The organism is Klebsiella quasipneumoniae subsp. quasipneumoniae (assembly GCF_020525925.1).
GTDB lineage: Bacteria > Pseudomonadota > Gammaproteobacteria > Enterobacterales > Enterobacteriaceae > Klebsiella > Klebsiella quasipneumoniae.
Genome location: NZ_CP084876.1, coordinates 224,173 through 281,843 on the forward strand (window position 1 = coordinate 224,173; position 57,671 = coordinate 281,843).

Genomic DNA, 57,671 nt, shown 5'->3' on the forward strand with positions numbered 1-57,671 from the left:
CGTCGTCGATATTATGCTGGCGCTGCCGAGTCTGCTGCTGGCGCTGGTGCTGGTGGCTATCTTCGGGCCCTCCATCGTCAACGCCTCGCTGGCGCTCACCTTTGTGGCTCTCCCGCACTATGTGCGTCTGACGCGCGCGGCGGTGCTGGTGGAGGTCAACCGCGACTACGTGACCGCCTCCCGCGTGGCGGGCGCCGGGGCGATGCGCCAGATGTTCGTCAATATTCTGCCTAACTGTCTCGCGCCGCTGATCGTTCAGGCGTCGCTGGGCTTCTCTAACGCCATTCTCGACATGGCCGCGCTGGGGTTCCTCGGCATGGGCGCGCAGCCGCCGACGCCGGAGTGGGGCACCATGCTCTCCGACGTATTGCAGTTCGCACAGAGCGCCTGGTGGGTGGTGACCTTCCCGGGCGTGGCGATCCTGCTGACGGTGCTGGCATTTAACCTGATGGGTGACGGTCTGCGTGACGCGCTCGATCCCAAACTGAAGCAGTAAGAGGTTCGAGATGGCGTTATTGAATGTAGATAAATTATCGGTGCATTTCGGCGATGAAAACGCGCCGTTCCGCGCCGTGGACCGCATCAGCTATAGCGTGAAGCAGGGCGAAGTGGTCGGCATCGTCGGGGAGTCTGGATCCGGTAAATCCGTCAGCTCGCTGGCGATTATGGGCCTGATTGATTACCCCGGCCGGGTGATGGCGGACAAACTGGAGTTTAACGGCCGCGATCTGCAGCGCATCTCTGAAAAAGAGCGGCGCCAGCTGGTGGGGGCGGAGGTGGCGATGATCTTCCAGGATCCGATGACCAGCCTCAATCCGTGCTATACCGTCGGCTACCAGATTATGGAAGCGATTAAAGTCCATCAGGGCGGCAATAAGCAAACCCGCCGCCAGCGGGCCATCGACCTGCTGAACCTGGTGGGCATTCCCGATCCGGCGTCGCGGCTGGACGTTTATCCGCATCAGCTTTCCGGCGGGATGAGCCAGCGCGTGATGATCGCGATGGCCATCGCCTGTCGGCCAAAACTGCTGATTGCCGATGAACCGACCACCGCGCTGGACGTGACCATTCAGGCGCAGATCATCGAGCTGCTGCTGGATCTGCAGCAGCAGGAGAATATGGCGCTGGTGCTGATCACCCACGACCTGGCGCTGGTGGCCGAGGCCGCGCATAAAATTATCGTTATGTATGCCGGTCAGGTGGTGGAGACTGGCGATGCGAAGGATATTTTCCGCGCGCCGCGCCATCCATACACCCAGGCGCTGCTGCGCGCGCTGCCGGAGTTCGCCCAGGATAAAGCGCGTCTGGCGTCGCTGCCGGGCGTGGTGCCGGGGAAATATGACCGTCCCAACGGCTGCCTGCTGAACCCGCGCTGCCCCTATGCTACGGATAAATGTCGTAGCGAAGAGCCGGCGCTCGCAGATCTCACTGGCGGCCGCCAGTCTAAATGTCACTACCCACTCGATGATGCCGGGAGGCCTGGATTATGAGTACGCAAAAGGCCGCCACGCCACAACCGCTGTTGCAGGCCATTGATCTGAAAAAACACTACCCGGTGAAGAAGGGGTTATTCGCCCCGGAACGGCTGGTGAAGGCGCTGGACGGCGTCTCCTTTACCCTTGAGCGCGGTAAAACGCTGGCGGTGGTGGGGGAGTCGGGCTGCGGTAAATCGACCCTCGGTCGTCTGCTGACGATGATTGAAATTCCCACCGGCGGCGAGCTCTATTATCAGGGGCAGGACCTGCTTAAGCACGACCCGCAGGCGCAGAAGCTGCGGCGGCAAAAAATCCAGATTGTGTTCCAGAACCCCTACGGTTCTCTGAACCCGCGTAAAAAAGTGGGGCAGATTCTGGAAGAGCCGCTGCTGATTAACAGCAGCCTGAGCAAAGAGCAGCGCCGCGAAAAAGCGCTGGCGATGATGGCGAAAGTGGGCCTGAAAACAGAGCATTACGATCGCTATCCGCATATGTTCTCCGGCGGTCAGCGCCAGCGTATCGCCATTGCCCGCGGGCTGATGCTCGATCCGGACGTGGTGATTGCCGATGAGCCGGTCTCCGCGCTGGACGTTTCGGTACGCGCTCAGGTGCTGAACCTGATGATGGATCTGCAGCAGGATTTAGGACTGTCCTACGTGTTTATCTCCCACGACCTGTCGGTCGTCGAGCATATCGCTGATGAAGTGATGGTGATGTATCTCGGCCGCTGCGTGGAGAAGGGCACCAAGGAGCAGATCTTTAACAATCCGCGTCATCCATACACCCAGGCGCTGTTGTCGGCGACGCCGCGTCTGAACCCGGACGACCGTCGCGAGCGGATTAAGCTGACCGGCGAGCTGCCGAGCCCGCTGAATCCGCCGCCGGGCTGCGCCTTCAACGCGCGCTGCCGCCGGCGCTTCGGCCCTTGCACCCAGCTTCAGCCGCAGCTGAAGGATTACGGCGGCCAGCTGGTGGCCTGCTTTGCCGTCGACCAGGATGAGAATCCGCAAAAGCCCCACGCCTGATGGCACGCTCCCGGTCCGATGACCGGGAGCTTCTCTCCCGCCGGAGATGAAATCCGACGATATCGCCTTTTATCGCAGTGAATGCCACGCTCTCGGAGCATTCTTCGTCGATTATCCGAAAAAATAAGACTTTCAGTCCATTTTTATAGAATTAAAGAGAAATTAAAATGGTTCAGGTTTATTCTTTCGCTTATCTGACGCTATGATTCTATCATCGCGAAATACCTTTATATAAAAACGAATGGGAAGCGCGGTGGTTGCGGGGCTTGAGGATGTACGCATACCTAAAAAATGGGGCTATTCTTCTCAAAGGGAAATGTTAGTGTAGCGATACTTCTGCCGTGGAATCACACCGAAAATCAAAATCTAAACTATTATAACCCTGTCAATCGTGTGTATTGGTACGTCTCCACCGGCGCTTTTTCTGCCATACCAGAGACGTCACGATATTTTAAATATACCCAGAAAATAACAACAAACTTAATATGAAATTTTTAAAATCATGAGGTTATCAATGAACCATTATGATGATCTGCAGCGCTTTCAGGAAAAAACGCGGACGCAAAACCTCAAATTTCAGGATCTTTCATCGCAAGCCGCCACGCGGGAGCATGGAGACTGGGCGATCCTCAATCAGCTGAATCCCGGCGCAGAGAAACCCTCTTCCCTGGCGCTGGGAGGCTCGGTCTCCGCGCCGTTGCCGCAGTCGGTGCCTGCGGATCTGTTCCGCCAGGTAGAGGCGGCCGTAGCAGCGGCGCCAGCCTCTGATCCTGTTGCGTCTGCCGCGCCAGCGGCCCCGCAGTCGGTCGTGGAGACCGCCGCAGCCGCGCCGGAGCCGGTCAGGCAGGAGCCTGCGGTGGCCCCTGCGCCTCCCATCCCGGCACCTGAACCGGCAATGGCTCCGCCGCCGAGAATGGCCCCCCGACCCGCGCCCGCCGCCGAGAACTATGCCCACCTGTTCGCGGCGAAAAGCGCAGAGCCGGTGACGAAAAATAAAGACCAGCCTTTGAAATCACTTCTGGAAAGGATCGCAACATGCCGTTGATTTGCGTCTGTTCACCGAAAGGTGGCGTAGGGAAAACGACCCTGGCGGCCAATTTAGCCTATGCGCTGGCGCGGACCGGCAGCAAAGTTCTGGCGCTGGATTTTGACGTCCAGAACGCCCTGCGTTTGCATTTTGGCGTGCCGCTGAACGATGAGCGCGGCTACGTGGCGAAGGCGCTGGAAATGCACGACTGGAGCCAGTGCGTGCTGAGCGCCGGCAGCAATATTTTCGTCCTGCCGTATGGCGAAGTGAGCGAAGCGCAGCGTCAGGCGTTTGATGAGCAACTGACTCACAACGACCATTTTCTCCAGCGCGGTCTCTCCGCGCTGCTGAATTATCCCGGGCTGATCACCATCGCCGATATGCCGCCAGGGCCTTCGCCGGCGCTAAAGGCGCTGACGGGTCTGGCGGACCTGCATCTGATCCCGCTGCTGGCGGATACCGCCTCGATGTCGACCCTGGCGCACGTGGAAAAACAGCGCCTGACCGGCGCGGCGCTGAATCACAAGCATGGGCACTATTTCGTCATTAACCAAAGCGATAGCCGTCGCCAGGTCAGCCGGGACGTCACCAGCCTGATGGAAGAAAAACTGGGCGAACGACTGCTTGGCATTGTCCATCGTGATGAAAGCGTGGTGGAGGCCAATGCGTCGCAGAAGTCGATTCTGGACTTTAACGCCTCCTCGGCAGCGGCCTTCGATATTGAAATTATTGCTAAAAAAATATCTTCGCTGTTGGGTATCCATATTGGCGATGGCACGGTGCACAGCCAGCCACGCATGTCAGGGCTTTAACTTATTGCAGGGCTGCTGAATGAAAAAATCTCTTTTTTGGTTGCTGGCGCTGGTGCTCTCTCCGGTCGCCGTGCTGGTAGTGATCACGCCGATGGACAGCCAGAAGCAGTACATCTTTGGTCTGCTGAGCATTGGTATTCTGTTTCTGATGGGTTTCAGCAAACGGCGCAGCATCTCGGTGATTATGGTCGTCACTTCGCTGCTGATGTCCACCCGTTACATGTATTTTCGCCTCACGCAGACCCTGCACTTCAACTCAGCCATTGAAACCATTCTCGGCATGGGGCTCTTTCTGGCGGAAGTCTATATCTGGGTGATGCTGCTGCTTAACTATCTGCAGACGGTCTGGCCGCTGAAGCGCGGCATTGTTCCGCTGCCGGATGATATGAGCAAGTGGCCGACGGTCGATATCTATATTCCGAGCTATAACGAACCGCTGGAGGTGGTGCGTGACACCGTCCTCGCGGCACAATGCATTGATTATCCAAAAGATAAAATGAAAATCTATCTTCTGGATGACGGTAAGCGCAGCGAATTTGCCGTGTTCGCCGCCGACGTCGGGGTGGGCTATATTACCCGCAACGACAACAAGCACGCCAAAGCGGGGAACCTCAACCACGCGCTGACCCTGACCCAGGGAGAGCTTATCTGCGTCTTCGACTGCGACCACGTCGCCACGCGCGTGTTTCTGCAGGCCACCGTCGGCGGCTTTCTGAAAGATCCGATGCTGGCGCTGGTGCAGACGCCGCACTACTTCTATTCCCCGGATCCGTTCGAGCGCAACCTCTCCGTCGGGCGCAATATTCCGAACGAAGGGATGCTGTTCTATGGCCCGATTCAGCAGGGCAATGATAACTGGAACGCCACCTTTTTCTGCGGCTCCTGCGCGGTGATCCGCCGCGAGGCGCTGGCGCAGATCGGCGGTTTCGCCGTCGAAACGGTCACCGAGGACGCCCATACGGCGCTCAAGTTCCAGCGCCTTGGGTGGAAATCGGCCTTTCTCGATATTCCGCTGGCGGCTGGCCTCGCCACCGAGCGCCTGGTGGTGCACGTTATCCAGCGTACCCGCTGGGCGCGCGGAATGACGCAGATTTTTCGCGTTGATAACCCGCTGTTTGGCCGTGGGCTGACCTTCCAGCAGCGCTTGTGCTATCTCAGCGCCATGCTCTACTACCAGTTCGCGCTACCGAGGGTGGTGTTTGTCACCGCCCCGCTGGCTTACCTGCTGTTTAACCTCAATATTATTTACTCATCAGCGAGCCTGATCGTCTCTTATGCGCTGCCGCACCTGTTTCTCGCCATCTACGTCGGTTCGCGAATGAACGGCCGCTATCGCTACAGCTTCTGGGGGGAAATCTACGATATTGTGCTGGCTTTCCACCTGGTGCTGCCGACCCTGGTGACGATGATTTTCCCCAAGCGTGGCAAATTCAACGTCACCGATAAGGGCGGCCTGCTGGACGTCGGCTACTTCGATTTCACCGTGGTGCGCCCGCATCTGGTGGTGGCCTGCCTGCTGGCGCTGGGGGTGATCGTCGGCATCGTCCGGGCGATTGGCCATGACTACTTTGGCTCGGACCCCAACGTTATCGCCCTCAACGTCGGATGGGGGATCTACAGTCTGATCTTCCTGCTGGCGGCGATTGCCGTAGCGCGCGAAACGCGGCAGGTGCGCAAAACCATTCGTATCGATGTCGATATTCCGGTGGTGATCCATTACGCCAGCGGCATCGTTTCCCGCAGCCATACCGAGGATCTGTCGATGGGCGGCTGCCGCGTGGTGGCGCCGGATACGCGCCATCTGGAGGATGATATCGAAGAGATTGAGCTGATCCTGCAGTCCGGGGCTATTTCGATCCCGGCGCAGCTGGTCACCTCTGACGAGCGCTTCCTGCGCCTCAAGTTTGATGAAGATATTCCGCTTTCGCGCCGCCGTGAACTGGTGCGCGTGGTGCTGGCCCGCGCGGATGCCTGGATTAATCCGCCGCGCCCGCAGGATAACCCGTTCCGCTCCTTCTTCACCATTTTACGCTGCGTGTTCGAACTGTTCTGGCTGACGTGGAAAACCCGTCGCAGCCAGCGCAATCGGGCAACAGTGGCGAAAACGGCGCAGGAGGATGGCACGTTATGAAGCGATTAACGACGCTGGCGCTGCTGGCAGGGATGCTCTCTGCGCCTGCGCTGCACAGTGAAGAACCGGGCGCTGCCGCCCCGCTGAGCTTCCCGCAGCTCAACGGCGCGGCGGACAGCGAGCCAGGCGACGAACCCCCGGCTGCCTCGCCGGAGGAGGGCGCCTCTCCGGCAGCCCCCGCCACCGACGGCGATGCGGCGGCGACGGCCCCTGCGCCGGAGATGCCGGACTTACCCCCGCCGGTGAGCGGTACGGCCGCGCCGGAGGTCATTCCTGTCGCCCCGGTCTGGGGAGGCGACCTGAATCTGGCGCAGATGGGGATGCCGGACGGCATTATCCTCAGCGGCGGTCAGCGGCAGGGGGGCGTCAGCTTTACCCTGCCTTCCGATCAGGTGGTGATCCATTCGCAGCTCAGCCTTGCCGTTCGCGTATCGCCGGAAATGGCGAGCCGCAACGCCACCCTACAGCTGATGCTCAACGGTCAACCGCTCGGCACCCTGCCGCTGGGCGCCGATGGCGAGGATGTCTCCCATTATCAGCTGGATATCCCGCCCGCGCTGATGGTCTCCAGCAATAACCTGAGCGTGAAGATCAACGATGGCGATACCCTGCAGTGCCAGCGTGACATTCATGATTCGTCGCGGGTCACGGTGCTGCCCACGTCGCATTTCAGCTGGGAAAGCCAGCAGTTGAACATCAGCGACGATCTGAGCCACTTCCCGCGTCCCTTCTTCGACAGCATGCAGATGACGCCGGCGGACATCGCCGTTTCCTATGGAGCGAAGCCGTCGGCCGACGTCTTCAGCGCCGCGGCGCTGGTCTCCTCCTGGCTGGGTATCCAGGCGGACTATCGCGGCATCGCCTTCAGCGCGCTGCGCGACCGCCTGCCGGAACGCCATGGCATCGTGATTGGCCATCCGGGCGAGCAGGTGGGCGGTATGACGCTGCCGGAAACCGATAAGCCGCTGCTGCGCATCATCGCCAATCCCGCCAATCCGGCCTATAAGCTGCTGTTGATCGTCGGCAAAAACGATACCGCGCTGCGCATGGCTGCCTGGCGGTTAACCCGCGGTAACTTTGCGCCGCAAACCGCGACGCTGGATGTCGAGTCGCAGACCATCCCGGTTGGCAAAGCGTATGATGCCCCGCGCTGGATCCCCACCGATCGTCCGGTCAGGCTCAGCGAACTGCTGCGTAAGGATCAAAGCCCGACCGTCAGCGGCGTCTGGCATGAACCTTTACGTATCGCCTTCCGCGCCGCCCCGGACCTCTATCTGTGGGATGGCGAGACGATCCCGCTGCAGGTTGGCTACCGCTTCCCGTCGGAAAACTGGATCAATGAGGATAAGTCCCTGCTGAGCGTCACGCTCAATGGCACCTTCCTCAACAACCTGCCGATGAACAAGCAGGGGCCGCTGGAGAAAGTCTGGCGCCACCTCGGCGGCGATGCGCGCCAGGAGCGCTTTACCATCCCGCTGGCCCCCTACCTGATCTACGGCGATAACCAGCTGTCGATGTACTTCAATGTGGTGCCGAAGGACGATGTTCCGTGCCAGGTGCTGCTGAATAACAATATCAAGAGCCGCATCACTGACGACTCCTGGATTGATTTGAGCAAGACGCGACACTTCTCGCTGCTGCCAAACCTCTCCTATTTCGTCGGCGCCTCGTTCCCCTTCTCGCGGCTGGCGGACTATTCGCAAACGACGCTCCTGCTGCCGGCGGAACCGTCTGAGACCCAGGTGGCGACCCTGCTGAATCTGGCCGCACGCTCCGGGAACGCGACCGGCACCGCGCTGGCGAATAACCGCGTCGTTCTCGGGATGCCCACCGGCGGCGGGGATTTGCAGTCGCTGCGCGAACGTGACGTGCTGGCGGTCACCGCTCTCGATCAGCAGGCCTTCAACCAGAGCCTGCTGGCCGATTCACCCTACCGCCCGGTGGATAATGTGCTGAGCGTCCGCGAGCCCGATCTGTGGCAAAAAGCGCAGCGCCGGCTCACCGGCGACTGGACCTCCGCCAGCCTCGACGCCGATCGCTACTTCTCGTCCAGCAGCGCCTGGCGCGGGTTTATCAGCTATCGTTCGCCGTGGAACCCCGCCCGGCTGGTGGTGGTGGCGATGGCCAGCAATGATGATCAGCTGGCGCGACTGAAAAACGATCTGGACTCACCGCGCATCAACGCCGGGATCCGTGGCGATACCGCGGTGATCACCAGCGATAATGGGGTGCGCAGTTTCCAGGTGAGTACGCCGTTCCCCAGCGGTCAGATGCCGTGGTACATGATGGCGGTCTGGTATGCCAGCCAGCACTCCGGTTTCCTCGCCCTGCTGGGGCTGATTGCCACCTCGATAATGGGACTGGCGCTGACCGCGATGTTTAAACGTCACGCCCGTAAGCGTCTGGGTTCGGGGGATAACCAATGAAAAGAAAGATAACGATAACGATGAAAAGCTCCCGGCGGCTCACCACATTCTGCCTCACCGGCGCCCTGGCTCTCGGCGCCTCTGGCGGCGCGCTGGCGGCGGGTAACGACGCGGCGCTGCAGGCGCTGTTCGCCCAGGCCAACTATTGGCATGAGAAATCCCATGACGAGCTGGCGATGGAGTCCCTGCAGAAGGTGCTCTCGGTGGATGCCAACAACACCCAGGCGCTGTATCTGATGGCGCTCTGGTCGCAGCAGGGCGGCGATATGCAGGCGGCGGCGCAGTGGCGCGCGCGGCTGGCGAAAGCGGCGCCGGATAGCCCGGGTCTGCAGGATCTGGACAACGCCAAAAAGATGTCGCAGGTGCCGCAGGGCCAGCTCAGCCTGGCCCGCCAGCAGGCGCGCGGCGGCAATATCCCCGGGGCGCTGGCGACCTGGCGCAGCATGTTCAATGGCAATACGCCGCCTGCCGGGCTGGCGGCGGAATATTACCTGACCATGGCCAGCGACAAATCGCTTTATCCGCAGGCCATCAGCGAACTGCGGCAGTACGTGGCGCAGCATCCGCAGGAGAACGCCCCGCGGGTGGCGCTGGGCAAAGCGTTAACCTGGCGGGAAGAGACCCGTCGGGAAGGGATCGCCCTGCTCGAGCCGATGGCCAGCGGCAATAAAGAGGCGGACAGCGGCTTGCGTCAGGCCTTGCTCTGGCTGGGCCCGCAGGCCGGGGATGAGCAGTATTACGATACCTGGATGCAGCGGCATCCGCAGGATAGCGAAGTTCAGAATTACTTTCGTGAACGGCGCAGCGGTCAGGCGCGCGGCCAGGGCTACGCCAATCTCAACAGCGGCAATACCGCTGCCGCGAAACAGCAGTTTGAAGAGGTATTGCAGACCAACCCGCAGGATGCCGATGCGCTGGCGGGCATGGGCTATATCGCCCAGCGCAGCGGCGACTACCAGGCCGCGTCACAATATCTGAGCCGGGCGGCGGATCTCGGCGGCGACGCCTCGGCGACCCGCCGTCAGCAGGCGGCCGATGCCCTGTTCTACGGCCAGCTGGCGCAGGCCCAGCAGGCCTATAAGCAGGGCAATATCAGCCAGGCGCTGGCGCTCTCCGCGCCGCTGGCGCAGCAGAGCGGGGCGCGGGGCGCCTCGGCGAAGCTGTTTCGCGCCGATGTGCTGCGGCATAACAAAGATTTACCCCAGGCCGAGCAAACGCTGCGCTCACTGTTAAACGACGATCCGCAGAATGCGGCGGCGCGGGAAAACCTATACTACGTGCTGCGCGAGCAGAATAAATCCGCCGAGGCGCAGGCGATGCTGCAGACGCTGCCGCAGAGTCTGCAGCAAAAACTGCAGCCGCGAGTGGTGGCCGGCGTCCCGGGCGACGCCCTGCGCCGTCAGGCCCAGGCGCAGGTCAGCAGCGGTAACCCAGCCGGCGCCATTGCCACCCTGCGCCAGGGCGTCGCCCGCTATCCGGACGATCCCTGGCTGCGTCTCGATCTGGCCCGACTGCTGCAAAAATCGGGTAACACCAGCGAGGCCTCTTCGCTGATGTCGGCGGCCTATCGCCCCGGCGCCAGCAACAGCGCGCTGTATGCCGCCGCGCTGTTCGCCAGCGAAAACGGCGCCTGGCAGCAGGCGCAGACGCTGCTGTCGCGCATTCCCGGCGGCAGCCAGACCAGCGACATGCGCGATTTACGTCAGCGGGTGAACTACAACCTGCAGCTGGTGACGGCCGAAAACTACCTGGCGCAGGGCAATACCATCGCCGCCAGCAATACCCTGCGGGCGATGGCCTCTACGCCGCCGAAAGCACCGGCGGACGCCGGCAAGCTGGCGCGGCTGCTGGCCGAGAGCGGCGACCTGACCACCGCGGTATCGCTGGTGCGCAACAATATCAGCGGCGGGGTGTCCGGCAACGCCGGCGATTACGCCGATCAGATCGCCGTCCTGAACCAGGCCGGGCTGACCGGCGAGGCGCAGAACCTGATCAGCAATCCGCAGCTGCAGGCCAGCAGTACGCCGACGCAGCTGGCGAGCATTCGCAATGGCTATGTGATCAACGAGGCCGATCGCCTGCGCGAGCAGGGCAATTACGCCGCGGCGTATGACAAGCTGATCCGCGCCATGCAAAGCGATCCGCAAAACACCGATCTGATGTTCGCCATGGCGCGGCTGTACCAGAGCGGCAAAATGAACAAAGAGGCCGGGGTGGTCTATGACTACCTGATGACGCGCGATACGCCGAACCAGGATGCGCGCGCCGGGGCCATCGACGTGGCGCTGTCGGCGGGGAACAACGATCGCGCTGAACAGCTGGCCGGCGGCTTGCGTCAGGATAACTCCCCGGATCGCCTGCTGCTGCTGGCGAGAGTGGCGGAGGCCCAGGGTCATCATCAGCAGGCGATGACCTACCTGCGCAGCGCCCGCGGCAAACTGCTGGGCATGCAAAGCACCAACAGCAGCGAAACGCCGACCGTCGGCGGGGTGCTGGCGGCGGATAACCCCTTTATCGGCGTGTCGCAAACGTCGGCGCCGACGCGGACGGCCTCCGCCTACGGCCAGTATATGCCGTGGCAGGTCGCCCAGTCGGCCGCCGCGCCCGGCTCCTCGCTGCCGGGGATCCAGCGCACCGATTTGCCGGTGGACACCGCCCAGACGCGGATGCTGCGTCAGGTGGACACCATGATGGAGTCGCTGCAGGAGAAAACCGGCAGCTGGCTGCAGGGGGGAATGGACGTGCGCGGACGCGACGGCGAATCGGGCACCAGCAAGCTGACGGAGCTCAGAACGCCGCTGACCTGGTCCTCCTCGCCGTTTGGCGACTCGCGCTTTGACTTTACCGTCACCCCGGTGTCGTTAAACGCCGGGACCGCCAGCGGCGACGCCTGGCGTCGCTACGGCGCCAACCCGCTGGCCAATGCGGTCTCCAATATGGTGAGTACCGCCACCAGCGAACAGGCGGCGATCGCCGCGATGACCGAGGCGGAGCGGACGGCCTATTTTGCCAGCAATCCGGGCGCGGAGGCGTTAAGCGGCCTCGGCACCCTGAACGCGGCGGATTTCAATCCGACTACCAGCAGCGGGATGGAAAACCTGGCCAAGCTCGGGAGCTATGATTCGGGGCAGGTGGCCAGCTATCTCTCCTCGTCCAGCCGCAAGCCGAACGTTGACCAGACCAGCGGCTCGACCGATTCGCAGAAGGCCAACGGCGTCGAACTGGCGCTGGCGCTAAGCGGCGACGATTACCGGGTCGATATCGGCAGCACGCCGCTGGGCCAGGATCTTAATACCGTTGTCGGCGGGGTGAAATGGTCGCCCAAGCTGACCAACTATCTGTCGCTGATCCTCACCGGCGAACGCCGCTCGCTGACCGACAGCCTGCTTTCTTATGTCGGTCTGAAGGATGCCTATTCCGGGAAAAACTGGGGGCAGGTGACGAAAAACGGCGGCACCCTGCAGCTGAGCTATGACGACGGCGATGCGGGCTTCTACGTTGGCGGCGGCGGATACAGCTATCTCGGAGAGAACGTCGCCAGCAACACCAGCATCAATGCCAATGCCGGGGTCTATCTGCGGCCCTATCATGACGAATACCGCCAGCTGCAGGCCGGGTTGAGCATGAGCTATATGGATTACTCCAAAAACCTCAGCTACTTCACCTATGGCCAGGGGGGCTACTTTAGTCCGCAAAACTACGTCAGCGTGTCGCTACCGGTCAGTCTGACGGAGAAATATGATAACTGGACCATGAAGCTCGGCGGCTCGGTGGGCTACCAGTCTTACAGCCAGGATAAGAGCGCCTATTTCCCGACCAATTCGGAGTGGCAGCAAACCCTGGAGACGGCGGTAAGCAACGGGTTTGCCAAGGAAGCCTACTATTCCGCGACCTCGAAGAGCGGCATCGGCTATACCCTGCGCGCCGGGGCGGATTACAAGGTCAACAAACAGATGACGCTGGGGGGCCAGATTGGCTATGACACCTTCGGGGATTATAACGAAAGCACCGCCGGACTCTATATTCGCTATATGTTAGGAGATCATTGATGATGACGGAGAACAATAACCCGGTGGTGATGACCTGGTTTCAGCAGCAGCAGACGCCTGCCGGATGGTTCGATCTGTTGATTATTATGGTCGAAGGTATGCTCAATAATGCCGGCGAGCTGGAGAGCCAGCCGTTCCTGCGTCAGATGGGCGCTTCGCTGGCGGAGACCCATCCGCTGCCGGCGTCGGAGACCGTCGGGGAGCTGGAGGCGAATATCAACCGGCTGCTGACCCATTTCCACTGGGGGGTGGTGACCATCGACGTCGGCGAGGACGGCCTGCGCCTGCGCCATCAGGCGTTGCCGGTCAGCCGCGACGACGCGGGGCGCGTGCGCTGGTGCAACGCGTTCTGTGCCATACTCGAGGGGTTATATTCTCGCTGGCTGCAGAGTCAGGGAGGCAGTGCTCACGTGATATTGCAGCGTGAGCGGGTGTTCTCCGTCTCTGACGTTCAGTTTCTTTACTACCATCCATAAAGAGTGAATTTATGCCCCTGCGTGCTTTAGTGGCGGTGATAGTGACAACGGCAGTGATGCTGGTGCCCCGGGCGTGGGCGGATACGGCATGGGAGCGCTATAAGGCCCGTTTTATGATGCCGGACGGTCGTATCATTGATACCGCCAATGGCAATGTGTCGCATACGGAAGGCCAGGGCTTCGCCATGCTCCTGGCGGTGGCGAATAACGATCGCCCGGCGTTCGACAAACTGTGGCAGTGGACGGACAGCACCCTGCGCGACAAGTCTAACGGGCTGTTTTACTGGCGCTATAACCCGGTGGCGCCGGACCCGATCGCCGATAAAAACAACGCCACCGATGGCGATACCCTGATCGCCTGGGCGCTGCTGCGCGCGCAAAAGCAGTGGCAGGACAAGCGCTACGCGGCGGCCTCCGATGCCATCACCGCCTCCCTGCTGAAATATACGGTGGTGACTTTCGCCGGTCGCCAGGTGATGCTCCCGGGGGTGAAGGGGTTCAACCGCAACGACCACCTGAACCTTAACCCCTCCTATTTCATCTTTCCGGCCTGGCGCGCCTTTGCGGAGCGGACGCACCTGACCGCCTGGCGGACATTGCAGATTGACGGGCAGGCGCTGCTGGGGCAGATGGGCTGGGGGAAATCGCACCTGCCCAGCGACTGGGTGGCGCTGCGGGCGGATGGCAAGATGCTGCCGGCCAAAGAGTGGCCGCCGCGGATGAGTTTCGATGCGATCCGTATCCCGCTGTATATCTCGTGGGTCGATCCGCATAGCGCCTTGCTCGCGCCGTGGAAAGCCTGGATGCAGAGTTACCCGCGTCTGCAAACCCCGGCGTGGATCAACGTTAGCACCAACGAGGTCGCCCCGTGGAATATGGCCGGCGGCCTGCTGGCGGTGCGTGATTTAACGCTTGGCGAACCGCAGGAAGCGCCGCAGATTGACGACAAGGATGATTATTACTCCGCCAGCCTCAAGCTGCTGGTCTGGCTGGCGAAACAGGATCAGCGCTAGCGCGGTGATGGCTTTGCAGGCCTCTCAGCCCGTATGCCTGCGGGCTGAGAGGGAAGAGCAGGAACGTCTCACGATGTCAGGCCGCCAGCATGGGCGGCCTTGTCGCTTATTGCGGATAAGGCACCCAGCTTCCGCCATTCAGCTGGACATACGGCTTGCCCTGATACTGGATAACGATGGCGTTGGCGTTTTCGGACACCGCCGCGCTCTGCGGCAGGTTGGCGACATACTGCTGCCAGTTGACGCTCTCTTCGCTGAACATTTTGCCGTCGAGGGCGCGCACCACCAGCTCCGACACCGCCAGGTAGCTGCTGGGCTGATCGATGATAATCGGCGCGCCTTCATGCGGCGCCTTCATGCCGAAGAATTTCACCGCCGTCGGGACGTTAGTGATCGACGGGCTCGGGATATCACGCAGGCCAGACACCTGCATCTTATCGCCCTTCAGCGCGCCGCCGTGTTCCGGCACCACCACCACCATCACCTTCCGCCCCGATTTTTCCAGCTCGGTGAAGAAGTTATCCAGGTCGTCAAACAGCTTTTGCGCGCGCACTTTGTAGTCCGCGGTTTTGCTTTGTCCCGGGAAGTGGTTGCCGTCATGCAGCGGCAGGGTGTTATAGAAGGTGGCGCTCCGCGGATTGCTGCTGGCCTCTTCGGTCTTCAGCCAGCGGTTGAGGACCGCCAGATCCTCGTACACCGGCGAGCCGTCAAACGCCTGCAGGCTGACCGGCAGACCGCTCTGGTCCATCAGCGGGCTCTGCATGCCGCCCAGTGAACGCAGCTCTTTCAGGAAGTCGCCGAACAGGCCGTTGTGGCCGAGCATCAGCTGCTGGTTGAAGCCGAGTTTCGCCAGGTTTTCAAACAGGTAGCAATCGGCGCCGGACGGCTGATACAGGTTGGTATGCGACAGCTGGCCGCAGCTGGCGCGCAGCAGGCGCACCGCCGCCGGTCCGCTGTAGGAGGTCGCGGAGTTAAAGTTTTTGAAGACGATATCGAAATGCTTCCACAGCGGGTGGTCCATCAGCCCGGCGGCTTCAATATCCGACCAGGAGAGCGAGCAGATATTGATCACCAGCAGGTCAAACGGCTGCGCATCCGCCGGCAGCTGGTCCGGGAACGGCGTCTTGCGCTTCTGCTCGGCGGCATAGAAACCGTTCAGCCAGTTGGTGAGGTTGGCCGAGGTCGGCGGCTCGGTCTGCGGCGGAATATCGCTGCTGGCCGGGCTGGACGCGGCGCCAGCGGCGGCGTTGGTCCCGACGTTGGCCGGCGCGGTGGCGGCGGCGGTGGTGGGCTGACCGGCAGGCCAAATGGTAAAGGCCGGCAGCAACGGGCTGACCGCCTGCCAGACGACCATCGCGGAGACAAACACGGTAACGCGCAGCCACTGGCTGATAAACAGCCATAGCACCAGTAAAACAAAGAAGGCGCCGACCATGCTCCAGTTGATAAAGCGGACAATCAGATCCCAGATATAGCTGGCGCTGAAGCCGGCGATTTGCGAGCCCTGGCTAAGAAGCGTCTCCGGCCCGGGCAGCCAGGTATCATGCCAGAACAGCGCGAAGCCGAGCGGAATGGCGATCCAGTGGCGGATGCGGTGCAGCTTTTCACGCGGGATCGGCACCAGCAGAAAGGCGAGAAACACCAGGTTCAGCATCGGGTGGAAATTGAGATACCCGGCCCACAGCAGGGCAAACTTGACCAGAAAGTATAAGTTCCAGCCGCCAAGGCCGCGCCAGTACTGCCAGAGCGGAAGCGGTGCCGCGGTCGTTTTTTTATTTGTCATTTATTCGCTTTGCCTTGCTTAACCGTTGTTCCCCGGCGTAATACCCCTGCCGGTTTCACGTAACGGGGTTTAAAGAACATCAATCTTAATGTCGTGCGGATCCGGCGCTGATAGTGGCGCGTCAGGTAGCCCAGCGGAAAAAACAGCAGGGCGCAGAGCACCACCAGTTGCAGAATATCGGCGATAGACATCATCAGGCTTGCTCCTCACGGGTGGTTAACCGGTGTGGTTCGGGATAGCGTCGCCAGTGGCGTCCATCATGGGTGGCGTTGATGGTTTCGTTTTTACCGACCGAGAGGGGCAGCGGCGTGTTCCAGCGCGCCGGCTCGACGCCGCGCATGATCACGATTTCCGAGAGGATCTGTTTGTCTTCAAACCACACCATACGGTTAGAAAAAATATCGCCGGTCGGCAGCGGGAAAATATGATTTAGCGCGGTGTCGAGGTCATTGATTCGGCAAAATGACAAGAACAGCACCAGCCGGTTATTGCCGATGGTCATGATGTCGCCCATCCGGTTGGGTTTGCATAACGTCAGCGCCTGCTCGACGCGCAGCCCCGGCGCCGGGCGCAGGGCCACCATCACGCCTTTGCTGTCGGCCGGCAGCAGGGTATTGGTCATCACGTTGTGCACCGCTTCGCAAAAGGCGTCCCATTTCTGATAGCCCCGCAGCTTTAACGGCTGGCTCCAGGTGAGCAGGGTGGCAAAATCTTCCGGGATACGCCGGGAGAACTTTTGGTTCTGTACGCTTTCAATCAGCGTCAGGCAGCGGGAAAGCGACGCGCTGTTGGGGATCACCAGGCTGGCGCCGCTGCTGAGCAGCAGCCGCTCATCGGTCGCGCGCAGGCTGGGGGTTTGTTCGCGGACAATAATTTTCAGCGCGGTGCCGCGCTGACGACGCAGGGTATGAATATAGCGCCCCAGCTGTTCAATTTGCGTATTCTGGGTAATGGAGAAGAGGATCGTCGCCGCCTGCGCAGTGCGCCCGGCGTTGAAGACCTCGTCATTGGTATCGAACAGGGTCCAGTATTCCGAGAGCGGCGGGGCGCCTTCGAGGACGCGCACATGGCTGAGGATCGCTTTTTCGTCGCTACGCGGCTGCACGCTGGTTTCAGCATCCTGCGCTAATCGCCAGCCGGCGTCGTCGTGTTGCACCATCAGCTGCTGCTGGGCGCTGATGCCTTTATCGCTTCCCCACCAGGCAATATCAAAAAGATGGCGGTCGCCCTGGTAGCGAATACTTGCCAGACCGGAAAGGGATCGGTACGCGCGTAATAACGGGGTGAGCTGCCGATCGATATCCTGGGCGGGATTGATCGCTAAGAACGTGCAGCGATGATATTGCGCCCAGCGACTGGTTTTTTCCACCCAGGCGCATAACTTTTCATTATTTATATTTTGCCAGGCATTTTCAGCGCATAGCAGAATAAACAAATAATTGCCAGGCTCGAGGGAGCAGACTAAATCACGATGTATTTCTTCCAGCGCCTCCGGGCGATTCGGCAGGGTAAACAGCGCGATATTATTCGGGCCATGAATGCTATCTAATGAAATGATATCATCAGGTTTATCACCCATGACCAGCGCGGCAACTTTGCTGTTTTTCGCCTGCGCGGCCAGCGTCTGATTAACCAGACTGACGGCATCGGCATAACGGTCAACGTTGAGCCACCATACCCCGCCGACCGGCATATGGCACACTTCATCCCATAATGATGAAATACCCAAAGTAAATACACTATCCACGGCATCCCTCGTGCGCCCTGATTCACACTGGATAAGTTTACTAGCGAAACTGACAGAGTAAACCTAACATTGAAATTAAAGGTCATCAGTTTTAGCATGTACACCTGCTTTTTAAGGAAGCGCTGTATACGTCCTCTGGTTTAATAATAAATTTCGAACGGACAGAGATATGCCAGCAAAAGATCCTGTCGTACCCACGGACGCCACGCTGGGGTACACCTTTCAAAATGATTTTTTGGCGCTAAGCCGGGCATTTTCCCTGCCGGATATTGATTATCATGATATTTCGAGGCGTGAACAGCTGAACGCAGCGCTGAAGCGCTGGCCGCTGCTGGCAGAGTTTGCAGAGAAAAAATAAGGAAGCCGGAGATGGCTATTCTGGGATTACAGGGCGTGCGCGGGGGAACTGGCGTCACGTCCATTACGGCTGCACTCGCCTGGGCGCTGCAATTGCTCGGTGAAAGCGTGCTGGCGATCGACGCCAGCCCGGATAATATGCTGCGCTTTTTTTTCAACACCGATATCCATCATCAGGACGGCTGGGCCCGGTCGCTGCTTGACGGCCGTGACTGGCGCGACGCGGGTCTGCGCTATACGCAACATATCGATCTGCTGCCGTTTGGCCAGCTCAGCGCGGGCGAAAGAGAAAACGTCGACCAGCTGCTGCCCACCCTGGGCGCGATGACGGAGGCGGTACAGCAGCTGCAGGGTCAGTACCGCTGGCTGCTGCTGGATCTGCCGGCGGGCTATTCGCCGTTGACCCGCGAGCTGTTGACGCTCTGCGACCGCTCGCTGGTGGTGGTCCATCCCGACGCCAACAGCCATATCCGTTTGCACCAGCAGCCCTTTCCGGCCAACAGCGATATCCTGATTAACGATCTGCGGGTCGGCAGCCAGCTGCAGGAAGATCTCTACCAGCTGTGGCTCGAGAGCCAGCCGCGGATCCTGCCGGTGACCATTCACCGCGACGAGGCGATGGCCGAGTGCCTGGCGGCGAAACAGCCCCTTGGGGAGTATCGCCAGGACTCTCTGGCGGCGGAAGAGGTGCTGACCCTGGCGAACTGGTGCCTGATCCACTATGCCGGCGGGAGGCCGGTATGATCCGCCTCAGCACGCTGCTGTTGGCCCCGCCGGTGGGGGAACGGCTGCGCGCGCGCTATGACGACTACCGGCAGCATGGCGCCTCCTGGCTGTCGGCGTCGCTTGGCTGCCTGTGGGCATCGCTGGTCTGGGCGCTCATGCCGCTGGAGACGCCGCGCTGGCAGGCGATTCTGGCGCACCATGACACCTATTTCCCCCATATTAATCCGCACCGGCCACGGCTCCTGGATCCGCTGCGCTATCTGTTGCAATCCCTGTGGCTGCTGGCGACCCGCGTGCCGGAGCCGGAGAAAAAGGTCAACTGGCGTTCGCTGGCGGCGCTGGAAGGGGTGCATGGTCGCTACGCGCAATGGATGGAGAAACTGCCTGAGCAGGTTAACGCCCGCACCCGCCATCTGGATAAACAGAAAGAGCTGGCGCACCTCAATCCTAAACTGCGCCGGGCAATCCTCGGAGTGGTGACCTGCTGCTCGCTGGTGCTGGCGCTGATGTGTATTACGCAGCCCTTTAACCCGCTGTCGCAATTTATCTTCCTGATGCTGCTGTGGGGCGTGGCGCTGCTGGTGCGGCGCATCCCCGGCCGCTTCTCGGCGCTGATGCTGATCGTGCTGTCGCTGACGGTCTCGTGCCGCTATATCTGGTGGCGCTACACCTCGACGCTGAACTGGAACGACCCGGTAAGCCTGGTGTGCGGGATTATTTTGCTGTTCGCCGAAACCTACGCCTGGGTGGTGCTGGTGCTGGGCTACTTCCAGGTGGTATGGCCGTTGAACCGCCAACCGGTGCCGCTGCCGGAGGACATGGATCTGTGGCCGACGGTGGATATCTTCGTCCCCACCTACAACGAAGATCTCAACGTGGTGAAAAACACCATCTATGCCTCGCAGGGCATCGACTGGCCGAAGGACAAGCTCAACATCTGGATCCTCGACGACGGCGGACGGGAAGCGTTTCGCCAGTTTGCCAAAGATGTCGGGGTGCACTACATCGCCCGTACCAGCCATGAGCACGCCAAGGCCGGTAACATCAACAATGCGCTGAAATACGCCAAAGGGGAGTTTGTCTCGATCTTTGACTGCGACCACGTGCCGACGCGCTCGTTTCTGCAGATGACCATGGGCTGGTTCCTGAAAGAGAAAGAGCTGGCGATGATGCAGACCCCGCACCATTTCTTCTCCCCAGACCCCTTTGAGCGCAACCTTGGCCGTTTTCGCAAAACGCCGAACGAAGGCACCCTGTTCTACGGCCTGGTACAGGACGGGAACGATATGTGGGACGCCACCTTCTTCTGCGGCTCCTGCGCCGTGATCCGCCGCGGCCCGCTGGATGAGATTGGCGGCATTGCCGTCGAAACGGTGACCGAAGATGCCCACACCTCGTTGCGCCTGCACCGACGCGGCTACACCTCCGCCTATATGCGTATTCCGCAGGCGGCGGGGCTGGCGACGGAGAGTTTGTCGGCGCACATTGGCCAGCGTATCCGCTGGGCGCGCGGCATGGTGCAGATTTTCCGTCTCGATAACCCGCTGTTTGGCAAGGGGCTGAAGCTGGCGCAGCGCGTCTGCTACGCCAACGCCATGCTCCACTTCCTCTCCGGTATTCCGCGCCTCATCTTCCTCACGGCGCCGCTGGCCTTTTTGCTGCTCCATGCCTATATCATTTATGCGCCGGCGCTGATGATCGCGCTGTTCGTGCTGCCGCATATGATCCACGCCAGCCTGACCAACTCGAAGATTCAGGGCAAATACCGCCATTCGTTCTGGAGTGAAATCTACGAGACGGTGCTCGCCTGGTATATCGCGCCGCCCACCTTTGTGGCGTTGATTAACCCGCATAAAGGCAAATTCAACGTCACCGCGAAGGGTGGGCTAGTGGAAGAGGAGTATGTCGACTGGGTGATCTCCCGGCCCTATATCTACCTCGTGCTGCTCAACCTGGTCGGCGTCGCGGTGGGGATCTGGCGCTTTATGTACGGCCCGGAAAACGAAATTCTCACCGTCTGGGTGAGTATTGTCTGGGTGTTTTACAACCTGATTATTCTTGGCGGCGCGGTGGCGGTCTCGGTTGAAAGCAAGCAGGTCCGCCGGTCGCATCGTGTCGAAATGAGCATGCCGGCGGCCATCGCCCGCGATGACGGCCATCTGTTCTCCTGCACCGTTCACGACTATTCCGACGGCGGGCTGGGGATCAAAATTCACAGCGACGCGCAGGTGCTGGAGGGGCAGAACGCCAGGCTGCTGCTCAAACGGGGACAGCAGGAGTATGTCTTCCCGGTGCGGGTCGCGCGGGTAAACGGCAACGAAGTGGGATTGCAGCTGCTGCCGTTGACCAACCAGCAGCATATCGATTTTGTGCAGTGTACGTTTGCCCGCGCCGATACGTGGGCGCTTTGGCAGGATAGCTTCCCGGAAGATAAGCCGATGGAAAGCCTGCTGGATATCCTCAAGCTGGGATTCCGTGGTTACCGTCACCTGGCGGAGTTTTCGCCGCCGTCGGTGAAGGTCATTTTCCGCGCGCTCACCTCGCTGGTGGCATGGATAGTGTCGTTTGTACCCCGACGCCCTGAACGCGCCGCGCCGACGCTCTCCGCAGACCCGGCAATGGCTCAACAATGATGATAATGCGATGAAAAGAAAACTTTCCTGGATGTGTGCAGTAGCGGTGGGCATGTGCAGCTGGTATCCGCTGGCCTCTTACGCGGCGCCGGCCGCCGTGGTGAACCCGACTCCTGGCGTTCAGCCGCAGGCGGCCACCCCGCCCGCGCCGGTGACGATTGGCGAGCCGACGGCGACTCTCGCCGAACCGACCGCACCGGCGGTGGTCGCCGAGAATATCCCGCAGCGGGAGGTGAAGCTGACCTTTGCCACCATCGCGCCGCCTCCGGGCAGCATTGTGCTGCGCGGCTCACGGCCTGACGCCTCGGTCGAATTCGGCATGCGCAGCGATGAGCTGGTCGCCAACGCGCTGCTCAATCTGGAATATACCCCGTCGCCCTCGCTGCTGCCCGTGCAGTCGCAGCTGAAAGTCTATCTCAACGATGAGCTGATGGGCGTTCTGCCCGTCACCAAAGAGCAGCTGGGGAAAAAGATCCGCGCGCAGCTGCCGATTGACCCGCTGTATATCACCGACTTCAACCGCATACGGCTGGAGTTTGTCGGCCACTATCGCGATGTCTGCGAAAACCCGGCCAGCAGCACGCTGTGGCTGGACGTCGGGCGCGAAAGCTATCTGGATCTCACCTACCAGTCGCTGAAGGTGCATAACGATCTGTCGCACTTCCCGGTGCCGTTCTACGATCCGCGCGACAACCGCCCGCTGACGCTGCCGATGATTTTCCCGGGTTCGCCGGCGGTGGCCCAGCAGCAGGCGGCGGCGATTATCGCCTCATGGTTCGGCAGCAAGGCCGGCTGGCGCGGCCAGCAGTTCCCGGTCTATTTCAACGAACTGCCGGATCGTAACGCCATTGTCTTCGCGACCAACGACAAGCGTCCGGATTTCCTGCGCGATCATCCGCCGGTCAACGCGCCGACCATCGAAATGATCGACAACCCGAACGATCCTTACGTCAAGCTGCTGGTGATTTTCGGCCGCGATGATAAAGACCTGCTGCTGGCGGCGAAGGGGATTGCCCAGGGCAATATTCTGTTCCGCGGCAGCAGCGTCACCGTGGACGGCATCAAAACCCTGCAGCCGCGGCAGCCATACGATGCGCCAAACTGGGTGCGCACCGACCGCTCGGTCACCTTTGCTGAGCTGAAAACCTATGAGCAACAGCTGCAGTCCAGCGGGCTGGTGCCGGATGCCATCACCGTGGCGCTTAACCTGCCGCCGGATCTCTATCTGCTGCGGGCCAACGGCATTGATATGGATCTGAAATATCGTTACACCATGCCGCCGGTGAAGGACAGCTCGCGGATGGATATCAGCCTCAACGACCAGTTCCTGCAGTCGTTCAGCCTTAACAGCTCCCAGGACGTGAACAAACTGATCCTGCGCCTGCCGGTGCTGCAGGGGCTGCTGGACGGCAAATCGGAGGTCACCATCCCCGCGCTGCGTCTTGGGGCGGTGAACCAGCTGCGCTTTGACTTCCAGTACATGAACCCGATGCCCGGCGGCTCCATCGACAACTGTATTACCTTCCAGCCGGTGCAGAACCATGTGGTGATCGGCGACGATTCGACCATCGACTTCTCGAAGTATTATCACTTTATTGCGCTGCCGGACCTGCGCGTCTTCGCCAATGCGGGCTTCCCTTACAGCCGAATGGCTGACCTCGCCGACACCCTGGTGGTGGTGCCGAAGGCGCCGACCCAGGGCCAGGTGGCGACGCTGCTGCAGGCGCTGGGCGGCATCGGTTCGCAGACCGGCCTGGCGGCGATTAATCTGCAAATGACCGACGATGGCAACCAGATCAAGAATAAAGACGCGGATCTGCTGCTGATCGGCGCGATCCCTTCGTCTCTCAAGGACGATACCAAAATCAACCTGCTGGTCGAGGCGACCAAAAGCTGGGTGAAAATGCCGATGCGCCACTATGACCTGGCGAGCATTTATCCCGATGACGAGGCCCGCACGCCCAACACCCGCACCGACATCACCTCTTCCGGACCGATGGCGGCGGTGATTGGCTTCCAGTCGCCCTACAACGATCAGCGTAGCGTGGTGGCCCTGCTGGCCGACAGCCCGCGCGGTAATGAATTGCTGACCAACGCCCTCAACGACAGCGGTAAGCGGGCGGCGATGTTTGGCTCGGTGGCGGTGATCCGTGAATCCGGCGTCAACAGCCTGCGGGTGGGCGATGTTTACTATGTTGGCCATCTGCCCTGGTTCGAGCGCATCTGGTTCGCGCTCTCTAACCACCCGATACTGCTGGCGATCTTCGCCGCGGTCAGTATCGTGCTGCTGGCGTGGGTGCTGTGGCGCATGCTGCGCATTATCAGCCGCCGCCGCCTTAGCCTGGATGATGAATAAACGATGATGAAAGTACTTTGCGGCGCGGTGCTCTCCGCGCTGGTACTGGCGGCGGGCCAGGCGAGCGCCGCTTGCCAGTGGCCCGCCTGGGAGCAGTTTAAGAAAGCGTACGTCAGCCCCGAGGGGCGGGTGATCGACCCCAGCGATGCGCGCAAAATTTCCACTTCCGAAGGACAGAGCTATGGCCTGTTCTTTGCCCTGGCGGCCAACGATCGCGCGGGGTTCGACAAGCTGCTGACCTGGACGCAGAACAACCTGGCGGAGGGCGACCTGCGGCAGCATCTGCCGGGCTGGCTGTGGGGGAAAAAGGACGACGAACAGTGGACGCTGCTGGACAGCAATTCGGCATCCGACTCGGATCTGTGGATAGCCTGGGCGCTGCTGGAGGCGGGGCGCCTGTGGCAGCAGCCGCAGTACACCGAGACCGGGAAAGCGCTGCTGGCGCGGATTGTCGACGAAGAGACGGTGGCGGTGCCGGGCCTTGGCACGATGCTGCTGCCGGGAAAAGTCGGTTTTGCCGACGACAGCGGCTGGCGGTTTAATCCCAGCTATCTTCCGCCGCAGCTGGCCACCTATTTTGTGCGTTTTGGCGCGCCGTGGCCCACCCTGCGCGACACGAACCTGCGTCTGCTGCTGGAGACCGCGCCGAAAGGCTTTACCCCGGACTGGGTGCGCTATGAGAAAGGGAAAGGCTGGCAGCTGAAAACGGAGAAGCCGCTGATCGGCAGCTATGACGCGATTCGCGTCTACCTGTGGGTGGGCATGCTTCATGATGGCGATAAGCAAAAAGCGCGTCTGCTGGCCCGCTTTGCGCCGATGGCGGCACAGACCACGGAACAGGGGGTACCGCCGGAGAAAGTGAATATCGCCACCGGTAAAACCAGCGGCCAGGGGCCGGTGGGCTTCTCCGCGGTGATGCTGCCGTTTTTACAGAACGACGAGGCCCGGTCGGTGCAACGACAGCGCGTCGCCGATAACTATCCCGGCGCGGATGCCTACTACAGCGCGGTCCTGACGCTGTTCGGTCAGGGTTGGGATCAACACCGTTTTCGTTTCACTGCGGGTGGCGAATTACAACCTGACTGGAACCAGGAATGCGCAAGCTCTCACTAAGTTTACTCACGCTGTCCCTCGGCGTTGCGCTGCTGCCGTTAGCGCAGGCGGCGACGACGCCCGCCCAGGAACATCTGCTGGAGCAGGTGCGCCTCGGCGAGGCCAGCAATCGTGAAGACCTGGTGCGCCAGTCGCTATACCGCCTGGAGCTGATCGACCCCAACAACCCGGACCTGATTGCCGCGCGGATGCGCTATCTGCTGCGCCAGGGGGATACCGCCGGGGCGCAAAAAGAGCTGGAGCGACTGACGAAGCTGGCGCCGGATTCCCCTGAGCTGAAGGCGTCGCGCAATGAGATGAAAAGCAACACCGGCGAGGGCCGTCAGGCGCTGCAGCAGGCGCGCCTGCTGGGCGTGGCCGGGAAGGTCGATGAAGCCATCGCCGCCTATGAAAAACTGTTCGGCGGCGTGCCGGATGATGTTGATGCCGCTATTGAATACTGGACGCTGGTGGCGCGCCTGCCGGCCCGTCATAGCGAAGGCCTCAGCCAGCTGAAAAAACTGAACGCCAGCGCGCCGGGCAACGTCAGCCTGCTGACGGCGCTGGCGAAGCAGATGTTTGCCGATAACAAACCGCAGGAAGGGTTCGCCTATCTGGCGGAAATGGCCCGCTCAGCCTCAGGACGCGGTATCGCCGCCGATATGTGGTTCAGCGAGGTGAAAAGCATGCCGGTGAGCAAGGGCAGCGTGCAGGCGTTGCAGCAATTCCTGCTGCAGTTTCCTACCGGCTCGGTGGCGGCGAACGCCCGCGTCCTGCTTGACCAGCAGCAGGCGCAGCTGCAGGATCCGACGTTCCGCGCCCGCTCGGAAGGGCTGGCGGCGGTCAAATCCGGAAATACCTCGCAGGCGGTGGCGGATCTGCAGAAAGCCGTTCAGGCCGACAGCCGCGACAGCGATGCGGTGGGCGCCCTCGGCCAGGCCTATTCCCAGCGCGGCGACCGCGCGCGCGCGGTGGCCCAGCTCAATAAAGCGATTGCCATGGATCCCGACAGCCCGAATCGCGGCAAATGGGACAGCCTGCTGCAAACCAACCGCTACTGGCTGCTGATCAAGCAGGGGGATAACGCCCTGAAGGCCGGTCAGCTTTCACAGGCGCAGAATTATTATGCCCAGGCGCAGCGGGTCGTTCGGACCGACAGCTATGCCGTGCTGGGGCTGGGCGACGTCGCGGCGGCGCGCAAAGAGGCGGCGGCGGCGGAGCGCTATTACCAGCAGGCGTTGCGCCTGGATCGCGGCAATAACCTGGCGGTGCGCGGCCTGGCCAACCTCTATCGCGCCGAATCGCCGGAGAAAGCCAGCGCCTGGATCGCTGGTCTTCCTGCCGCCCAGCGGCGCAGCATCGATGATATCGAGCGCAGCCTGACCAACGACCGGCTGGAGAAACAGGCGCAGGCCCTGGAGAGCCAGGGCAACTGGGCGCAGGCGGCGGAAGTTCAGCGTCGGCGCCTGGCGCTCGAGCCGGACAGCGTGTGGATAACCTACCGTCTGGCGCGGGATCTGGTCAGCGCCGGTGAGCGCCAGGAAGCCGATGCGCTGATGCGGACGATGGTCAACCGCCAGCCGCAGGATGCTGAACGGGTCTACGCCTCGGGGCTCTACCTGTCGGGGAACGACCAGGACGATCTGGCGCTGGCGCAAATCGCCGCTCTGCCGCGCAGCGCGTGGACGGATAACCTTCGTGAACTGGAGGCGCGTTTGCAAAGCGACCGGGTGCTGCGCCAGGCGAACCAGCTGCGCGACAGCGGCGAGGAAGCGCAGGCGATCGCCCTCATCAAACAGCAGCCGGCCTCGGTGCGCTATGACCTGACGCTGGCCGACTGGGCCCAGCAGCGCGGGGACAACCAGACGGCGATTGCCGACTATCAGCGGGTGCTGCGTCAGGAAGCCGACAACGGCGATGCGCGCCTCGGCCTTGCGGAAGTCTATCTGGCCGAGGGCGATAAACAGGCCGCCCGGGCGCAGGTCATGCAGCTGAAAGGCGCAGAGGCCGAATCCATGAATATGCAGCGGCGGGTCGCCCTGGCGCGAGCTGGCCTTGGCGATACCGCGGACGCCCAACAGATTTTTAACCAGATTGTGCCGCAGGCGAAGGCGCAGCCGCCCTCGATGGAGAGCGCGCTGGTGCTGCGCGATGCCGCGCGCTTTGCCACCCGGAACGGGGAGCCGCAGCAGGCGCTGACCCACTACCGGGAGGCGATGGTGGCCTCCGGCATCACCCCCGCGCAGCCGCAGGATAACGATACCTTTACCCGGCTGACGCGCAACGACAGCCGGGATGACTGGCTGAAGCGCGGGATCCGCAGCGATGCCGCCGACCTTTATCGCCAGCAGGATCTGAACGTCACCCTGGAACACGACTTTTGGGGATCCAGCGGCACCGGCGGCTATTCCGACCTCAAGGCGCATACCACCATGCTGCAGGTGGATGCCCCGCTGGCGGATGGCCGGATGTTCTTCCGCACCGACCTGGTCAATATGGATGCCGGCAGCTTTTCCACCCACAGCGACGGGAGCTACTCGCCCAGCTGGGGCACCTGCGGGGAGATCGCCTGTACCAGCGGCAGTAAAAATCAGACCGACAGCGGGGCCAGCGTAGCGGTCGGCTGGAAGAATGACACCTGGAGCGGCGATATCGGCACCACGCCGATGGGCTTCAATGTCGTCGATGTGGTCGGCGGCCTGAGCTACAGTAGCGACGTCGGGCCGGTGGGGTACACGGTCAACGTGCACCGGCGGCCCATCTCCAGCTCGCTGCTCTCCTTTGGCGGGCAGAAAGACAGCAACAGCCATACTGGCACCACCTGGGGCGGCGTTCGCGCCGACGGCGGCGGTGTGAGCCTCAGCTATGACCGGGGCGAAGCGCACGGTATCTGGTCCTCGCTGGGGGCCGACTCGCTGACCGGTAAAAACGTGGCGGATAACTGGCGCGTGCGCTGGATGACCGGCTACTACTATAAAGTGATTAACGAGAATAATCGTCGCGTCACCGTCGGCCTCAACAATATGATCTGGCACTACGACAAAGATCTCAGCGGCTACACCCTCGGCCAGGGCGGCTATTACAGCCCGCAGGAGTATCTCTCGTTCGCTGTGCCGGTGACCTGGCGTCAGCGCACGGAGAACTGGTCCTGGGAACTCGGCGGATCGGTCTCATGGTCCCATTCGCGTACCCAGACGCAAGCCCGCTATCCGCTGCTGAACCTGATCCCGTCCGACTACCGGCAGCGCGCCAGCGAACTGACGGAGGAGGGCGGCAGCAGCCAGGGATTCGGTTACACCGCCAGAGCGCTGGTGGAGCGGCGGGTGACCAGCAACTGGTTCGTTGGCGCCGCGGTCGATATTCAGCAGGCGAAGGACTACACCCCGAGCCATGCGCTGCTTTACGTGCGCTATTCGGCGGCCGGCTGGCAGGGGGATCTGGATATGCCGCCCCAGCCGCTGGTGCCTTACGCCGACTGGTAGCAGAATAGGCTGAATTACGTCACAGAGCACCACTCCACGGCGCGCTTCGCGTATACTCGTGAGGCGTTGCCCACCGTCGGCCGCCGGGGAGGTCTCTCCGGCGTCTGCGCCACCGCGCGGAGCTATCCCGTCACTTCATCCCTCGCGGGCGTGGGCGAAGGATTTAAGTATATAATCAGCCTGAAACGACCGGGATTGAAGGATTAATGCCGGGTATGCATTCAGTATCAGTGGAGAACACCGTTGCGCGTCAGCCGTTCACTTACAATCAAACAGATGGCGATGGTCGCGAGCGTGTCCATGGCCTTTGTATTGGTTTTTTGCACTATTTTGCTGTTTCACTTTGTGCAACAGAGTCGCTTTACCACGGCCACGCAGTTAGAAAGTATCGCGCGATCCGTTCGCGAACCGCTGTCTGCGGCTATTCTGAAAGCCGATATTCCGGAAGCGGAAGCCATTTTAAGCCGTATCCAGCCTGCTGGCATCGTCAGCCGGGCGGATGTCGTCTTGCCCAACCAGTTCCAGGCGCTGCGGATGCGGTTTATCCCTGAGCGGTCGGTGCCGGTGACCATCACCCGGCTGTTTGAGCTGCCGGTGCAGATTTCGCTGCCCATTTATTCGCTGGAGCGGCCGGCCAACCCGCAGCCGCTGGCCTATCTGGTGCTGCAGGCTGACTCCTATCGCATGTATAAATTCGTCATGAGCGCCCTTGCTACGTTAGTGACTGCTTACTTACTTCTGGTGCTGATGCTAACGGTGGCGCTCACCTGGTGCATCAACCGGCTGATGGTTCGCCCCCTGCGGCGTATCGCCCGCGAGCTGAACGATCTCTCCCAGCAGGAGCGTCTTGGCCATCAGCTGACCCTCCCGCGCCTGCACCATGACGACGAGATCGGCATGCTGGTGCGCAGCTATAACCGCAACCAGCAGAGTCTGGTGCGCCAGCATGATGAGCTGTCCATCCAGTCGACCCGCTTCCCGGTCTCCGAGCTGCCGAATAAAGCCTTTTTGCTGGCGATGCTGGAGCAGACGGTGGCCCGCCCGCAGAGCGCCGCGCTGATCGTCGTCGCCTGTGAAACCCTGCAGGACGCCGCCGGCGTGCTCAAGGAGAGCCAGCGCGAAATGCTGCTCCTGACGCTGGTGGAGAAGCTGCGCGCCGCGATCCCGCCGCAGATGGTGCTGGCCCAGGTAAGCGGCTATGACTTCGCCATTCTCGCCGATGGCCTCGCCGAATCCTGGCAGGCGGTGACGATAAGTAAGCAAGTGCTCACTATTATTAATGAACGTTTACCGCTGCATGGTCTGCAGCTGCGGCCCTACGCCAGCGTCGGGATCGCCATGTTCCACCCCGGTCTCAGCGCCGAACAGTTTTACCGGCGCGCGGTCTCGGCCGCGGTCACCGCAAGACGCAAAGGTAAAAATCAGATTGAGTTCTTCGATCCCGAGCAGATGGAAAAGGCTCAGCGCCGCCTGATGGAAGAGCACGAAATTATGACCGCCCTCGACAACCAGCAGTTCGCGATCTGGCTGCAGCCGCAGGTGGCCTGCGCCAGCGGCGAGCTCTGCGGCGCCGAGGTGCTGCTGCGCCAGCGGCAGGCGGATGGCAGCTGGTCGCTACCGCCGGCGCTGATTGAGCGCATTGAGTCCTGCGGGCTGATTATCCCGGTCGGCTACTGGGTGATGGAAGAGGCCTGCCGCCAGCTGGCCGCCTGGCAAAGCCAGGGCATTATGCTGCCGCTGTCGGTCAATGTTTCCCTGCTCCAGCTGCTGGAGCACGACCGTGGCGAGGAGATGCTGAAGCTGATCGCCCGCTACCGCATTGCGCCGGGCACCCTCATCCTTGAGGTGACGGAGAGCTGCCGGATGGACGATCCGCAGGATGTGATGGCGCGGTTGCGGCCTCTGCGCGAGGCCGGCGTGCGGATTGCGCTGGATGATTTTGGCATGGGTTATGCCGGGTTGCACCAGCTGCAGCAGATGAAGGCTCTGCCGGTGGATATTCTGAAAATTGATAAGGTATTCATCGATATGCTGCCGGAGGATGTCAGCATGGTGCCGGCGATAATCCAGCTCGCGCGCGGCCTGTCGCTGCGCATTGTGGCGGAAGGGGTGGAAACGGAAGACCAGTATCGCTGGTTGCAAGCCGCCGGCGTCGAGGTGCTCCAGGGCCACCTGTTCGGTTGCGCTTTACCGCAGGAGGCGTTCAGCGCCCGCTATTTATCTCCGGTCCGCGAAGATGCAAATTTGTAAATGTTTTGTTGACTTGTGCGAGTCAGCTCAAAGATTTTAACAATCGCGTTGCACTTTCGACGTTAGTTATTTCTGAAATGTTTCCAGGGTGTTATTTTTAAGCCACAGACGCCAAATATCCCTTCTTGCTCTGTGGTTATTCCCAAAGGACACCCTATGAAAACCTCTATCTTTAAAAGCCTCTATGTCCAGGTTCTGACGGCCATAGCGATCGGTATTCTGCTGGGCCATTTTTACCCGGAACTGGGCGCGCAAATGAAACCCTTCGGCGACGCCTTCGTTAAGCTGATTAAAATGGTGATTGCTCCGGTTATCTTCTGTACCGTCGTGACGGGGATCGCCGGAATGGAGAGCATGAAAGCCGTTGGCCGTACCGGGGCGGTGGCGTTGCTCTATTTCGAAGTGGTCAGCACCATCGCGCTGATTATCGGTCTGGTTATTGTCAATGTGGTGCAGCCGGGGGCCGGGATGAACGTCGACCCGTCGACGCTCGATGCGAAAGCGGTGGCGGTGTACGCTGAGCAGGCGAAAGACCAGGGGGTGGTGGCCTTTTTACTGGATGTGATCCCGGGCAGCGTCATTGGCGCCTTCGCCAGCGGCAACATCCTTCAGGTTCTGCTGTTCGCCGTTCTGTTTGGCTTTGCCCTGCATCGTCTGGGCAGCAAGGGCCAGCTGATTTTCAACGTCATTGAAAGTTTCTCGCAGGTCATCTTCGGCATCATCAATATGATCATGCGCCTGGCGCCGATCGGCGCCTTCGGGGCTATGGCCTTCACCATCGGTAAATATGGCGTCGGCACCCTGGTGCAGCTGGGCCAGCTGATCATCTGCTTCTATATCACCTGTATCCTGTTCGTGGTGGTGGTGCTGGGGTCAATCGCCAAAGCCACCGGCTTCAGCATCTTTAAATTTATCCGCTATATCCGCGAAGAGCTGCTGATCGTGCTGGGGACTTCCTCATCCGAATCGGCGCTGCCGCGCATGCTCGACAAGATGGAGAAGCTCGGCTGTCGTAAATCGGTGGTGGGCCTGGTGATCCCGACCGGCTATTCGTTCAACCTCGACGGCACCTCTATCTATCTGACGATGGCGGCGGTCTTTATCGCCCAGGCGACCAACAGCCATATGGATATTTTCCATCAAATCACCCTGCTGGTGGTGCTGCTGCTCTCCTCGAAAGGGGCGGCGGGAGTGACCGGCAGCGGCTTCATCGTGCTGGCGGCGACCATCTCGGCCGTCGGGCATTTGCCGGTGGCTGGCCTGGCGCTAATCCTCGGTATTGACCGCTTTATGTCCGAAGCCCGTGCGCTGACTAACCTGGTGGGTAACGGCGTCGCCACGGTGGTGGTCGCGAAATGGGTTAAAGAACTCGATGCCAAACAGATGGATGATGTGCTGAATAACCGTGTTCCCGCGAACAAAACGCACGAATTATCCTCTTAAATCCTCCTCTTAGGCCCGTACTCCCTTGCTGGAGTACGGGCTCCTGCGCATAATTAGAGGTCATTTCCGCCCGGCGGGAATGACACGAAATGATTATTTTACGTTGTCATGCGACATTTTCGTCTCCGTGTGGTCTAACCGACGTATTTCACTCTCACTTTTTTCGGCAGCCCGTCAGTGGGATGCTGTTGTAACCAGGAATGTTCATCAGGGGTTCACATGCAGGGCACAACAATTAAACTCTTAACGGGCGGTTTGCTGATGGTAGCGGCGGCCGGTTATGTGCAGGCAGAAGCGCTCCAGCCTGATCCGGCCTGGCAACAAGGGACCTTAGCGAATGGGTTGTCGTGGCAGGTGCTGGCCACGCCGCAGCGTCCCAGCGACCGTATCGAAGTCCGTCTGTCCGTGAATATTGGCTCGCTGAGCGAAAGCACTCAGCAGAGCGGCTTCAGCCGTTTTATTCCCCGTCTGGCGTTGACGCAAAGCGGCAGCCTGCCGACGATGCAGGCGCGCTCGCTGTGGCAGCAGAGTATTGACCCGAAGCGTCCTCTGCCGCCGGCCATCGTCTCCTACGATTACACGATGTTTAATCTCAGCCTGCCGAATAACCGCAACGATCTGCTGAAAGAGGCGCTGAGCTGGCTGGCGGACGCCAGCGGTAAACTGACCATTACGCCTGAATCGATCAATCACGCGCTGCAGGGCAACGACATGGTGGCGACCTGGCCGCTGGATACCAAAGAGGGCTGGTGGCGCTATCGCCTCAAGGGCTCCACCATGCTGGGCCACGATCCGGCCGCGCCGCTGAAGCAGCCGATCGACGTGGCGCATCTGAAAGACTTTTATCAAAAATGGTACACCCCCGACGCCATGACGCTGATCGTGGTGGGTAACGTCGACAGCCGCAGCGTCGCTGAGCAAATCAGCAAAACCTTTGGCGATCTGAAGGGCAAGCGGGAAACGCCCGCGGCGGTGCCGACCTTATCGCCGCTGCCCACCGTGCCGGTCAGCATCATGACCAGCGCCGTGCGCCAGGACAAACTGTCCATCATGTGGGACGCCCCCTGGCAGCCGATCCGCGACTCCGCGGCGCTGCAGCGCTACTGGCGCGACGACCTCGCCCGCGAAGCGCTGTTCTGGCACGTGCAGCAGAGCCTGAGTAAAAATAACGTCAAGGATATTGGTCTTGGTTTTGACTGCCGGGTGCTCTATCAGCGCGCGCAATGCGCCATCAACATCGAATCGCCGGGCGAGCGCCTGAATAACAACCTGAGCGTGGTCTCGCGCGAGCTGGCGAAAGTGCGCGACAACGGCCTGCCGCAGGAGGAGTTTGACGCGCTTATCGCTCAGAAAAGCCTCGAGCTGCAGAAGCTGTTTGCCACCTATGCGCGCACCGATACCGACATTCTGATGAGCCAGCGCATGCGCTCCCTGCAAAATCAGGTGGTGGATATCGCGCCGGAGCAGTACCAGAAGCTGCGTCAGGAGTTCCTCAACTCCCTGACGGTGGACATGCTGAACCAGTACCTGCGTCAGCAACTGTCTCAGGATATGGCGCTGGTGTTGCAGCAGCCGAAAGGCGAACCGGAATACAACATGAAGGAGCTGCAGGCCACGTGGGAAAAACTGATGGCGCCGAGTCCGGCGACCGCAGCGACCAGCGGCAGCGCCGATACGGTTGACGCCCACAGCGAGGCCAGCGACATCCCGTCGGGGCAGTAACCTGACGCCTCTCCGGCGCGCCAGCGGCGGCCGGAGAGCGCTTACAGGTGAGGATTATTGCGGCATTGCTTCCCGGGGGATGATCGCCCCGCGATACTGGATCACCGTGCTGGCGGTCAGATGTCCGCGTCTGGCGGCGGATTCAGCATCGCCGCCGGTCAGGCGCACGGCCAGATAGCCGGCGCTGAAGGAGTCGCCGGCGGCAGTGGTATCCACCACTTTCTCTTTGGCCAGCTTGACGGCCGGCACTTCCCGCAGCGGTTGCCCGCTCACCGAGACCAGGCAGGCATCCGCTCCGCGCTTCACCACCACCTCTTCCACGCCGGCGGCGTGGGTGCGGGCGATCACCTCGGCGACCGGTTTTTCCCCCCACAGCGCGTCTTCATCATCGAGGGTCAGAAACGCGATATCGGTGCAGGCGAGCATCTCCTGATAGACCTGCTGCGTCTCCGCCTGGCTGGCCCACAGGCGCGGGCGATAGTTGTTGTCGAAGATCACCTTGCCGCCGTTGCCGCGGCACTCACGCAGCAGCGTGAACAGCCTGGCACGACTGGCCGGGCTGAGAATGGCGAGGCTGATGCCGCTCAGGTAGAGATAGTCGAACGTGGCCAGCTCTTCGCAAATCGCCGCCGCGCGATCGCTCTCCAGCCAGAATTTTGCCGCCGCCTCGTTGCGCCAGTAGTAGAAGGTGCGCTCGCCGGCGTCATCGGTTTCAATGTAATACAGCCCCGGCAGGCGGTCGGCCATCCGCTGGATCAGGCTGGTGTTGACGTTTTCCTGCTGCCAACTGTCGAGCATCTGCTGGCTGAACGCATCGGTTCCCAGCGCGGTGACGTAGTGGACGCTCAGCGCGCTGGCATCCGTCTGCCGCGCGATATAGACCGAGGTGTTTAAGGTATCGCCGCCAAAGCCGCGGTTAACGGCCCCGTTCTTCTCTGACAGCTCAATCATGCATTCGCCAATGACGGCAATTTTTTTAGACATAGCCAGAACCTGCAATGGAATCGATATAAGCGCTAGTGTGCGCTGCGCTGTTTTGCTGGTCAATCATATTAAAACATCGTTCCATTATTTTTTTGACCTGACGCGCGTAATGTGACGAAAAGCGCATTTCCAGGAGAAACGCCGCTTTTTGACTATATTCAGGACTGACGTGATGCAAAAGGAGCGGAGTAGGGATGAGCAGAACCCGTAAAACGTTGGTTATCATCACAGGAACGATACTGTTGCTGATCGTTCTCTTTTTTATCGTGTTGGCCACCTTCGACTGGAACCGGCTGAAGCCGACGATTAATCAGAAAGTGTCTGCCGAGCTGAACCGCCCGTTCGCCATCCGCGGCGATCTCGGCGTGGTCTGGGAGCGGCAGCCGGAGGAGCGCGGCTGGCGCAGCTGGATCCCGTGGCCCCATGTGCACGCGGAAGATATCGTGCTGGGCAACCCGCCGGCCATTCCCCAGGTGACCATGATCCACCTGCCGCGGGTGGAGGCGACCCTCGCCCCGCTGGCGCTGCTGAGCAAAACGGTGTATCTGCCGTGGATCAAGCTGGAACAGCCCGACGTGCGGCTGATCCGCCTGGCGGAAGACAACAATAACTGGACCTTTCAGCTGGCTGGCGATCAGCGTGCCGCGGGGGACAGCGCCCCCTCCAGCTGGTCTTTCCGCCTCGATAACATTCTCTTCGATCGCGGGACTATCGCCATTGATGACAAGATCACCCGCAGCGATATCACCATCCTCGTCGATCCCCTCGGCAAACCGCTGCCGTTCAGCGAAGTCACTGGCACGAAGGATCGGCATAGCGCGGCGAAACCAGGCGACTACGTCTTTGGCCTGTCGCTGAAGGGCCGCTATAAGGACCAGCCGGTCACCGGCAACGGTAAAATCGGCGGCATGCTGGCCCTGCGCAGCGCAAGCACGCCTTTCCCGCTGCAGGGCGACTTCCGCTCCGGCAATACGCGGGTGGCGTTCAGCGGCACGGTCAGCGATCCGCTCAACGTCGGCGGCATTGACCTGCGGCTGAAATTCGCCGGCGATTCGCTGCGCGATCTCTACGACCTGACCGGCGTGCTGCTGCCGGAGACGCCGTCGTTCTCCACCGACGGCCGTCTGCGCGCCGACTTTAAGCAGAAAAACAGCATGCGCTTTGACTATCAGAATTTTAACGGCCGGATCGGCGATAGCGACATTCATGGCTCACTGACCTATACCACTGGCAAACCGCGGCCGAAGCTCAGCGGCGACATGGAGTCGAAGCAGCTGCGGCTGGCGGATCTCGGGCCGTTAATCGGCGTCGACTCCGGCAAAGGGACGAAGAAAAGCGCAGTGCGCCAGGCGGGCGATCGGCCGCAGCCGGCGGGTAAAGTGCTGCCGGCGGACCGCTTTGAAACCGATAAATGGCAGGTGATGGATGCCGATGTGCGCTTTAAGGGCCGGAGAATTGAGCACGGCGGTACGCTGCCGATCAGCGATCTGGCGACCCACGTGATCCTGGAGGATGGCGACCTGCGCCTGCAGCCGGTGCGCTTTGGCCTGGCCAACGGGTCGATTGCCGGCAGCGTGCACCTGCAGGGCGATAAAAAGCCGCTGCAGGGTGAGGCCAATCTGCAGGCGCGGCGCCTGAAGCTGAAGGCGCTGATGCCGAACGTCGAGATGATGCAGAAAACCCTCGGCGAGATGAATGGCGACGTTCAGCTGCGCGGCAGCGGCAACTCGGTGGCGGCCCTGCTCGGTAACAGCAACGGCAACCTGAAGCTGCTGATGAATGACGGCCTGATCAGTCGCAACCTGATGGAAATTCTCGGCCTTAACGTCGGCAACTACCTGATCGGCCAGATTTTTGGCGATGAGGAGGTTCGGGTGAACTGCGCGGCGGCCAATATCGACGTGACCAACGGCGTCGCCCGGCCGCAGATTTTTGCCTTCGATACGGAAAACGCGCTGATCAATGTGACCGGGACCGCCAGCTTTGCCTCCGAACAGCTGGACCTGACCATCGATCCGGAAAGCAAAGGCTTTCGGGTGATCACCCTGCGTTCCCCGCTGTATGTTCGCGGCACCTTTAAATCGCCGCAGGCGGGGGTGAAGGCCGGGCCGCTGATTGTCCGCGGCGCGGTAGCGGCGGCGCTGGCTACTCTGGTGACGCCGGCTGCCGCGCTGCTGGCGCTGATCTCCCCGGCGGAGGGCGATAGCAACCAGTGCCGGACCATATTGTCGCAGATGAAAAAGTAGGGGAGAGCCCTGACGCCAGCGGCGTCAGGGCGAAGGATCACAACGACTGGTGGCGGGTCTCGTGGGTCAGCAGCAGGGCGATCAGCGTCAGCGCCGCCATCGCCGCCAGATAGGTGCCGACCGCCGCGAGGCCATAGTTGCCCTGCAGCCAGGCGGCAATGTACGGCGCGACCGAGGCGCCGAGGATCGACGACACGTTATAGGAGAACGACGCCCCGGTGTAGCGCACTTCCGTCGGGAACAGCTCCGGCAGCAGCGCGCCCATCGGGCCAAAGGTCAGTCCCATCAGGCTTAAGCCCAGCAGCAGGAAGGCAAAGACCAGCAGCGGGTTACCGGAACCCAGCAGCGGTTTAAAGGCGAACAGGGCGAACAAAATAATCATCGTGGTGATGATAATCATGCTCTTACGACGACCAAAGGCGTCCGCCAGCAGGCCGGCGATCGGCACCATTACGCCAAAGCCAATCACCGCCATCATCAGCATCCACAGCACTTCGTTACGCGGCAGGCCCAGGCCATTCGGCGCCGCGCCGGTGCTGAAGGTCATCGAGTAGACGGTCATGATGTAGAACAGGGTATAGGTTGCCAGCATGATGAAGGTGCCCAGCACCGTCACGCGGACGTGTTTGGTCAACAGGGTACCCAGCGGGATTTTGACCTGTTTTTTCGCCGCCGCCACTTTGGCGAAGACCGGGGTCTCATGCAGCGAAACGCGAACATACAGACCGATGATCACCAGCACCGCGGAGAAGATAAACGGCACGCGCCAGCCCCACTCCATAAACTGCTGATCGGTTAACAGCCAGGAGAGCAGCAGGAAGGTGCCGTTGGCGAAGAAGAAGCCGATCGGCGCGCCCAGCTGCGGGAAGGAGCCATACAGGGCGCGCTTGCGCGCCGGGGCGTTTTCCGTTGCCAGCAGCGCTGCGCCGCCCCACTCCCCTCCGAGGCCAAGTCCCTGACCGAAGCGCGCCAGCGCCAGCAGCATCGGCGCGACAATGCCAATGCTTTCATAGCCGGGCAGCAGGCCGATCACCACAGTGGAGATCCCCATGGTTAACAGCGAGGCCACCAGGGTGACCTTCCGGCCGACGCGATCGCCGAAGTGGCCAAACAGCGCGGAGCCGATTGGCCGGGCGACGAAGGCGATGGCGAAGGTGGCCAGCGACTGCAGGGTGGCCGCGGCGGCATCGCCCTGCGGGAAGAAGATATGCGGGAAGACGATGACCGCGGCAGTGGCATAGATGTAGAAGTCGAAAAACTCAATGGCGGTGCCAATGAGCGAGGCGACAACGACTTTATTGCGTGAGTTGACCGGGGCGGTTTCCTGCGTGTTTTCGAGTGTGGTGGCTGTGGCTTGCATAGATCTTTCTTATTTTTGCGCGAACGAAAAGCCATATAGCCACAGCCACCGGGACATTTCAATCTGTAACAAACGCGGAAAATGAGCAAAAAAGAGGCAAAAAGCGGATAATTTTTACGCCAGAAAAAAATAGTTCTATGAAATGCTTCACACAATTAAAAAGATAGAGAATAAAACCAGTTTTTCGTTAAATAAAAGTTACGTCCTGGATTTATCTGCTGAAATCAAGCGCGAGGATGAATTTTGCCTCTTTTATTCATCCTCGCAATACCTCAGCGGTGGGTTTTGCCCGGCATCCGCCGGTCGTCTTTATACTCCGCGGTGGCGATCCACGCGGCGCAGAACAGCGTCAGGCGGGCAAAGAAATAGAAAAAGGCCATCAGCCCCAGCACCGATCCGAACGCCGCCCCGGAAGGGGATTTCACCAGCGCCGGCAGCGTCCAGGTCATGACGATTTTGATGATTTCAAAGCCAATCGCCGCGATAAGCGTGCCGCGAAACAGGGCTTTGCGCCGCGGACGGTGGCGCGGCAGCCGCCAGAAGATCCAGAAAAAGAGCAGATAGTTGGCAAAAATCGAGATGGCGAGACCGATCAGCCGCCAGGCGGGTTTCAGCCATTCAATATTGTCCAGATACAGCGCGGAGATAATCAACTGCTGGGCGGAACCGGCGACAGAGGTGATCGACAGCGTAATAATCAGCGCCACCAGCAGACCGATCAGCGAGATAAGATCGCGGAAGTATTTTATCCAGATTTTCTCCTCGTCCTGCGGCCGGCGCTCCCAGACGTCGCGCGACTGAGCGCGGATCGCTTCGCGCAGGTTGCCCATCCAGTTAATACCGGAATAGAGCGCCACCAGCAGGCCGACGAGGCCGACGGCGGTGCGCTGCTGCACCGCGGTGTTGATGGTGTTTTTCAGCGTCGCCGCCAGCGTCGGGTCGCTGACGTTTTGCAGAATTTTGTCGAAAATGTCCTGCAGCAGGGTCGGATGCCAGGCCAGCACGAAGCCGGCGGCGGCAAACGAGACCATCAGGATCGGGATCATCGACAGGAACGAGAAGTAGGTGATGGCCGCGCCGAACTGATTGCCCAGCCGGTCGTTGAAGCGCTCTGCGGCGCGTATCAGGTGGGCGACTACCGGGTTGCGCTGCACTTTGGCCGCCGTTCCGGTGACGGTCATCAGCGCCTGGCTGGCTTTTTGCCCGACGGCCGTGTCATTGAGAGCGTCGAGGGGGCTTTTGTTTTTCTCCGGCTGCGTGTCCGGTTCCTGTGGGGGGCGTCGATCGTCGTTTTCCGGCGTCATACGTGATTTCTTCCTTTTTTACCGCGAGATTCAGCAAAAAGTATACCTTAAATGCCGTATCCTGCAGGAACGCATCTGCCCGCCCCCCGTTCACCCTCCGCGCGGATCAATCGACGTAATCTTTCATCAGCCCGCCCAGCCACTCCATAAACAGATGCACGCGGCGGGAGAGATTGCGCCGGTGCGGGTAGATAAGCGAGACCGGCAGCGGCTCAGCGCGGTACTGGGGCAGGATCTCAATCAGTTCGCCGGCGCGTAACGCCTCGCGCACGCCGGTGCGTGGCACCTGAATAATTCCCAGCCCGGCGATACAGGCCGCCTGATAGGTTTCCGTGCTGTTGACCGTCAATATGCCGCCGCTTTTTACCCAGCGCACGGCGCCGTCGATCACCACCTCGAAGCCGGAAGGACGGACCCCGAGGGTGCTGGCGTAGTGGATCAGGGCATGATCCGCCAGATCCTCCAGGGCTTGCGGGTAGCCAAAACGGGTCAGGTAGTCCGGGCTGGCGCAGTTAATTTGCGTCAGCTTGCCCAGCGGGCGGGCGATAAGCCCGGAGTCTTTGAGCGCGCCGACGCGCACCACGCAGTCAAACCCCTCGCGGATCACGTCCACCAGCCGGTCGCTGCTGCTCAGCTCCAGTTCGATGCCCGGATACTGCTGCAAAAAAGCCGGCAGGTGCGGGATCACCAGCTTTTTGGCAAAACCGACCGGCATATCCACCCGCAGCCGGCCGCTGATGCTCGCCGGATCGTGCTGGAACATACCGTCCAGTTCGTCGAGGTTGCTCAGCAGATCCTTCGCCCGCTCGTAGTAGACCATTCCATCCTGGGTGAGCTGAACCCGGCGGGTGGTGCGGTGCAGGAGGCGCACGCCAAGATGGCTTTCCAGAGCCTGAATCTGCCGCGAGACGCTGCCTTTCGGCAGCGCCAGGGTCTCGGCGGCGCGGGAGAAACTCTCCAGATCCGCTACGCGAATGAATAACTGCATTGCATGAATTTTATCCATGCCGATGGCCTATTGTTGTTGTGAATGAAACAGTAAAACGTAATGTAGCGTATTTATTGTTTCACTGGCAGTTAATAAGCTAGAACACAATCACAACGCAACCTGAAAGGGGTCTTCTGATGACACAACGTATCGCTTTAGTGACCGGCGGCAGCCGCGGTCTGGGTAAAAACGCCGCGTTGAAGCTGGCGGCGAAGGGAACCGACATTCTTCTGACCTATCACAGCAACCGGCAGGCGGCGCTTGAGGTGGTGGCGGAGATTGAGCAAAAAGGGGTGAAGGCGGCAGCATTGGCGCTGAACGTCGGCGATCCTTCAACATTCGACGCTTTCGCCAGCGAGGTGGCGCAGGTGCTGGCGCAGAAGTGGGGACGCACCACCTTTGATTATTTACTGAACAACGCCGGGATCGGCCTCAACGTCCCCTTCGCCGAGACCAGCGAAGCGCAGTTTGACGAGCTGATGAACATCCAGTTCAAAGGCCCGTTTTTCCTGACCCAGCGGCTGCTGCCCCTCCTGCAGGACGGGGGGCGCATCCTCAACGTTTCCAGCGGCCTGGCGCGCTTTGCCCTGCCGGGCTATGCGGCCTACGCCGCGATGAAGGGGGCGATGGAGGTTCTGACCCGCTATCAGGCGAAAGAGCTGGGCGGACGGGGGATATCGGTGAACATCATCGCGCCGGGGGCCATTGAGACCGACTTTGGCGGCGGGGTGGTGCGCGATAACGCCGAGGTGAATCGGCATATCGCCGCCCAGACCGCGCTGGGGCGCGTCGGGCTGCCGGATGATATCGGCGACGCCATCGCCGCCCTGCTCAGCGATGAGCTGGCGTGGATGAACGCGCAGCGCGTGGAAGTCTCGGGAGGGATGTTCCTCTGAACCCCGCTGCCGTCAGACCGTGAGCGGCGGTGCGCTAGGGCGCATCGCCCTCCGCGCGCAGCCGACCGAACAGCCAGTCGTTGTGCCAGCGCCCGTTGAGCCAGTAGTTCTCCCGCAGCTCCCCCTCCAGCCGGAAGCCGGCTTTGAGCAGTAACTGCTTGGACGCCTCGTTGCCGGCGGTGACGCTGGCGGTCAGGCGGCGGACGCCGCCGGTGGTGAAGGCGTAGTCGCACAGCGCGCGCAGCGATTCGTAGCCGTAGCCACGACCCTGCGCCGCCGGAGCGAAGAGAAAGCCGACCTCGGCAATGTCGCGCTGATGATGTTGGTAACCGGTGAGGCCGAGCGGGGTATGGGTCAGCCTGTCGCGCACCACCAGGCACAGCCAGTGTTCATCCCCGGGCGTCCACGGCGGCAGCCGCGAATCGAACGCCTCGCGGATGGCCGCCTGCGGCCTGGGGTCGGCCACGTAAAGCATGACCTGCGGATCCTGCTGCAGGGAAAGAAAAAACGACCAGTCGTCCAGCTGCAGCGGTGAGCAGCGCAGGCGCGGCGTCAGAAGTTCAGGCATAAGCGTCATTCCGGGCAGGGCGAATCCTCTGAACATAGCAGGAGAAGGCCGCCGGGAACAGCCCGACTAGGTTGGCTCGCCGTAGAGGCCAATCAGCCGGCGCACGACGCCGTTGGTCCAGCCGAAGCCATCCTGCAGGGGATACTCCCCGCCGCCGCCCTCATGCGGAACGCCGGTGGCGATGTGGTATTTCTCAATCAGCTTGTGGTGCTGCTTGTAGAAGTGGTTGACCGTTTGCAGCCAGCTCCAGGCGATCTCATCGCCCAGCGGATCCTGGCCGTAGCGTTTAAATCCCTGCACCGCCATCCACTGCAGCGGCGCCCAGCCGTTGGGTTTATCCCACTGCTCGCCGCTCTCGTATTCGGTGGCCATGATCCCGCCGGGGGTGAGCAGGCGGGCCCGCACCGCATCGGCAAGGCGTTCCGCCTGTTCGTGGGTCGCCAGGCCGACGTAAAGGGTGACAATGCTGGCGGCGGAAAACAGCGCCAGCTGTTCGCGGCGCCAGTCATAATCGCGAAAACAGCCGTTCTCATCGTCCCACAGATAGCGGTTAACCGCCGCCCGCCGATCCTGAGCCTTCTGGCGGAAGGCCGCTTCCGTCTCGCGATCGCCCTTCAGGCCGGAGAGGTTGGCGATGGTCGTCTCCAGCTTGAACAGGAAGGCGTTCAGGTCGATGGGGATAAACTGCGTGGTGCGGATACTGGCCAGTCGCGTGATATCCCGCAGCCAGCGGCTGGAGTAGTCCCAGCCGGACGCGGCGCCCGCCCGCAGGTCGCGGTAGACTTCATTGGCCGGCCGTCCGGAGTGTCGGGCGGTCTCCACGTCCTCGCGCCATGATTCATCCCGCGGCGTGTCCCGGTCGTCCCAGTAGCGATTGAGCAGGGAGCCATCCGGCATGCGCACCACGTGCCGATACGCCTGATGCGGGATCAGCGACTCGGCGCCGTCCATCCAGAAGGCATGCTCCATCTTCAGATGATCCAGATAGCGCTTCGCGCCGCGCACGCCGTCCTCTTCAAAGAGTTCGACCATCAGGGCGAACACCGGGGGCTGCGAGCGGCTGAGGTAGTAGGTGCGGTTGCCGTTCGGAATGTGACCGTAGGTTTCAATTAGCCAGGCGAAGTTATCGGCCATGCATTTCAGCAGATCTTCCCGGCCGCTCTCCGCCAGGCCCAGCATGGTGAAATAAGAGTCCCAGTAATAGGTTTCGCTAAAGCGACCGCCGGGCACGATATAGGCCTGCGGCAGCGCCAGCAGCGATGACCAGGGGATATGATCCTGAGGCTCGCGGGTCAACACCGGCCATAGTTTATCGATATGCTCTTTCAGCGTCAGGCTGGGGTCGGAGGTGTAGACGTCGGTATGGCTCTCCGGCAGCCAGAAATTATCCTCAACGAACTGCCGCAGGTCGAAATCGGGCTGGCGTTTGACCTTCCGGTAGTTCCGCAGGATGTCCAGCGGGTCGTGTTTCGGCGCGCAGTCGGGAAAAGTTTTGCTGTCGGCAAAAATGCGTGATTTCTGCACGTTGGTAAACAGCTCAAGATAGCGATCCGCCGGGGTGAGGGCATCGGAGGCCGGAAGCCCCTCGATCACCTCAGGCTCCGGTTCAGCGTCAATCATCTCATCCAGCTTTAATTCGTACGGATCGGCTTCGTAGCAGGGATCGATGTCGATCCTTAACTCGTCGTCTTCAACGTGGCGTAATTTCTGGCTGAACATAGCGATACGGACCTCCGGATAGCGTGAGTTCGCGGCCGGGCGTACCCGGCCTTGTCATTTAAGCGTAGACAGTCGCTTCGGTGAGTGTGAAGTAAACTGTGCGTTAGATCACGCTTTTCCGCCTGCAGGGGACGCGATGATTTCTAATTAACACGTTGATAAATAATCAATAAGTCCGCGATTAGGTGAAGATAAAATTCGGAGCATTCATTATGCAACAAAATTTTATCCCGGCGCGCTCACTCCCACGCCGCCTCCAGCATCTCCAGCAGCTGTTCGCTGCTCAGGCTGACCGGATTAGCCTTCATCGACGAGGAGGTGCTGGCGGCCAGCGCCGCCGGCTCCAGGGCATCGCGCGCCACGCCGAGGTCGCGCAGGGTGCCGAGACCGGCGCGATGGCTCCATTCCCGCAGGCTGTCCCAGACCCGATCCGCCGGGACCTCCAGCCCCTCGGCCAGCCAGCGGCGAACGTCGTTGAAGCGCTGGCGCAGGGCGGGGTCGTTTATCTGCGACTCATTCAGCGCCAGCCCAAACGGCAGCAGGCTGCCGCATAAGGCGCCGTGCGAGGCGCGGCTCAGGCCGCCCAGCGGGCCGGCGAGGCCGTGGATCACCCCCAGCCCGGCGTTCGCCAGCGCCACTCCGCCGCACAGGCTGACCCAAGCCATCTCGTCGCGGCTGGCCGGGCACTCTTTTTCCATCAGAACCTTCAGCGCGCGGATGCCGCGCGGGATCGCCTGCTGACAGAGGGCGTCGGTGAAAGGGGTGGCCCGGCTGCAGAGCCAGGGCTCGATCACCTGGGTCAGGGCGTCGAGGCCGGAGCTCAGGGTGATGCTGCGCGGCGCGTTGTCGGTTAGCGCCGGGTCGACAATGGCCAGGTCAGGCAGCATCCGGTCGTCGCGCAGGCTCACTTTCCGCTGCTGTTCCACGACGTTGATCACCGCATTTTTAGTGACTTCCGCACCTGTGCCCGCGGTGGTGGGGATCGCCACGAACGGCAGCGGGCTGGCTTCCAGCTGACGGCCGGTTCCCACGACTTCCAGATAGTCGACCAGCGGGCCGGTGGCGGGCGCCAGCGCCGCAATCGCTTTACCGGCGTCAATCACCGCGCCGCCGCCGAGGCTAACCACTGCCCTGATCCCTTTCTCGCGCGCCAGCTGGACGCCCTGCTCAATATCGATAAGCCAGGGTTCGCGGCTTATCGCCAGCGTCGTGACCGCCAGCTGCAGCGCCTCCAGCTGATGGCGGAGAAACGCCGCCCGCTGCGGGCTGGCGCCATGCACCAGCAGAACTGGACCGCCCTGCTGCGCCAGCCAGGGGGCGGCGCTCTGGGCCTGACCGCGGCCAAAACGAATATTTTCAGGCATCAAAACGGTAAAAGGGGTCAACATGTCGGGTTCCTTTTCGGCAAACAGGCTGGAATCAACTATACACATTATCCAGCGCTCTGCCTTGTTGCTGGCTGGCAATAGAGTAGAGTGAATGAACTCTCTTTTATGGCTGAGGAATCGCTGACGATGCTAACAATTCTGGGCAAACGCTCTTCAATCAATGTACGGAAAGTGCTGTGGACCTGCGAGGAGATCGGGCTGGCGTACCAGCAGGAGGATTACGGCAGCGGGTTTAAGCCCCTGGACACCCCCGAATTTCAGCGCCTGAATCCTAACAGCCTGGTGCCGGTGCTGCTGGACGATGACTTTGTGCTCTGGGAGTCGAACAGTATCTGCCGCTATCTGGCGCGAAAAGCGGAGCGCTGGGATCTGCTGCCCGCCGGGCCGCAGCCCGCCGCCGAGGTGGAGCACTGGATGGACTGGCAGGCGACCGAGTTCAATAATGCCTGGCGCCATGCTTTTATGGGGCTGGTGCGTAAAGATCCCCGCTTTCAGGATCCGGCGGCGATTAAAGAGAGCATTGCCGCCTGGACCCACTGCGTGCGCATTGTCGAAGCGCAGCTGCAGCGGACCGGGGCGTGGGTCGCCGGCGAGCGCTTCACCCTGGCTGATATTGTGCTGGGCCTGTCGGTGCATCGCTGGAAGATGACGCCCTTTGCCCATCCGGAAATGCCGGCCGTGGAGCGCTGGTATATGGCGCTCAATCAGCGCCCGGCGTTTATGCGCCATGGAAATAACGGCGTGGCGTAGCGAACGGGCCAGGGCCTTATCGATTTTTCAGCGTATTCGCTTTGCACTGGCGGGGTAATGCCGCTACGATCCCGCGTCTGTTTTTTTATCCCATCCCAAATAACGTGTGGCAGGCAGGTGCAGTTTGAAAAAACGGTTAGGCCTTGTGCTACTGGCATTACTGTTGATTTCAGGCTGTTCCGGCACGCTGTCGCAAATGAGCCCGCCCAGCAATGAAACCAGTCTGACAGGGCGCAACGGTCAGCGGCTTTCCGTCGATGATTATGTCAGGCATTACATGCGCGAGAAGCAGGTCAGCGGCATGGTGGTGGCAATTATTCATCATAACGGCCCGGCGGAGTTTCACTGCTTCGGCGTGACCGATGACCAACATCGCTACCCGATAACCCCGCATACGCTGTTTGCCCTCGGCTCGCTGAGCAAAGGGGTTACCGCCGAAGTGGTCACGATGCTGGTGAACGAGGGCCGTTTCCACTGGCACGACACGCTGCAGACCCTGCTGCCGCCGGGTACCGCGCTGAGTGAGGATGCCCGTAAGATAACCTTGCTGCAGCTGGTGACGCATACCTCAGGGCTGCCGCGGCAACCGATGAATATGCTGTCGCTTGAGCACCTGCTGGCCTATCTCAACGATGGCGAGAACTTCTACCATGAGCTCGATGCCGATGGCGTAATGAGTTATCTGCAGCATTTCCAGGCCCCGGCGGAACCGGCGCCGAGTTACTCCAACCTCGGCTACGCGATCCCTGGCTATCTTCTCCAGTACCAGACTGGCGAATCGATTGAGACGCTGGCCTCGCGGATGATCTTCCGCCCGCTGGCGATGGGGAACACCAGCTTCCTGCCGCAAACGCTGCGTGATTATCCGCGGCGGGCGCTGGGCCATGCTGGCGATCAGCCGAAGTTTAAACCCCGCGGCGCGCTGACGCCGGACTGGCAGTTCCGTCATAACATGGTCGGCGCGGCGAGTTTGTACAGCGACGCCGGGGATCTGATTCACTATGCCCGCGCCCACTTCGCGCCCACCGGTCAGGCGGCGCTGGACCAGGCGTTCCGCGACGTTAGCGTCGACTATTATCCACGACGGATTGAAGCGGCGAATATCGCCTGGGTAACAGACACGTTCGGCGAGCAGCAATTAACCTATCAGGTGGGGTACATCGGCGGCTATTCGAGCTATATCGGTTTTGATAAAGCGAATCAGAATGCGGTGGTGGTGCTGCAAAACAGCTTTAACTGGAGCAATTATATCGGCCACCAGATCCTGCGTCACCTGGCGGCGCAATAAAAAAGCCCCGTCCGGAGACGGGGCTGCGCGCCTTAGCGCATGGTGACAAACTCTTCTGCCGCCGTTGGGTGAATAGCGACGGTGTTGTCGAAGTCTTTTTTGGTGGCGCCCATCTTCAACGCCACCGCAAAGCCCTGCAGCATCTCATCCATTCCGAAGCCGATGCCATGGATACCGACAATCTTCTCTTCCGGGCCGACGCACACCAGCTTCATGCGGCACGGCTGGCGGTGCGAGGTGACGGCGGTGTACATCGCGGTGAAGGAGGATTTGTAGACCTTCACGGCGTCGTCGCCATACTGCTCGCGCGCCTGCGGCTCGGTTAAGCCGACGGTGCCGATAGGCGGGTGGCTGAAGACCACGGTCGGAATGTTGTTGTAGTCCAGATGCTCTTCCGGTTTGTTGTTAAACAGGCATTCGGAGAGACGACGGCCTGCGGCCACGGCCACCGGGGTCAGCTCAACGGCGCCGGTGTTATCGCCCACGGCGTAGATGCCCGGCACGCTGGTGTTCTGGAACTTATCGACGACGATGTAGCCTTTATCGTCAGTTTTCACGCCGGTAGCCGCCAGGTTGAAGTTATCGGTCGCCGGTTCGCGGCCAATCGCCCAGATCAGGCAGTCAACGGTCTGGCTGCGGCCATCTTCCAGCTCAAGGGTCAGGCTGCCGTCGGCATGCTTCACCACCGCTTTCGGGATGGCGTTGGTATGCAGCTGCGGTCCTTCGGCGTTCATCACTTCCACCAGCGTTTCGACGATCAGCGGATCGAAGCTGCGCAGCGGCGCGTGCTTGCGCACGAACAGGTGGGTTTCAGCGCCGAGGCCGTTAATCACCCCCGCCAGCTCAACGGCGATGTAGCCCGCGCCGACCACCGCCACGCGCTTCGGCAGCGCCGGCAGTTCGAAGAAACCGTCGGAATCAATACCGTATTCCACGCCCGGAATGGTCGGGTGGCTCGGACGGCCGCCGGTGGCGATCAGGATATGATCGGCCGTAATGGTCTCGCCGTTCACTTCCACGGTGTGGGCATCGACAAAGCGCGCAAAGCCTTTAATCACGTCGACGTTGTTCTTACCCAGCACGTTGTCGTAGGAGGTATGAATGCGGTCGATATAGGCGCTGCGGCTGGCGACCAGCTTCTCCCAGTCGAAATGGTTGATGGTGGTATCGAAACCGTAGTCCGGGCCGTAAAGATGAATCGCTTCGCGGATCTGCGCCGCATGCCACATCACTTTTTTCGGCACGCAGCCGACGTTGACGCAGGTGCCGCCCAGCGCTTTGGCTTCAATCAGCGCGCACTTCTGGCCGTACATGGCCGCACGGTTAATCGAGGCGATACCGCCGCTACCGCCGCCGATGGCGAGGTAATCATAATGTTTGCTCATGCCCATATGTCCTTAATCGTTGATTGCCGCGATTGTAACGCGAGGCGTAAAAGGTTCCACCGATGGTTGCGATTACTCCGGCACGATCCAGCTGACGGTCGTGTGACCGGTACCGGCCGGCACCAGCTTGCTGTGCAGCCACGGCAGCACATTGTTCATCTGCTGCTCCAGCTTCCACGGCGGGTTGATGACGATCATCCCGGAGGCGGTCATGCCGCGCTGGTCGCTGTCAGGACGTACCGCCAGCTCAATCTGCAGAATCTTGCGAATGCCAGTGGCTTCTAAGTCTTTGATCATGCGTTTGATCTGCGCGCGCAGCACCACCGGGTACCACAGCGCGTAGGTGCCGGTGGCGAAGCGTTTGTAGCCTTCGTTAATTCCGGTCACCACCGCCTGATAGTCGGTTTTAATTTCGTACGGCGGGTCGATCAGAATCAGACCGCGGCGCGAGACCGGCGGCAGTTTGGCTTTCAGCTGCTGGTAGCCATCGGCTTTATCGACGCGCGCGCGGCCGTCTTTCTGAAACTCGGCGCGCAGCAGCGGGAAGTCGCTCGGGTGCAGCTCGGTCATCTGCAGGCTGTCCTGCTCGCGCAGCAGCTGGCGGGCGATCAGCGGAGAACCCGGGTAGTAGCGCAGCTGGCCGTTACGGTTGAAGTGTTCGACCACCGAAATATAGGGCTCAAGCTCTGCCGGCAGGTCGTCCTGCTGCCAGATGCGGGCGATGCCTTCGAGATACTCGCCGGTACGCTCGGCGTGCTCGCCGCTCAGCTGATAGCGGCCCGCGCCGGCGTGGGTGTCCAGGTAGAGAAACGGTTTTTCTTTCTCTTTCAGCGCTTCAATGATCAGGCTCTGAACGGTGTGTTTGAGGACGTCGGCGTGGTTGCCTGCGTGAAAGCTGTGGCGATAACTGAGCATGGATGCAGAGATTCCGGGAAATAAACAAGTTAACCGATAGTTTACCGCAGATCGGCCGAGATTACCGCTGCGCCGCCGCGCTGTTTCATTTCTGCCAAAAGCGTTGCAAAACATAACGCTGTCATAAAAGCGTCAAACGGCCGCGCTAGCGTCGGAGACAGGCAAGGTAATTGTTTGAATAAAAGGAAAAATAATGAAAAAGCAACTCTCGCTGCTGGCCGTCGCGCTGCTGCTGGCGCAACCGGTTCTGGCTAAAGACATCCCGCTGAACAGGGCGGCGGCCGTCGCCAATAGCGTGACGCCGGCTGCCTCCAGCCAGGCGTATGACGATCTTGAGCAACAGGCGCTGGCGCAGTTGCGCCACGCGCTGCAAGGGGATGCCGCGACGCTGACCCGCGATCGGTTGGCGCACACGAAACAAAACAAAACCCAGGCCGATACCGCCTGGCTGAAGGCCAGCGGCTACGACTTCCAGACCCGGGCAAACCAGCAGGCGGATATTGCGCTATTGTCGGCGTTCAGCAGTCTGCCGGAGACCGTCGTGAAGCAGAATCTGGCGACGGTGACCGCCATCAACCGCGACGCCGTGCAGACCACCCGCCGTCAGGCGCTGGCCGATGCGCAAGGGATTAGCTACCTCTATTTCCTCAGCGACGCGCTGGGGCCTCGTCTGGGCAACGCGTTTCTGACCGCCTATGACCAGGGCGCGCTGGGGAAAGCGGCGGCGCTGATCAAAGCCTCGGAAGTCAGCACCGGCGAGGCGAAAAAGCACTTCCACAATCCGCGGCCGTTCCTGGTCCAGGGCAACACCATTCACCTGGTGCCGGACGACGTGGTGGTGAAGGATAACCAGCCCTATACCGCCGACGGCGGCTCGTTCCCCAGCGGCCACACCAACACTGGCTATACCGATGCGCTGCTGCTGGCGGCGATGATCCCGGAGCGCTACGACGCGCTGGTGGCGCGCGGCGCCCGCTATGGCTACTCGCGCATTGTGCTGGGCGTCCACTATCCGCTGGACGTGATCGGCTCGCGGATGGTGGCCGAGCGCAACGTGGCCCATTATCTTAACGATCCGCGCTACCGGGTATTATTTAACGAAGCCCGCGATCAGCTGCGCGCCGCGCTGGCGAAAGCCTGCGGTACGTCGCTTGCCGAGTGCGCGAAGAGCAGCGTGAAAGACGATCCCTGGCGCGATCCGGCGATGCATGATTTCACTCGTTTCGTCATGACCTACGACCTGCCGCGGCAGAAGGGGCCGCAGCCGCGCCTGCAGGCGCCGGAGGGGGCGGAAGTGCTGCTGGAGGCTGCTCTGCCGCAGCTGTCAGCGGCCCAGCGTCGGGCGCTGATGGTCAACACCGCGCTGCCGGCGGGCTACCCGCTGTCCGGCGCCACCCCCGAACAGCAGTTCTGGCAGCGGCTGAATCTGTCGGCGGCCTGGGAGATGGCGCAAAAAAGGCATTAATGCGGTTTCCGGCACGCTGCGCCGCGTGTCGCGCTTTTCCGGCAACGGGCGGACTTATCGCAGCAATACCCAGGCTGACGCACCGCCCGTCATTGAAATTCCCCCAACTATCCCCCATTCTAGATCTCATGCATAAGCGCCGGACGCGCGCTTCACTCACCCTTTTCAACAGGACAGCGCATATGACCAATCCATTACTGACGCCTTTTTCCCTGCCGCCTTTTTCTGCGATCAAACCAGAGCACGTGGTCCCTGCGGTCACCAAAGCGCTGGAGGATTGCCGGGCCGCGGTGGAAAGCGCGGTGGCGCACGGCGCGCCGTATAGCTGGGAAAATCTTTGCCAGCCGCTGGCGGAAGTGGACGATGTGCTGGGACGCATCTTCTCGCCTGTCAGCCATCTCAATTCGGTAAAAAACAGCCCGGAACTGCGTGAGGCCTACGAACAGACGCTGCCGCTGCTCTCCGAGTACAGCACCTGGGTCGGCCAGCATGAAGGCCTGTATAAAGCCTACCGCGATCTGCGCGATGGCGATAACTACGCCACGCTGAATACCGCGCAGAAAAAAGCGGTGGATAACGCGCTGCGCGATTTCGAATTATCCGGTATTGGCCTGCCGCCGGAGGCGCAGAAACGCTACGGTGAAATCGCCGCGCGCCTCTCTGAGCTGGGCAACCAGTACAGCAACAACGTCCTTGACGCCACCATGGGCTGGAACAAGCTGGTGACCGACGTCGCCGATCTGGCCGGTATGCCGGAAAGCGCGCTGGCCGCCGCTCAGGCGCAGGCCCAGGCCAAAGAGCAGGAAGGGTATCTGCTGACCCTGGATATCCCGAGCTACCTGCCGGTGATGACCTACTGCGACAATCAGGCGCTGCGCGAAGAGATGTACCGCGCCTACTCCACGCGCGCCTCCGACCAGGGGCCAAACGCCGGTAAATGGGATAACAGCCCGGTGATGGCGGAGATCCTCGCCCTGCGCCACGAGCTGGCGCAGCTGCTGGGCTTTGACAGCTACGCCTTTAAATCCCTCGCCACCAAAATGGCGGAGGATCCGCAGCAGGTGCTCGACTTCCTCACCGACCTGGCAAAACGCGCCCGTCCGCAGGGCGAAAAAGAGCTGGCCCAGCTGCGCGCTTTCGCTAAAGCCGAGTTCGGCGTCGAAGAGCTGCAGCCGTGGGACATCGCTTACTACAGCGAAAAACAGAAACAGCATCTCTACAGCATCAGCGATGAGCAGCTGCGCCCCTATTTCCCGGAAAACAGAGCCGTTAACGGTCTGTTCGAAGTGGTGAAGCGCATTTACGGCATTACCGCCAAAGAGCGTACCGATGTCGACGTGTGGCATCCGGAAGTGCGCTTCTTCGAGCTGTATGACGAACACAACGAGCTGCGCGGCAGCTTCTATCTCGACCTGTATGCCCGCGAGCACAAACGCGGCGGGGCGTGGATGGACGACTGCGTCGGCCAGATGCGTAAGCTGGATGGTTCCCTGCAGAAGCCGGTCGCCTACCTGACCTGTAACTTCAACCGTCCGGTCAACGGCAAACCGGCGCTGTTCACCCACGACGAAGTGATCACCCTGTTCCACGAGTTCGGCCACGGTCTGCACCACATGCTGACCCGCATCGATACCGCCGGGGTTTCCGGCATCAGCGGGGTGCCGTGGGACGCGGTCGAGCTGCCGAGCCAGTTTATGGAAAACTGGTGCTGGGAGCCGGAAGCGCTGGCCTTTATCTCCGGTCATTATGAAACCGGTGAACCGCTGCCGCAGGCGCTGCTGGAGAAAATGCTGGCGGCGAAAAACTACCAGGCGGCGATGTTTATTCTGCGCCAGCTGGAGTTCGGCCTGTTCGATTTCCGCCTGCACGCGGAGTATAAGCCGGAGCAGGGGGCGAAAATCCTTGAGACCCTCGCGGAGATTAAAAAGCAGGTCGCCGTGGTGCCGGGCCCAACCTGGGGCCGCTTCCCGCACGCCTTCAGCCATATCTTCGCCGGCGGTTACGCGGCGGGTTACTACAGCTACCTGTGGGCTGACGTGCTGGCGGCAGACGCCTTCTCACGCTTCGAAGAAGAGGGGATCTTCAACCGTGAAACCGGTCAGTCGTTCCTCGATAACATCCTGAGTCGCGGCGGTTCTGAAGAGCCGATGGTGCTGTTCAAACGCTTCCGCGGGCGCGAGCCGCAGCTGGATGCGATGCTGGAGCATTACGGGATCAAGGGTTAAGTCTGCGGTGAAGATCTGCTTAATTGATGAAACGGGCGCCGGAGACGGCGCCTTATCTGTTTTAGCCGCCCGCTGGGGGCTGGAGCAGGATGACGATAACCTGATGGCGCTGGTGCTGACCGCTGAGCATCTGGAGCTGCGTAAGCGCGATGAGCCCAAACTCGGCGGTATCTTCGTCGATTTCGTCGGCGGGGCGATGGCCCACCGGCGCAAGTTTGGCGGCGGCCGCGGTGAAGCGGTGGCCAAAGCGGTCGGTATTAAAGGCGATTATCTGCCGGATGTCGTCGATGCCACCGCCGGCCTGGGGCGTGACGCCTTTGTGCTGGCGTCGGTCGGCTGTCGCGTGCGGATGCTGGAGCGTAATCCGGTGGTCGCCGCGCTGCTCGACGATGGCCTGGCCCGCGGCTATGCCGATGCGGAAATCGGCGGCTGGCTGCAGGAGCGGCTGCAGCTGATCCACGCCTCCAGCCTGACGGCGCTGACCGATATTACCCCGCGTCCGCAGGTGGTCTACCTCGACCCGATGTTCCCGCATAAGCAGAAAAGCGCGCTGGTGAAGAAAGAGATGCGCGTCTTTCAGTCGCTGGTGGGGCCCGATTTAGACGCCGATGGCCTGCTGGCCCCGGCGCGCCAGCTGGCGACCAAACGGGTGGTGGTGAAGCGCCCGGATTACGCGCCGCCGCTGGCGGAAGTCGCCACGCCGAACGCGGTGGTGACCAAAGGGCATCGGTTTGATATTTACGCCGGCACGCCGGCGTAATATTACGCCGTGGTGGTATCTCCCGGATAGCGGCGCAACGCGCCTTATCCGGGCTACCGCATTGTAGCCCGGCTCAGCGTAGCGCAAGCCGGGAACCGTAATATTTGAACAAACGGCGCCAGTGCGGATCGGCCATCTTAAACGGTTACTCGGCGCTGGCCGGGGTATTAATCATCCGGTTCAGCCACGGCACCATCAGCGCCATCACCACCGTGACCCCCAGGGTCACCAGGCCAATTTTACTGAACACGCTGGTGTAAACGGGCAGCGTCTGCAGCGGGTCGGTGATATTTTCCGGCACCGCGGTGAAGGTCGCCACATAGCCGCCGAGCAGGAACGCGGCGGCCTGGGTCAGGAACCACATCCCCAGAATAAAGCCCATCAGATGCTGCGGCACCAGCGCGGCGACCATCGCCAGCCCCAGGGCGCTGATCAGCAACTCGCCCAGGCTCTGGAACAGATAAACCAGCACAATAAACCACGGCGAGGTTAATCCCTGGGCGTCGGCGAACCACATCCCGGCGGCCGCGGCGGTAAGGAAGCCCAGCGCGCAGAGGAACATCCCGAGGGTAAATTTCACCGGCATGGTCAGGTCTTTACCCTTGTGGCCGAGATGGGTGTAGATCGCCGCCAGCACCGGGCTGGCCACCACCACCCAGAAGGGGTTCAGGGCCTGGAAACTGACCGGGTTGATGGTAAAACCCAGGATCTGATGATGGACGTTATTGATGGCGAAGAAGTTCAGCGAGGTCGGCATCTGGGCGTAGAGAATGTAAAACAGCACCGCCTCGATCATCAGGATAAAGGCGACGAACATTTTGTTGCGCCCGGTTTTATCAAGGCGAAACGCCTCGCGGAAAAAGAACGCAATGACCACGACCGACAGGACAATCAGCACCAGGTTGGCGATCATCACGTTATGCATCAGCCAGGCGCAGAGAAAAATCATCACCACCGTACCGGCCAGCACCAGCGCCAGATTGCGCAGGCAGAGGGGGCGATGATCGGGCTCGGAACCAATCTCTTTCACCATCCCGCGGCAGGCGAGGTAGACCAGCAGCGCGATAATCAGCCCCGCGCCGCACAGGTTATAGGTCACCGCGTAGCCAAACTTTTCCGCGATCACCGGCGCCAGCGACAGCGACAGCAGCGAACCGATGTTTATCGACATATAAAACAGGGTAAACGCCCCGTCGAGACGGGCATCCTTCGGCGGATAGCATTTTGACAGCAGGCTCGCCGGGTTGGCTTTAAACAAACCGTTGCCGACGGCGATGGTGCCGAGGGCGATAAAGATCAGCTGCGGTTTCAGCAGCGACATCCCGGTCATAAAGTAGCCGATGGCCAGCACAATCGCGCCGAGCACCAGCGTGCGTTTGGTCCCCAGCAGATGGTCGCCCACGTAGCCGCCGATGGAGATCAGCCCGTAAACCAGCGCCGCGAAGGCGCCGAAGGTGATAAAGGCCTGTTCCTGAGAGAAGCCCAACTGTTTAACAAAGAAGACCGCCAGGATCCCCTGAACGCCGTAATAGCCAAAACGTTCCCAGAGCTCCACAAAGAAGATCATAAAGAACGGACGAGGTTGCTGCAGCAAGCCCGTAGGTGCAGTTGTATTCATATTCCTTCGCCTTGTATTACTTTCCCAAAAAGTATGAACGCGTATGCCAGAACGCGCCGAAAATGTCTGATAACTCGCCATGCTGCGGTTATTGGCTTATTGAATAGATTATTATATAGATGTTTTAGTGAATAACTGGTTGATCACACTAATTGAATGGCTTGTTTATGGAGTTAAGCTCTATTGTCTGGCGAGGCGGAAGCGAAAATAAAAACGCCCGCAGCGGCGGGCGTCTGGCATGACACAACGGGACGGTTATTCGTCTTCTTCGTCGCGTAGCGGGACAATCAGCATGTCGACATGGACGGTGTTGATCAGCTGACGGGCAGAGGACATCAGCTTGCTCCAGAAGTCCTGATGGTGGCCGCAGACCACCAGGTCCATATCATATTTTTTAATCGCATCGACCAGCACCTGGCCCAGGTCGCCGCTGCCGCTCAGGGTCTCGGTGATCGGGTAGCCGGCGTTGGTCGAGAGCTCGGTCAGCGCGTGATGGGTCTCTTCGGAGATGCGTTTTTGCATGTCGCCGAGGTTCACGTCAATCAGCCCGGTGTAGAGGTCGGAGTAATTCACATCCACGTGGATCAGGGAGACTTTCGCGTTATACGGGCGGGCCATAGAAACGGCTTTTTCAACCAGTACTTTACTCTCCGGGGACAGGTCTACTGCAATCAGAATATGTTTGTAAGCCATAGTGTTACTCCTTCCATAAGTTTGTCGATGACCATTGGACCTGACAGCTGGCGCTGCCGTTTCGCCCGCGTCCTGCGTGCTACATTCGCGGGAGGGTAGCCTTTAAGGACTTCATTGTAGAAGATATTTCTTACCTTATAGCGCCCCCCGCACTCCGTCAATGCACTGGGTTCACCTAAAAGTTAAACAAATTTATCCGTCTTACGTATTGATAACGAATAACCTTGTGGTAAAAAAATTAATGGATCTCCTACACTATTTAATGAGCCGGTCGGAAAAATAAATGTGATCGGAATCGCACTCTTTACGGTATTGTCGTCGGTTATTTGGGGAGCGGTAGCCGCGGAGGGTTTCTCCGTGGGCGGGTCGCCGGGGAGGAGGTATGATCAGCACTATTGCGCTGTTTTGGGCCCTGTGTGTCGTTTGTGTGGTGAATATGGCACGCTACTTCTCATCGTTGCGTGCATTATTGGTTGTGCTACGTGGTTGCGATCCCTTGCTCTATCAGTACGTCGATGGCGGCGGCTTTTTTACCTCGCACGGGCAGCCCAGCAAACAGATGCGCCTGGTGTGGTATATCTATGCCCAGCGCTACCGTGACCATCATGACGATGAATTTATTCGTCGCTGCGAACGTGTTCGTCGCCAGTTTATTCTGACCAGCGCCCTGTGCGGCCTGGTGGTGGTGAGCCTGATTGCGTTGATGATCTGGCACTGACGGCATCTTCGGGATAAAAAAACGGGCCAGCAAGCTGGCCCGTTTTGAACGAATAACGCTTAAATCAGCTTCAGGGAGAGCCAGTAAAGGACGCCTGAAAGGATAATCGCTGCCGGCAGGGTCAGCACCCAGGCCATCAGAATGCTCGTCACCGTCTTTTTCTGCAGACCACCGCCATCCACCAGCATCGTCCCCGCTACCGAGGAGGAGAGTACGTGGGTTGTGGAGACCGGCATCCCGGTGTAGCTCGCCAGACCGATAGACACCGCCGCGGTCATCTGCGCCGACATCCCCTGAGCGTAGGTCATGCCCTTCTTACCAATCTTCTCACCGATAGTGGTCGCCACGCGGCGCCAGCCGATCATGGTGCCAATAC

Annotated in this window: 41 protein-coding genes and 2 pseudogenes (2 of these 43 only partly in view); 28 read left to right on the forward strand and 15 right to left on the reverse strand. The window is 60.8% G+C overall.

Translation table 11 applies throughout. The features are described from left to right. The 11 genes and pseudogenes from dppC to LGM20_RS01130 all read left to right on the forward strand — a co-directional run. Positions 1-496: the 3' portion of a dipeptide ABC transporter permease DppC gene (gene dppC, locus LGM20_RS01080; RefSeq protein WP_044525015.1), read on the forward strand. 407 nt of this gene lie to the left of the window's left edge; only the last 496 of its 903 coding nucleotides appear in the window; its start codon lies beyond the left edge, outside the window; the stop codon is at positions 494-496. Positions 497-506: 10 nt separating this feature from the next. Next, positions 507-1,490, forward strand: a complete 984-nt coding sequence (gene dppD / locus LGM20_RS01085) for a dipeptide ABC transporter ATP-binding protein (protein WP_023291308.1) — start codon at positions 507-509, stop codon at positions 1,488-1,490. After that, complete coding sequence (gene dppF / locus LGM20_RS01090; RefSeq protein WP_023291307.1) at positions 1,487-2,500, forward strand: dipeptide ABC transporter ATP-binding subunit DppF; 1,014 nt, start codon at positions 1,487-1,489, stop codon at positions 2,498-2,500. Before dppD ends, dppF begins: the two co-directional genes overlap by 4 nt. Before the next feature lie 18 nt (positions 2,501-2,518). Then, a pseudogene (locus LGM20_RS01095) lies at positions 2,519-2,698 on the forward strand (hypothetical protein). 316 nt (positions 2,699-3,014) lie between these two features. Further along, complete coding sequence (locus LGM20_RS01100; RefSeq protein WP_044525014.1) at positions 3,015-3,545, forward strand: cellulose biosynthesis protein BcsO; 531 nt, start codon at positions 3,015-3,017, stop codon at positions 3,543-3,545. 1 nt (position 3,546) lies between these two features. After that, a pseudogene (locus LGM20_RS01105) lies at positions 3,547-4,339 on the forward strand (cellulose synthase operon protein YhjQ/BcsQ). A gap of 19 nt (positions 4,340-4,358) precedes the next feature. Continuing rightward, positions 4,359-6,470: a UDP-forming cellulose synthase catalytic subunit gene (bcsA, locus tag LGM20_RS01110; RefSeq protein ID WP_023291304.1), complete on the forward strand. Its 2,112-nt coding sequence runs from the start codon at positions 4,359-4,361 to the stop codon at positions 6,468-6,470. Beyond that, the gene (gene bcsB / locus LGM20_RS01115; RefSeq protein ID WP_044525013.1) at positions 6,467-8,896 is read left to right on the forward strand and encodes a cellulose biosynthesis cyclic di-GMP-binding regulatory protein BcsB; all 2,430 of its coding nucleotides are present in this window, start codon (positions 6,467-6,469) and stop codon (positions 8,894-8,896) included. The genes bcsA (LGM20_RS01110) and bcsB (LGM20_RS01115) overlap by 4 nt, the downstream gene beginning before the upstream one ends. After that, on the forward strand, positions 8,893-12,945 hold the full coding sequence (locus tag LGM20_RS01120; protein ID WP_044525012.1) for a cellulose biosynthesis protein BcsC: 4,053 nt from the start codon (positions 8,893-8,895) through the stop codon (positions 12,943-12,945). Before bcsB (LGM20_RS01115) ends, LGM20_RS01120 begins: the two co-directional genes overlap by 4 nt. Continuing rightward, positions 12,945-13,421 (forward strand): cellulose biosynthesis protein BcsD, encoded by a 477-nt coding sequence (gene bcsD / locus LGM20_RS01125; RefSeq protein WP_004204979.1) that lies wholly within the window; start codon positions 12,945-12,947, stop codon positions 13,419-13,421. Before LGM20_RS01120 ends, bcsD begins: the two co-directional genes overlap by 1 nt. Positions 13,422-13,432: 11 nt before the next feature. Further along, on the forward strand, positions 13,433-14,434 hold the full coding sequence (locus LGM20_RS01130; protein ID WP_044525011.1) for a glycosyl hydrolase family 8: 1,002 nt from the start codon (positions 13,433-13,435) through the stop codon (positions 14,432-14,434). A 106-nt stretch (positions 14,435-14,540) separates the two neighbouring features. Here the strand turns inward: LGM20_RS01130 and bcsG are convergent, their stop codons facing one another. Genes bcsG through bcsE form a run of 3 tightly spaced genes read right to left on the reverse strand, consistent with a single transcriptional unit; the run spans position 14,541 to position 17,964 of the window. Further along, entirely contained in the window at positions 14,541-16,217 is a 1,677-nt protein-coding gene (gene bcsG, locus LGM20_RS01135) for a cellulose biosynthesis protein BcsG (protein WP_044525010.1), read from the reverse strand. Next, positions 16,214-16,411: a cellulose biosynthesis protein BcsF gene (gene bcsF / locus LGM20_RS01140; protein WP_004204976.1), complete on the reverse strand. Its 198-nt coding sequence runs from the start codon at positions 16,409-16,411 to the stop codon at positions 16,214-16,216. Before bcsF ends, bcsG begins: the two co-directional genes overlap by 4 nt. Then, on the reverse strand, positions 16,411-17,964 hold the full coding sequence (gene bcsE / locus LGM20_RS01145) for a cellulose biosynthesis protein BcsE (protein WP_023291298.1): 1,554 nt from the start codon (positions 17,962-17,964) through the stop codon (positions 16,411-16,413). The genes bcsF and bcsE overlap by 1 nt, the downstream gene beginning before the upstream one ends. A 169-nt stretch (positions 17,965-18,133) precedes the next feature. Here bcsE and bcsR point away from each other — a divergent pair, with 169 nt between their 5' ends. From bcsR to LGM20_RS01190, 9 genes are all read left to right on the forward strand, one after another. Next, positions 18,134-18,322 carry a cellulose biosynthesis protein BcsR gene (gene bcsR, locus LGM20_RS01150; RefSeq protein WP_023291297.1) on the forward strand — a complete coding sequence of 63 codons (189 nt, stop codon included), beginning with the start codon at positions 18,134-18,136 and terminating at the stop codon, positions 18,320-18,322. Between the two features lie 11 nt (positions 18,323-18,333). After that, positions 18,334-19,065 (forward strand): cellulose biosynthesis protein BcsQ, encoded by a 732-nt coding sequence (bcsQ, locus tag LGM20_RS01155; RefSeq protein ID WP_023291296.1) that lies wholly within the window; start codon positions 18,334-18,336, stop codon positions 19,063-19,065. Continuing rightward, positions 19,062-21,680: a UDP-forming cellulose synthase catalytic subunit gene (gene bcsA, locus LGM20_RS01160; RefSeq protein WP_023291295.1), complete on the forward strand. Its 2,619-nt coding sequence runs from the start codon at positions 19,062-19,064 to the stop codon at positions 21,678-21,680. The genes bcsQ and bcsA (LGM20_RS01160) overlap by 4 nt, the downstream gene beginning before the upstream one ends. Before the next feature lie 10 nt (positions 21,681-21,690). Beyond that, complete coding sequence (bcsB, locus tag LGM20_RS01165) at positions 21,691-24,036, forward strand: cellulose biosynthesis cyclic di-GMP-binding regulatory protein BcsB (protein WP_044525026.1); 2,346 nt, start codon at positions 21,691-21,693, stop codon at positions 24,034-24,036. 3 nt (positions 24,037-24,039) lie between these two features. Then, positions 24,040-25,149: a cellulose synthase complex periplasmic endoglucanase BcsZ gene (gene bcsZ, locus LGM20_RS01170; RefSeq protein ID WP_023291293.1), complete on the forward strand. Its 1,110-nt coding sequence runs from the start codon at positions 24,040-24,042 to the stop codon at positions 25,147-25,149. Beyond that, a complete protein-coding gene (gene bcsC, locus LGM20_RS01175; RefSeq protein WP_044525009.1) occupies positions 25,131-28,610 on the forward strand; it encodes a cellulose synthase complex outer membrane protein BcsC in 3,480 nt (1,159 codons plus the stop codon). Before bcsZ ends, bcsC begins: the two co-directional genes overlap by 19 nt. 243 nt (positions 28,611-28,853) lie before the next feature. After that, entirely contained in the window at positions 28,854-30,860 is a 2,007-nt protein-coding gene (gene hmsP, locus LGM20_RS01180) for a biofilm formation regulator HmsP (RefSeq protein ID WP_044525008.1), read from the forward strand. A gap of 156 nt (positions 30,861-31,016) precedes the next feature. Beyond that, positions 31,017-32,303: a dicarboxylate/amino acid:cation symporter gene (locus tag LGM20_RS01185; RefSeq protein WP_023291290.1), complete on the forward strand. Its 1,287-nt coding sequence runs from the start codon at positions 31,017-31,019 to the stop codon at positions 32,301-32,303. 219 nt (positions 32,304-32,522) lie between these two features. Next, positions 32,523-34,025 (forward strand): M16 family metallopeptidase, encoded by a 1,503-nt coding sequence (locus LGM20_RS01190; RefSeq protein ID WP_023291289.1) that lies wholly within the window; start codon positions 32,523-32,525, stop codon positions 34,023-34,025. A gap of 54 nt (positions 34,026-34,079) precedes the next feature. Here the strand turns inward: LGM20_RS01190 and kdgK are convergent, their stop codons facing one another. After that, the gene (kdgK, locus tag LGM20_RS01195; RefSeq protein WP_044525007.1) at positions 34,080-35,009 is read right to left on the reverse strand and encodes a 2-dehydro-3-deoxygluconokinase; all 930 of its coding nucleotides are present in this window, start codon (positions 35,007-35,009) and stop codon (positions 34,080-34,082) included. 194 nt (positions 35,010-35,203) lie between these two features. Between kdgK and LGM20_RS01200 the strand changes: the two genes are divergently transcribed. Continuing rightward, positions 35,204-37,255 carry an AsmA family protein gene (locus LGM20_RS01200; RefSeq protein WP_044525006.1) on the forward strand — a complete coding sequence of 684 codons (2,052 nt, stop codon included), beginning with the start codon at positions 35,204-35,206 and terminating at the stop codon, positions 37,253-37,255. A gap of 37 nt (positions 37,256-37,292) precedes the next feature. Here LGM20_RS01200 and LGM20_RS01205 read toward each other — a convergent pair whose 3' ends face one another. From LGM20_RS01205 to LGM20_RS01215, 3 genes are all read right to left on the reverse strand, one after another. Further along, positions 37,293-38,615 carry an MFS transporter gene (locus tag LGM20_RS01205; RefSeq protein ID WP_017900001.1) on the reverse strand — a complete coding sequence of 441 codons (1,323 nt, stop codon included), beginning with the start codon at positions 38,613-38,615 and terminating at the stop codon, positions 37,293-37,295. A 272-nt stretch (positions 38,616-38,887) separates the two neighbouring features. Beyond that, on the reverse strand, positions 38,888-39,919 hold the full coding sequence (gene yhjD, locus LGM20_RS01210) for an inner membrane protein YhjD (protein ID WP_044525005.1): 1,032 nt from the start codon (positions 39,917-39,919) through the stop codon (positions 38,888-38,890). 106 nt (positions 39,920-40,025) lie between these two features. After that, a complete protein-coding gene (locus LGM20_RS01215; protein ID WP_032454302.1) occupies positions 40,026-40,925 on the reverse strand; it encodes a LysR family transcriptional regulator in 900 nt (299 codons plus the stop codon). A 119-nt stretch (positions 40,926-41,044) separates the two neighbouring features. On the opposite strand from LGM20_RS01215, the gene LGM20_RS01220 reads away from it, so the two are divergent. Then, positions 41,045-41,803 carry an SDR family NAD(P)-dependent oxidoreductase gene (locus LGM20_RS01220; RefSeq protein WP_023291284.1) on the forward strand — a complete coding sequence of 253 codons (759 nt, stop codon included), beginning with the start codon at positions 41,045-41,047 and terminating at the stop codon, positions 41,801-41,803. A gap of 34 nt (positions 41,804-41,837) precedes the next feature. On the opposite strand, the gene LGM20_RS01225 is transcribed toward LGM20_RS01220, so the two are convergent. The 3 genes from LGM20_RS01225 to LGM20_RS01235 all read right to left on the reverse strand — a co-directional run bounded on the left by LGM20_RS01225 (position 41,838) and on the right by LGM20_RS01235 (position 45,478). Further along, positions 41,838-42,371: a GNAT family N-acetyltransferase gene (locus LGM20_RS01225; protein ID WP_023291283.1), complete on the reverse strand. Its 534-nt coding sequence runs from the start codon at positions 42,369-42,371 to the stop codon at positions 41,838-41,840. A 66-nt stretch (positions 42,372-42,437) separates the two neighbouring features. Then, complete coding sequence (locus LGM20_RS01230; RefSeq protein WP_023291282.1) at positions 42,438-44,090, reverse strand: alpha,alpha-trehalase; 1,653 nt, start codon at positions 44,088-44,090, stop codon at positions 42,438-42,440. 239 nt (positions 44,091-44,329) lie between these two features. Next, positions 44,330-45,478, reverse strand: a complete 1,149-nt coding sequence (locus LGM20_RS01235) for an iron-containing alcohol dehydrogenase (RefSeq protein ID WP_044525004.1) — start codon at positions 45,476-45,478, stop codon at positions 44,330-44,332. A 126-nt stretch (positions 45,479-45,604) separates the two neighbouring features. On the opposite strand from LGM20_RS01235, the gene LGM20_RS01240 reads away from it, so the two are divergent. Together LGM20_RS01240 and LGM20_RS01245 are read left to right on the forward strand one after the other, a co-directional pair. After that, positions 45,605-46,228 carry a glutathione S-transferase family protein gene (locus LGM20_RS01240; protein WP_023291280.1) on the forward strand — a complete coding sequence of 208 codons (624 nt, stop codon included), beginning with the start codon at positions 45,605-45,607 and terminating at the stop codon, positions 46,226-46,228. A gap of 196 nt (positions 46,229-46,424) precedes the next feature. After that, complete coding sequence (locus tag LGM20_RS01245) at positions 46,425-47,516, forward strand: serine hydrolase domain-containing protein (RefSeq protein WP_044525003.1); 1,092 nt, start codon at positions 46,425-46,427, stop codon at positions 47,514-47,516. 32 nt (positions 47,517-47,548) lie between these two features. Here LGM20_RS01245 and gorA read toward each other — a convergent pair whose 3' ends face one another. Then, entirely contained in the window at positions 47,549-48,901 is a 1,353-nt protein-coding gene (gorA, locus tag LGM20_RS01250) for a glutathione-disulfide reductase (protein ID WP_044525002.1), read from the reverse strand. 72 nt (positions 48,902-48,973) lie between these two features. Further along, entirely contained in the window at positions 48,974-49,816 is an 843-nt protein-coding gene (locus tag LGM20_RS01255) for a 23S rRNA (adenine(2030)-N(6))-methyltransferase RlmJ (protein ID WP_044525001.1), read from the reverse strand. Between the two features lie 193 nt (positions 49,817-50,009). Here LGM20_RS01255 and LGM20_RS01260 point away from each other — a divergent pair, with 193 nt between their 5' ends. The 3 genes from LGM20_RS01260 (at position 50,010) to rsmJ (ending at position 54,266) form a co-directional block, all read left to right on the forward strand. Beyond that, on the forward strand, positions 50,010-51,281 hold the full coding sequence (locus tag LGM20_RS01260; RefSeq protein WP_044525000.1) for an acid phosphatase: 1,272 nt from the start codon (positions 50,010-50,012) through the stop codon (positions 51,279-51,281). A 182-nt stretch (positions 51,282-51,463) separates the two neighbouring features. Beyond that, entirely contained in the window at positions 51,464-53,506 is a 2,043-nt protein-coding gene (prlC, locus tag LGM20_RS01265; RefSeq protein WP_044524999.1) for an oligopeptidase A, read from the forward strand. A gap of 7 nt (positions 53,507-53,513) precedes the next feature. After that, entirely contained in the window at positions 53,514-54,266 is a 753-nt protein-coding gene (gene rsmJ / locus LGM20_RS01270) for a 16S rRNA (guanine(1516)-N(2))-methyltransferase RsmJ (protein ID WP_032429010.1), read from the forward strand. A 145-nt stretch (positions 54,267-54,411) separates the two neighbouring features. Here rsmJ and dtpB read toward each other — a convergent pair whose 3' ends face one another. Beyond that, complete coding sequence (gene dtpB, locus LGM20_RS01275) at positions 54,412-55,884, reverse strand: dipeptide/tripeptide permease DtpB (protein WP_044524998.1); 1,473 nt, start codon at positions 55,882-55,884, stop codon at positions 54,412-54,414. A gap of 255 nt (positions 55,885-56,139) precedes the next feature. Continuing rightward, positions 56,140-56,577: a universal stress protein UspA gene (gene uspA / locus LGM20_RS01280; protein WP_004145166.1), complete on the reverse strand. Its 438-nt coding sequence runs from the start codon at positions 56,575-56,577 to the stop codon at positions 56,140-56,142. A gap of 382 nt (positions 56,578-56,959) precedes the next feature. Here uspA and uspB point away from each other — a divergent pair, with 382 nt between their 5' ends. Beyond that, on the forward strand, positions 56,960-57,295 hold the full coding sequence (gene uspB / locus LGM20_RS01285) for a universal stress protein UspB (RefSeq protein ID WP_002921203.1): 336 nt from the start codon (positions 56,960-56,962) through the stop codon (positions 57,293-57,295). 59 nt (positions 57,296-57,354) lie between these two features. Here the strand turns inward: uspB and pitA are convergent, their stop codons facing one another. Further along, on the reverse strand, positions 57,355-57,671 hold the 3' portion of the coding sequence (gene pitA, locus LGM20_RS01290; protein WP_004204940.1) for an inorganic phosphate transporter PitA. Its footprint extends 1,180 nt past the window's final position; the window shows 317 of its 1,497 coding nt (coding positions 1,181-1,497); the start codon falls outside the window, past its right edge; it ends in the stop codon at positions 57,355-57,357.

Coding starts and splice junctions, on each gene's coding strand:
- LGM20_RS01235 (WP_044525004.1), bottom strand. CDS start 45,478: ATGTTGACCCCTTTTACCGTTTTGATGCCTGAAAATATTCGTTTTGGC.
- LGM20_RS01120 (WP_044525012.1), top strand. CDS start 8,893: ATGAAAAGAAAGATAACGATAACGATGAAAAGCTCCCGGCGGCTCACC.
- prlC (WP_044524999.1), top strand. CDS start 51,464: ATGACCAATCCATTACTGACGCCTTTTTCCCTGCCGCCTTTTTCTGCG.
- dppF (WP_023291307.1), top strand. CDS start 1,487: ATGAGTACGCAAAAGGCCGCCACGCCACAACCGCTGTTGCAGGCCATT.
- kdgK (WP_044525007.1), bottom strand. CDS start 35,009: ATGTCTAAAAAAATTGCCGTCATTGGCGAATGCATGATTGAGCTGTCA.
- LGM20_RS01225 (WP_023291283.1), bottom strand. CDS start 42,371: ATGCCTGAACTTCTGACGCCGCGCCTGCGCTGCTCACCGCTGCAGCTG.
- gorA (WP_044525002.1), bottom strand. CDS start 48,901: ATGAGCAAACATTATGATTACCTCGCCATCGGCGGCGGTAGCGGCGGT.
- bcsB (WP_044525013.1), top strand. CDS start 6,467: ATGAAGCGATTAACGACGCTGGCGCTGCTGGCAGGGATGCTCTCTGCG.
- LGM20_RS01220 (WP_023291284.1), top strand. CDS start 41,045: ATGACACAACGTATCGCTTTAGTGACCGGCGGCAGCCGCGGTCTGGGT.
- uspB (WP_002921203.1), top strand. CDS start 56,960: ATGATCAGCACTATTGCGCTGTTTTGGGCCCTGTGTGTCGTTTGTGTG.
- bcsC (WP_044525009.1), top strand. CDS start 25,131: ATGCGCAAGCTCTCACTAAGTTTACTCACGCTGTCCCTCGGCGTTGCG.
- bcsZ (WP_023291293.1), top strand. CDS start 24,040: ATGATGAAAGTACTTTGCGGCGCGGTGCTCTCCGCGCTGGTACTGGCG.
- bcsA (WP_023291295.1), top strand. CDS start 19,062: ATGATCCGCCTCAGCACGCTGCTGTTGGCCCCGCCGGTGGGGGAACGG.
- LGM20_RS01190 (WP_023291289.1), top strand. CDS start 32,523: ATGCAGGGCACAACAATTAAACTCTTAACGGGCGGTTTGCTGATGGTA.
- LGM20_RS01230 (WP_023291282.1), bottom strand. CDS start 44,090: ATGTTCAGCCAGAAATTACGCCACGTTGAAGACGACGAGTTAAGGATC.
- bcsA (WP_023291304.1), top strand. CDS start 4,359: ATGAAAAAATCTCTTTTTTGGTTGCTGGCGCTGGTGCTCTCTCCGGTC.
- LGM20_RS01255 (WP_044525001.1), bottom strand. CDS start 49,816: ATGCTCAGTTATCGCCACAGCTTTCACGCAGGCAACCACGCCGACGTC.
- LGM20_RS01185 (WP_023291290.1), top strand. CDS start 31,017: ATGAAAACCTCTATCTTTAAAAGCCTCTATGTCCAGGTTCTGACGGCC.
- LGM20_RS01260 (WP_044525000.1), top strand. CDS start 50,010: ATGAAAAAGCAACTCTCGCTGCTGGCCGTCGCGCTGCTGCTGGCGCAA.
- LGM20_RS01200 (WP_044525006.1), top strand. CDS start 35,204: ATGAGCAGAACCCGTAAAACGTTGGTTATCATCACAGGAACGATACTG.
- yhjD (WP_044525005.1), bottom strand. CDS start 39,919: ATGACGCCGGAAAACGACGATCGACGCCCCCCACAGGAACCGGACACG.
- uspA (WP_004145166.1), bottom strand. CDS start 56,577: ATGGCTTACAAACATATTCTGATTGCAGTAGACCTGTCCCCGGAGAGT.
- LGM20_RS01205 (WP_017900001.1), bottom strand. CDS start 38,615: ATGCAAGCCACAGCCACCACACTCGAAAACACGCAGGAAACCGCCCCG.
- dppD (WP_023291308.1), top strand. CDS start 507: ATGGCGTTATTGAATGTAGATAAATTATCGGTGCATTTCGGCGATGAA.
- bcsG (WP_044525010.1), bottom strand. CDS start 16,217: ATGACAAATAAAAAAACGACCGCGGCACCGCTTCCGCTCTGGCAGTAC.
- LGM20_RS01100 (WP_044525014.1), top strand. CDS start 3,015: ATGAACCATTATGATGATCTGCAGCGCTTTCAGGAAAAAACGCGGACG.
- bcsQ (WP_023291296.1), top strand. CDS start 18,334: ATGGCTATTCTGGGATTACAGGGCGTGCGCGGGGGAACTGGCGTCACG.
- LGM20_RS01240 (WP_023291280.1), top strand. CDS start 45,605: ATGCTAACAATTCTGGGCAAACGCTCTTCAATCAATGTACGGAAAGTG.
- bcsB (WP_044525026.1), top strand. CDS start 21,691: ATGAAAAGAAAACTTTCCTGGATGTGTGCAGTAGCGGTGGGCATGTGC.
- bcsR (WP_023291297.1), top strand. CDS start 18,134: ATGCCAGCAAAAGATCCTGTCGTACCCACGGACGCCACGCTGGGGTAC.
- LGM20_RS01215 (WP_032454302.1), bottom strand. CDS start 40,925: ATGGATAAAATTCATGCAATGCAGTTATTCATTCGCGTAGCGGATCTG.
- LGM20_RS01245 (WP_044525003.1), top strand. CDS start 46,425: ATGAGCCCGCCCAGCAATGAAACCAGTCTGACAGGGCGCAACGGTCAG.
- LGM20_RS01130 (WP_044525011.1), top strand. CDS start 13,433: ATGCCCCTGCGTGCTTTAGTGGCGGTGATAGTGACAACGGCAGTGATG.
- bcsD (WP_004204979.1), top strand. CDS start 12,945: ATGATGACGGAGAACAATAACCCGGTGGTGATGACCTGGTTTCAGCAG.
- dtpB (WP_044524998.1), bottom strand. CDS start 55,884: ATGAATACAACTGCACCTACGGGCTTGCTGCAGCAACCTCGTCCGTTC.
- bcsF (WP_004204976.1), bottom strand. CDS start 16,411: ATGATGTCTATCGCCGATATTCTGCAACTGGTGGTGCTCTGCGCCCTG.